The following is a 57671-nucleotide window of genomic DNA, read 5'->3' as shown; positions in this document are numbered from 1 at the left end:
TCTTAAAAGTAATTGAGACGATGGCAATTCATGACCTCTTAGTTCAAATGCAAAAGAAACGCATTCAAATGGCTATTTTGTATGACGAATATGGAGGCACTGCCGGATTGGTGACGTTGGAGGATATCATTGAAGAAATAATCGGTGAAGTCCGTGATGAATATGATGAGGATGAACGCCCCCGCATTCAAGAAGTGGGGTTAAACCATAAAATTATTGACGGAAAAGTGCTGATCAGTGAAGTAAATGAGATGTTTGATCTGTATATGGATGACGAAGATGTAGATACGATCGCGGGCTGGATGCTTATGCAAAATCCCGATCTTCGTAAAAATGTCCCAATAATCTACGAGGGCTATGAGTTCCGTATATTGGAAAAGGATGTTAATCACATTAAACGTGTAGAGATTAAGCCTGCTGCTCAGCCAGAAAAAGAAGGTTCCGTTGAGACAGAATAAACTACCTGTACATTAACGAAAAAAGTATAACATGCAGGAAGGCATTTCTGGATTCGTTTATTCCGGAAATGCCTTCTAATCATTATCGCAAAAAAACATAGCAAAGATTATCTGGGATTCTGTGAACTCTCAATTGAATTTTGGGCGTAAACCATGTAACATGTAATACATGGTTTACAATACCTAAGAGTTTATGTAGGCTAAACTTCTGGTGCCTTATCTTACAAGGTGAGCGCAAACCGAGCGGGTCATACATACACATTGGTCAACCGCATGATTACGCTGTTGACTGTTAAGTGAAGCATAGGCTCTCATCCCGCATTTTTTAAAAGGGGCGAGAGCTTTTCAATACTTATTTGGAGAAAAAGGAGTTTTAGAGAATGAGTGTAACCATGGACAAAATCGTCGCTCTTGCTAAACACAGAGGATTTGTATTTCCAGGATCTGAAATTTATGGAGGTCTTGCGAATACGTGGGATTACGGTCCGCTTGGTATCGAGTTAAAGAACAACATTAAAAAGGCTTGGTGGAAAAAATTCATTCAAGAATCTCCGTACAATGTTGGTATTGACGCGGCGATCTTGATGAATCCAAAAACATGGGTTGCATCTGGTCACGTGGGCAATTTCAACGACCCAATGATCGATTGTAAAAAATGTAAGGCACGTCATCGAGCAGATAAACTGATTGAAGATAAACTTGCAGAAAAAAACATCGAGCTAGTTGTTGATGGCCTTCCTTTTGAAAAAATGCAAGAGCTTATCTCGGAACATAGCATTACTTGCCCAGATTGCGGCAGCCAAGACTTCACGGATATCCGTCAGTTCAACTTGATGTTTAAAACATTCCAGGGTGTGACGGAATCTAGTGCGAATGAAATCTTCCTGCGTCCTGAAACTGCACAGGGTATCTTCGTAAACTTTAAAAATGTCCAACGTACTATGCGTAAGAAGATGCCGTTTGGTATTGGACAGATCGGTAAAAGCTTCCGTAATGAAATTACACCAGGTAACTTTACATTCCGTACACGTGAATTTGAACAAATGGAGCTTGAATTCTTCTGCAAACCTGGCGAGGATATGAAATGGTTCGAGTTCTGGCGCAACTACTGCTTCCAATGGTTGTTGTCTTTGGGAGTAAAAGAAGAGAATGTTCGCCTTCGCGATCACAATGAGGATGAACTATCCCATTACAGTAAAGGCACTAGCGATATTGAATATAAATTCCCGTTTGGCTGGGGAGAGCTTTGGGGTATTGCGAACCGCACCGATTTCGATCTGAAGCAGCATATGGAGCATTCTGGGGAAGATTTCTCCTACCTTGATCCTGAAACGAATGAACGCTTTGTACCTTATTGCATCGAGCCTTCTCTTGGTGCAGATCGTGTAACGCTGTCATTCTTAATCGATGCGTTTGAGGAGCAAGAACTTGAAGGCGGGGATAGCCGTACCGTGTTGCGTTTCCACCCAGCGCTGGCACCGTATAAAGCAGCTATTTTCCCATTGTCCAAAAAACTGTCTGAACCAGCTATGAAAGTGTTTGCAGACTTGTCCAAGGATTTTGTGGTGGATTATGATGAGGCCGGTTCTATTGGTAAACGTTATCGCCGTCATGACGAGATTGGAACACCACTTTGCATCACGTATGACTTCGAGTCCGAGCAGGATGGCATGGTAACGGTACGTGATCGTGATACAATGGAACAAACACGTGTAGCGATTGCCGATTTGAAAGCCTTCATTGAAGCTAAAATTTCTTTTTAAGCTTGTACAATTTAAGCATCGTATGATAAATTGCCTTTGAGAGCTTGACTTCTATTCAAAAAACATTTTTTTCATTAAACCTTTTACTGCTACAAAAAGCCGTTCTCACTCCCGTGTGGAGAGAACGGCTTTTTGTGCGGAGCTTACACGCTAGAAGGTTAACAAGCTGCTCGGAGATTATTCGTTTAAGTCCAGCATATACTGCCCGGTAATAATCTAGCCTTAATAGGCCTGTTATACAGTTTGCAGGATTCAATATTTGACTATGATAATCTTTATCAACTAAAATGAAGAAAGAATGAGACTAAATAGGATAGGAATTACTGTTAATTACGATACATATAAAGGGAGTGTTAGTTTATGTTTATCGAAACAAAAACGATTATTGTAAAAGAGGGTACTTCAGATTTGGTCGTGAAGCATTTTACTGGGGAAGGCGAAATTGAGAAAATTGAGGGTTTCATCGATTTAAGCGTGCTAGTAAAGCGAACTCGTAAGGGACATGATGAAGAAGTTATCGTGTTAATTCGCTGGGAATCAGAAGAGGCTTGGAAAAGATGGGAAACCAGTGAAGCTCATCTGGAAGGACACCGCCAAAGCCGTGGAAAACCAAAACCAGATCATATCGTTAGTTCATCCCATGGCGTGTATGACGTAAAGTCTAGTAAATCTGCCATCGTACAATCATAATTAGAATGTTGGAATAGGCGCTAATACAGCGTCTTTTTTCATGTTGTTTAGTTATTAAACTTCGCCTAAATATACTAATTAAGGTAATTTTTAGGGAAAATTAAGTGAGTCTTAAGGTATATATCTATAAACGTATAGGCAGATATGCTACCATAGTAGTAGATAAAAGGATGTATTCCTGTTGTTTATATAGTGGATGAGCGAAAAAAAAACGCATAGTATGCAAAATATCAGAGTAACCCGAGCAAAAGATCAAACTGATTTTAGGTTAATAGGGTAGCTTGTCATCTGAAAAAAGGAGGAATCTAGCGAAGCAATCACTTTTCTCAGGTATAAGAAATAGCTGCTTACTAGGTATACGAAAGAGATTTTATGTGCGGCAGGAATCTAATAAAATTGTGATGATTTTTCTATTAGTTTTCCATATTATTTCTTTATTTTTCTAGTAGAATAAAAAACAGCGAGGAAGAGATTACAAAACCAAGGAAGGAGCGAAGAGCATGTCTTATGAAATTTCATATTTTACTGGACCTGTTTTATTATCGATGGCTATGATCGGCTTCTGGTTCTCTACGGTTTTGGTACGCAAAGGTCTTCGCACACAAACCGTTGAGGCAAGTATTCAGGACGTAAGTGAACATCATAAACTATTGAAAAAAATGGATGATGCCACCTATAAAGATGTAAAGCAAAAATTGAAAATGAAATCGAAGAAAAACAAGAACAACAATAGTGGAACATAGAAATATCTTAACTGCATGTGAATTGGACAATCTAATGCAGAAAAGTGAAGAAATGAGCTCCCAAAGGGCTGTCGGATACATTCCGGCAGCCTTATTATATTGGAAAAGGCTATGAAATAAGGGTTCTTTTTACGAGGTTTTAATACAGGCGTTTGGTGTAGCTATCATGTAATAAGTCAGCGACATCTTCCGGCGTAAATTTTGCATGCTCGGCTAACATGACCGCTGGTTTGGGGAGGTTTTCCTTAGGAAGCCAGCTGGTTGGTTGCCAGAGGCCAGAACGTTTAAAAGCTTTCGCACAATGAACAAAACATTCCATCACCTCTACTGCAATTCCCAATTGAGGTACTCGTCCTTGCACTTGCATGGGTTCGAGAAGCTCCTGATCTGCAATGATCTGTGCTTTTCCGTTAATACGCAATGTTTCTTCAAGTCCTGGAATGACGAAAAGTAACCCTACGTATGGATTAGATAAAATATTTCGGAGTGAGTCCGCTCTACGGTTACCAGGACGCTCAGGTATGAGAAGATGGTGGTCATCTAGCACATGCACAAAGCCAGGATGGTCTCCACGTGGAGATGCGTCACAAATCCCTTCTTTATTGCTGGTAGATAACACGAGAAAAGGTGCTTTCGCTAAGAAGGAACGACAATGCGCATCTATGAACGGAATAACCTTTTTTTTGGCTAGAGGACTTGGTGTACCAATCATTGAAAGCAATTCTTCTTCAGATTCGATAGTATGTTGAAAGGATTTCATTTAATCCGACACCTCTTATGAAAATATTTGCTTATTATTATAATGTTCTCTACATTTTATAAGCAGTATCAATCATATCATATTTTGAATATTTTGGCTTGGTTGACGTAAAGGTATAAGTGGATTGGAAGGGGAAAAGCTGTGATTTCTATTGAAGGAGGTATCTATATCAGGAGGGGAGTTCGTTTCAGAAGATTTCTACGAGGATCGGGCAATTAGCGCATGACTTGAAGATTGCAAGCGGGTAAGTCGTACTGATAAGCATAACTTTAAGGGTAAAAGGAATCCCCTTTCAATAAAACGCGTTAATTAAGCTTAGCTTAAAAGCATATATACATGAGGCAAGTAGCAGTAAACAGATAATAATATCTAACATCGTTTATCCTCATTATGAAGTAATTTTATTGTTCAGTAGCTCATACGCATCTTGAAGAGCTTCTTTACCTGCAGTGGAGGCATTGCAGAGTATAACTTATTATAGCCCGGCTACTCCTGCTTCAGGAAGTAGCAATTTAGGAAGCTGCTGAAAAAGCAGGAATATCTGGAATGTCCTTGTATCGAAGAAAAATTAGAATGTGTAATCATAAGAACCTGTTGATATCCGACGGGGTTTTACTTTTACTGTGAACTATTACTGTGAACGATGTCACGGACTGGAGCAGGAACCCTGTCACTAAAGTTTATTGAATGAATTTTTTGTGAAATTCAAAATCCAAATGTAGAATAGTAGCATGAACACAATTGAAACAATAAAATTTTATTGTTTTACGATAAATTTTTATTGACTTTGAATATGCTCCAAATTAATATATGGTTATTAGCTAGATGAGAAGGAGAATTTTTATGAGACAGAAAGAACTGTCATCGTGGTTAAAATTAATCATTGTTTTTTGTGGAATTTCTGGTGTATTGCTCTGCATTTACATAGCACCTGAAACTGGAAAGAGAATGTTACTGGATTCAAAAAATTTAAAGGACCTATACAATCCTTTTATTGGATTTATTTGGATTACAGGAATTCCATTTTTTATTGCTCTAGTTTTAGGATGGCAAATATGTTCCGATATTGCCACTGATCAAGCTTTTACTGTTAAAAATGCGGATAGATTGAAGAGAATCAGTGTTTTATCAATGGTTGAAGGTGTATTGTACGTTTTAGCGTTGTTTTATCTTTTCATAGTAGGAAGCTATCACATAAACATTTTCGTCTTTATAGTAATGATTCTATTTTTCTCGGTCGTTATTTCCGTATTTACTTCCATGCTTTCTCATTTAGTTAGAAAAGCTAGTGAGATAAAGCAGGATAACGATCTAACGATTTGAGGTGCTAAAGTATGCCTATTATAGTAAACCTTGATGTAATGCTGGCAAAAAGGAAAATGAGTGTTACAGAATTATCAGAAAAACTAGGGATTACAATGGCAAACGTATCAATTTTGAAAAATGGCAAAGCAAAAGCGATTAAATTTTCAACTTTAGAAAAGATATGTGAGGTTCTAGAATGCCAACCTGGTGACATTTTAGAATATAAGGAAAACAAAAAACAATAAAACGGAAGATGCAAAAAGAATGGTGTAATTTCCCATAGTATTGTCTCATTTTAATTTAGAGTGTATGACAGAAACGTACTTAGTAGTGATGGAACTAAACCACTATTTACGGCTTACAATTTTATAACTTCATTAGTTTTTGTTCTCATACACTTTATAGATTACTCATTGTAACAAGTGCATTATTCTAAAAACGTGATGTACGTTAAGTCACATTGTACAGAACGTATCCAGTTAGAAGGTGAAAACATGAGATATATACAAGATCTTTTTTATTTTGGTTACCATCAAGCCTTATCTTGCATGTTTCCAGTGATTATCTTTGTAACACTTGCTGTTTCAAAGGTATTTTCAATTCCCGGATTGCATCGTTACGATTTTATTCTACTTATTTGTCTCATTACGCAATATCTCATGTTCAAAAATAAATTAGAGACAAAAGACGAGTTAAAAGTGATTAGTGTGTTTCATGTTATCGGATTACTATTAGAAGTATATAAGGTTCATGTCGGTTCATGGTCATATCCAGAAGAAGCATGGACGAAAGTTTTTGGAGTGCCGCTATATAGCGGTTTTATGTATGCAAGTGTGGCAAGTTATATTTGTCATGCTTGGCGCCGATTTCATTTAAAAATGAATAACTGGCCAGACTATAAATGGACAATACCACTTGGAGTGATGATCTACTTAAACTTTTTCACACATCATTTTATTTTAGATTTCCGTTGGATTTTGACTATCCTTTTATTTATTGTCTTTGTTAAAACTTATGTGCAATTTACAGTGCGAAACAACACATATAAAATGTCACTTCCTCTTTCTTTTTTCCTAATAGGCTTCTTTATATGGATCGCAGAAAACATTGCAACGTTTTTCGGAGCGTGGCAATATCCGAACCAACAAGACTCTTGGAGTCTAGTACATATTGGTAAAATTAGTTCTTGGTTCTTACTTGTTGTTATCAGCATAATGATTGTCGTTCAGCTTAAAGAAGCTTGTTACAAAGGTTCCACAATATCTAAAGAAGTAAGGAGTTCTAAAATAAGATAAAGTATCGAATGAGACCATTTACTCTAAATGTAAAAAGGAGCTGATGGTCTGCGATACTATTGCTAGAAAAGGAATCTGCTCCGAATATAGATATTTCGATATTGTTGAGTAGAGGAGCACGCACAATGCCCAACAGCAGATCTTTAAAATACTGGCAATTAAGGTTAGAGGAGAAAAAGAGGACGGCAACCGATAAAACATTCATCCTAATGTAGGACATCCCTGAGGTTTTTAGACATACATTTTAGGTCAAAAGGGGGGATGACAGACTTCCTGTTGCTTGTAGATGGTTGCCCTCACTAAATTTTATTCAATCCGGGGTCTGGTTGGATAACAATCCGGTGATTTCACATCGGACACTTCGGATAGCTTCATCAAATAATAACACTCTTCCCGTGACATATGATCTGCCATAAGTGGAGACAGCGTTCCTAATACCTCATCCTTTAATCGAAGCTCTTCTAATTCATGTAAAAAGCCCTTAAAAAGTTGAATTTCCATTTCAGCCTGATGATTAAAACGACTGAGTGCTGGAAATTCAGCTAAATTTGTTCGTAGGTATCCAGCTAATTCGCTTGCTTTTAGGTAAAAGTGCTGAAATTGTTTCGTAAAGTGCTTGCTTTTTTGTCTGTAGTCATTTTCCACCATATCAAGCAGAGAAGTGATGGTATCAGCATGACCCGCAGCATCAGAGAGCCATAGTAGATGAAAGTGAAGGGGATGACATGAAGGGGGCCAATTACCGGCCAAACAGGCCTCCAGGATTCGTTCATATTCTTCCAGCTCATTCACCATATGGTTTATAAATGTTGGAGGAAGGCTGATGGAAATCTTACCAATAAGATGTCGTTCTAGAAGATGAAGCTTAAACTGGCGTAGATTTTGCGTCTCGGCACTTGCTTGTTGGCAAAGTGTATTGATTTCTTCAGGTGACAAATTCATACGAGCATAATCTAATAATCTGTCAAATGTTTGGACAAAGTAGTTAGCCCGCTCGATTTCTGCTTGCTCTTTCGGAGCCAATGAGTCAAAAATAAATCGGGAATGATCCCCCAGAATTTGGAGCCAAAAACGGTGCTCAAACAAAATATTATCACGAGTATTTTTATTCACGTAGTTCCCTCCCTTATATGTCAAGAATATGTGTGTAAAGCTCAAGGTATGTTATGGGAATTCTTTAGATCATTTGAAAGAGCCAAGGGCGTTGATATTAGAAGAAGTTGATCATCTTAGACATACGCCGCATGCAATAAATTGAAGCTGCGCAGCCCGGTTTGACAAAAAAAACCAATTGTGCTTCAATATGAATGAATAATAAAAAAATTCATTCATAAGAGGTTGGTTAACAGATGGATAAAAAAAAGATCCTCTTTAATTGTGGTCGGGAATTATTCCACTCCAAAGGATTCAAAGACACGAATATTGCAGACATTGCAAAAATGGCGGGAATAGCGGTGGGTACTTTTTATAACTACTATTCCTCGAAAGAGAAATTGTTCTTTGAGATTTATATGAAAGAAAACAAAGAATTTAAAAAGCGCATTGTCGAATCCCTTGATTTGAGTCAAGATCCTGTGACGCTTGTGAGAAAGATAGTGGAGCAGAACATCAGTTCTATGAGTTCAAATAAAATACTTAAGGAATGGTATAACAGAGATTTTTTCCGAGAACTGGAACACCACTATGAAGAGGTTAAAGAGGATGATGATTCCATTCGTAGCTTATATACTGGATTATTTAGAAAATGGAAAGCTGAAGGAGAAATAAGAGATGATATTGATGATGAACTATTGCCCGCCTTTTTTGACTCGTTAGCATATATCGATACGCACAAGGAAGAAATTGGGGTTCACCATTTTCCACAGTTGATACAATATTTGGCGGAGTTTATCATGAAAGGCCTAACAGATTTCAAAAAATAGAATGAATGAACGTAGGCTTTTTTTGCTCAAATATGAATGAATTATAAAATATTCATTCATATAGCATTAAATCATCACCATCCTGATTCCAGACCAAATTACGTCTTTATCGGCAAAGATACATCTGCCCCAATTGCGAAGATAAAACAAAGGAGCGATTTATCAAACGAAGCCTCATATGGTTTCATTCGCTCTTCATCCAAAGAGGGCTATATCAAAAGGTTCTAATGATGTATCATCCCAAGCCTTCTAGAAAACAATTAAGCCTTTGAAAGCAAGACTTAAAAAAGATATGTAAATATTACAAAGGAGGTTCAAGCATGAACCGAAAAGGGGAAATCGTGTTTAGCATTATTGGTGCCGCATCGAGTCTCATCATGATAGTGATTGGCTTAGTTTTCTTATATCGTAAAGATAAGGAAGCTTATTTGAACTATTTGTATGCCAATTGGAGTGAAAGTGAAGTAGCTACTTCGCTCAATCAGATGAATCAAGCAGGAACTTTGTGGGTTCTTCCCGGAGTTATTGGCGTTGCGCTAGGTGTTATTGCCATAATTTTGTTAAAAGTAAAAAGTAGCCCGACACTAACAGGATGGATATTTATTATAGGATCGGTGGTGGTTTGTAATATTTCGGTGTTCGGATTTTTTCCTGCCATGTTTTTTGCCATAGCTGGGATTTTAGCATTGGTTAAAAAGGTAAATGTAAAGAAGTAACAAATAATTTAGTGGGTAAGAGCTGATACAACAACCTCTTAAGAACCAGCCAAATGATTGAATAGAATCGCGGAAACCTCTTTTTCTGGGCTTGTTATTTGGGTTATCGGTGTTCTATCCTTGCGGAGCGTTTTTCTACCAGACCCCCTATTAAGGAAGAAGAAGGATGAGGCAATAGGTTTGATGGCACAAAATTATCTAAAAATTATGATAAAACAGGAATCGATTAGAATAATAATTACACTTATAAGCAGGATGGTAATGATTTTCTGTAAATTCATTTTACCATCTTAAAACAAGATCATAAAATACAACCACAACTTAACAAATGCGCTTGATCAACTTTTAAAGGCTTATTCCAACTTGAACGACGAGGAGGAATAAGCCTTTTTTGATATCCAAAATTTCAAAAAAGAAAAATAGTAAAACAAGTACGGAAGAAGGTAGGTTTTATCACAGGCGGAAGTAGAGTATTAGCAATCATAGAGGAAGTAGGAGGCTTTTGTCAAAAAGCACAAGATTTACGGCATTGAGTGGATAAATTTGATATGCCTACGAACAAGGTGGAAACATTATGGAATAGGAGCTTTAGTGTATATATTCGTTAAACCCCAAAAATTGCAAACTAGAAATCACAACGGTTAACATTTGGAAAATAACCCTATAACTAAATTTAAGATTGAATGAATCCTACATCGTTAAAAACAACAATGGTGTCTACGCTTTTTCTTACACACACGTATGCATATAACTTTACGGTGACAAAAATCATGATGGTGATGATGTCTATGACATCTACGACGATGCTTATGACACTTGTGACAATGTCTATGACATCTGTGATGATGCCTGTGACATCTATGACATATACTCATTCGTACCACCTCCCTAAATCAAATCTGCTATATATTATGTAATCAACCATATTACTTGTACTAGGAGTACCCCCATTTTTTAAGAAAATAATGAAAATAGCCAATTTGAATCCAGGAATCTTGATTCGCCTCGGTCTCCACAGATCGTTGCAAAGACAGGAAAAAATCTAATAAGAAATTGATGAACAGAGAAAAAAGACCAAGTGAATAGGATTTATATATTAATTTTCGCACCAGCATGCTATGGAAAACGACGTCAGTAGGTTTGTGGATTAAAGAAAATCTACAGTGTGTAGGATGGCTTTCGTTAGATACCCAAGACAATGAATATATTCGTTTTTGGAGCCATCTAATCGTGTCATTAGAAGAAGTGCTTCCAGGTGTATCCGAAAATTGTTCTCACATTTTAGATAGAGGATATCAAGATTCGTTTTCACTGATCAAAACCTTAATTGAGCACATGCAGCTTGTAAAAAAGACCGTGGTATTTGTTCTCGATGACCTCCATGTGATTTATCGAAATGATATTTTGGAGTCACTTACATGGCTGATAGAATATCTCCCTCACCATGTCCACTTGCTCGTAACCGCTCGTACCAAGCCTCCGTTGCCAATCGTGAAATGGCGGGCAAGGGGGCATATTCTACAGTTAGGCGTACATGATTTGCACTTTTGAAACTTGGTTGTTTTTTCACGAATGTGTGAATCTTCGATTAACGGATCAGGAAATAGAGATTCTTATAAGTAAAACAGAAGGCTGGATTGGGGGAATGAATCTCATAGCTCTCTCAATGACAGAGACAAACGATTTTTCAAAGGGGATACATCAAGTTAATGGCTTACATCGAGACATTGCTGACTTCTTGTTTAATGAAGTGTTTCAACTTTTACGCGATGAATTGCAAATGTTTTTATTACAAACATCATTACTGAACAATATGAACAGTAGCCTCTGTGATACTATAACGGGACGTTCAGACAGTCAAAGCGTTCTGGAAAAGCTAGAGAAAATGAACCTCTTTATTACTCCGCTTGATGACAATCGTGGCTGGTATAGATACCACATATTATTATCTAAATTTTTAAGAAATCACTTCGCGTATAAATATCCAGATAAGGTCTCTGAGATTTACCAGGCAGCAGGGCGATGGATGGAAAAATCCAATTCCTTTGAGGAAGCAGTAGAATATTATCTAGCGGGAGAACAGTTTCTCAATGCATCCCGGCTTATCGAGAAATTAATGCCTTTAGTGTATCAAGGCCGATACCACTTACTGGCTGGATTAAGGAATTACCAGAGCGGTATCTACTAGAAAGGTCGGGCCTACATCTCATCCGCACGTCTCTTATTCTAGAACAGGAGGGCGTACAAAAAGCAAATAAGTATTTGGAGAATGTCGCCGAGCATAATCAAGCATGGAAGAAGCATATCTAGGTGCATTACTCGCTGCTGTTGGGAAATTATGACGAGATTTTAAACTTTAAACAAGCCTCCTGTTTGTCACTAATCACAAGTGAGACAGGAGGCTTGTTTTATATTTGAGAGCAAGAGCTTCTGTAGCGTTTTCCAGAGGATATACGCCGTGAGTCTGAACATGGATCTCTTTGCTTGCCAACATGTTTTTCTCTAACTAATTTCAGAACTAGACTATTTAAGGATAAATTTGGTAACGTCACTCTCTATCAAAATGTGCATATGTTATTTCCTTTTTCCTAATAATGTATTTGTAGAATATGGAGAAGGAATGATGATATGGAAAGCGTAGATCAATCGCTAGACTCTTTCATTCTAGGTATTGATGTCGGTTCAACCACCGTCAAAGCCGTAGTGGTCAATCCGAAAAATAAAGAAATTCTATGGTCAGATTATCAACGCCACCATACGAAGCAAGCGGAAAAGGTCTTAGAATTATTAGATACCATTGGCAATCAATTTTCTCACATCCCACAAAAAAACATTCGTGCATTTATAACAGGCTCAGGCAGTGGACCGATTGCTGAACATATTGGAGCAAAGTTTGTTCAAGAAGTGAATGCCGTTACTATGGCTGTAGAACAGCTTCATCCCGATGTAGGGAGTGTCATTGAACTTGGGGGACAGGATGCTAAAATCATTATTTTCAAGGAGAACGAAGAGACGGGTAATAAGCAAGCTCTTACCTCGATGAATGATAAATGTGCATCTGGCACTGGTGCCACAATTGATAAATGCATGATAAAAGCGGGTATGCCTATGGAAGAAGTGTGTAAACTTCACTTTGACGATTCCAAGCTGCACCATGTGGCCGCTAAATGTGGCGTGTTTGCGGAAACGGATATTGTGAACCTAGTGAAAAGCGGCATTCCCTCCGCGGAAATCATGTGTTCGCTCGCTGATGCTATCGTCATGCAAAATCTCTCTGTTCTGACACGGGGAAATACTCTGCGGCACCGTGTCCTTTTGCTGGGCGGTCCCAATACATACTTGCCATTCCTCCAAGAATGCTGGCGAAAACGTATTCCTCAGACCTGGCAAGCCCGCGGATACGACTATCCTCAAGACATACCCATAGAGGAACTAATCTTTGTTCCTGACAATTCCCAATACTACGCAGCTTATGGAGCAGTGATGTACGGGATGCATGAGCCTTCTGGTGTCGGCAACTTCACGGGGATAGAAGGACTGAAGGAATTTATTGCACACGGTCGGAAGTCAAAACTAGGCGAGAATGCAGGTCCTCCGCTCATTCGTACAAAAACAGAACAGGAAGAATTCAGCAGGGTTTACAGTATACCCAAATTTACACCTGCGACTTTTACACCGGGGCAAAAGGTACGAGCCGTGATCGGTCTTGATGGTGGTTCTACTTCATCCAAAGCCGTTCTCGTCGATGAGAATGGAAACATCTTGCTCAAAGAGTATCAACTGTCAAAGGGGAATCCTCTGGAAGATACAAAAGAAATGCTGAAGCGACTTCGGGACAGGGTGAGTAAGCAGGAGGCCGAATTAGAGATCATCGGTTTTGGAACCACAGGTTATGCAGCCGATGTACTGGAAAAAACATTAAAAACGGACGTCAATATTGTAGAGACCGTTGCTCATATGATGAGTGCTGTTAACCAATTTGGAGATATCGATGTCATCTGCGATATCGGCGGACAAGATATCAAGGTTCTCTTTATGCAAAATGGAGACATCCGTAATTTTAGGCTGTCTAACCAATGCTCTGCAGGAAATGGAATGTTACTCCAAGCAATGGCAGACCAGTTCGGTATTCCCATTCAAGAGTATGCAAAGACAGCTTTCCAAGCTGAACTTTCCCCTGCCTTTTCATACGGTTGTGCGGTATTCCTCGATGCCGACCGTGTTAATTTTCAAAAGGAAGGCTATTCGAAGGAAGAACTATTGGCCGGCCTCGCTCTCGTCTTGCCGAAAAACGTTTGGCAATATGTCGTGCAAATACCGCGCATGTCTGAATTAGGGAGCAAGTTCGTACTGCAAGGCGGAACACAATATAATCTTGCAGCTGTAAAAGCACAGGTCGATTACATTAAACAGCGTGTTCCCGATGCCGAGGTATATGTTCATCCCCATCCGGGAGAAGCAGGAGCAATCGGTGCAGCGATGGAAACGCTACGCGTTGTTAAACGCCGGGGCTACTCTACATTTTTGGGAATCGATTCAGCTATTAACCTGTCCTATACGAGCCGCAACGATGAATCTACTCGTTGTACGTTCTGTCCTAACCATTGCAGCCGTACCTTTATTGATTCTCAAACACCAGATGGACAAACAGCTCGCTATATCTCCGGCTTTAGCTGCGAAAAGGGGACGGTTGAAGATAAGGATGCAGTGATTCAACTGACTAAGAAACGACAAGAGCTAAAAAAGCACTATCCCAATTTGGTGGAATATGAAGCAGTCCGCATGTACCAGCACTTCTACGACGCAGAGGCGCTTCCCGAGACGGATACCCTTATAGAAGACGTGCAATTGAAACGCAGTTGGTTAGGACTAGGCGGAATGCGGAAAGAGGCTTATAAACGGCCATTTCAACGTTCCCCAATCAATTCAATCGAACGAAGAAAAAAGATTCGCATCGGAATTCCACGCGTACTTAATATTTGGTCGACAGCCCCATTCTGGCGAACATATTTCGAGACACTTGGCATAGATAAAAACAATATTGTTTTCAGCGATTTTACCAGTGAAGAAATGTGGCAAGAAGGTGGAAAGTACGGATCGATAGACCCTTGTTATCCGTCCAAGGTGACCCAGGCTCATATTCATAATTTGTTGTTTAAACATCATGAGAAAAAGTCGCTCGACTACATCTTTTTCCCATGCATCACCCATGTCCCGACCCATATGCAAAATGTGATGGATTCAACTAGTTGTCCAATCGTAGCAGGGGCACCAAACGTGATAAAGGCTGCTTTTACAAAAGAAATTAACTTTTTTGAGACACGAGGAGTCACCTATCTCGATCCGGCCGTTTCCTTCACCGAATTGAATTTGATGAAGAAGCAGTTGTATGAAGCGTTTAAGGACTATCTTGAAATTACAGAGGACGAAAGCGATTTTGCTGTGCAACAGGGTTGGACTGCGATGAACCTGTTTGATGCCGAGATGCAGGAGCGTGGGAAAAAGATATTAGAACAGGTGGAACAGGAAAATCGGCTCGCGATTCTGATGATTGGTCGCCCTTATCATTCCGATCCTGGTTTGAATCACGGTGTATTAGAAGAATTTCAAGTATTGGGTTATCCTATTCTCTCTATGCGCTCTATCCCTAAAGATGAAGAGTGGTTGAAGCGTTTTTTCCAGGACGATCTGGAAAGTGGGCGGGTGAGCTATGCACTAGAGGTAAGTGATGTTTGGCCGGAAAACTTTAGTTCCAATTCTGTACAAAAGGTATGGGCAGCTAAATTCGCGGCCCGTCACCCCAATGTTGCCATTCTTGATCTATCTAGCTTTAAATGCGGCCATGATGCTCCGACCTACGGACTTATAGACTCGATTATAGGAGCGGCAGGGGCACCTTACTCCGCCTTGCATGACATTGATGCTAACAAGCCAAGTGGTTCGATTAAAATTCGTGTGAAAACCTATGCCCATAGCTTGGGACTTCATGAAGAACGTTTACATGATTTAGCCCAGAAAAAAGCAGAATTGCAACAGCGTATTGACCAAAAACGATTGGAGCTTTCAGGTCTGCAAACGAAAGAACAAATGGTCTCCCTTCTATGAGCAGACAGGCTTTTTCAGAAGGGCAGCTAAAAATTCCAAAAGAAAGGAGCATAACACCATGTCAAAAATCAAAGAGTTTCCAAAGATCCATAAATCGGAGCCCTCATCCTATGAGAATGAATTGCTTCGCTTTCAGATAGAACAGGAACTTGCGTTAGGTTTAGAGCAGGCAAAGAGAACTCAGTGGTTTGATCCGGTTCCCCGTCAGTTTTTAATGAAAGATAAAAAAACGACAACCATTCTCTTTGGTGGACTCACCATGGCGCACGATTTCCTGGTAGAGGGGGTATTAAAAGGATTAGGCTATTCCGTGAAGCACATGGATTGTCCTGATACCGAGTCTCTACGCTTTGGCAAAGAGTTCGGAAACCGTGGTCAATGTAACCCGACGTACTTTACCGTGGGCAATCTAATCAAATATCTACATCATTTGCGGGATGTAGAAGGTAAATCCAAAGAAGAAATCGTCGCCAACTACCTTTTTATAACCAGCGGTTCCTGTGGTCCATGCCGCTTTGGCACATACGTCACAGAATATCGTAAAGCTCTGCGGGATGCCGGGTTTGACGGATTTCGAGTCCTGTTGTTTCAGCAACAAAGTGGTTTGAAACAAGCAACAGGCGGTGAATCGGCTCTCAAATTAGATACCTCGTTCTTTGTCGGTTTTCTTAAAGCGGTTCTGCTAGGAGATATTTTAAATGCCATCGCTTATCGGATTCGTCCCTACGAAGTAGAATCAGGTTCCACTGATGCCGCTCTTTGTCGTTGCAAGCAGTATTTGTATGATGCTTTGCAACAACGCAAGTGGGTGATTCCAGCGTTGATCAGATGTCGCAGGGAACTGGAAGCGATTAAGGTAGACCGGACACGAGTCAAGCCGAAAGTGAGCATCATCGGTGAGTTTTGGGCAATGACAACCGAGGGAGACGGTAACTATCAACTGCAGCGCTTTCTTGAACAGGAAGGCGCTGAAGTGGAAGTCCAATCGATTACTGCGTGGATTCTTTTCCTGATTTGGGAAGGACGCTATGACACTATGAAGCGGATGAAGCTTCGTGGAGAGGATTCAGGACGCTACGGTTTACAAGGAAAAAAACCTAATTCACGTCTGCGCATGTTATTTGTAGCTGATCGTGCAATTCGAATCATGTTCCAGACCTATGCCAAGACAATTGGTCTTCATGCTTATCATCTACCCGACATGGATGAGATTGCTGAAGTTTCCCATGGACACTATAATAACCATGTGCGCGGTGGAGAAGGTCATATGGAAGTAGGCAAACTTATCCTGAACGTGGTCAAAAGGAAAGTAAACATGACCCTTTCTGTCAAACCATTCGGCTGCATGCCATCTTCTGGTGTATCCGATGGTGTTCAATCTTTGATCACTGAAAAATATCCCGATGCGATCTTCCTTCCGATTGAAACAACAGGAGATGGAGCGATAAATGTTTACAGCCGTATACAGATGATGTTGTTTAAAGCAAAGCAGGCTGCGCAAAAGGAGTTTGACGAAGCTTTAACAAAAAAAGACGTTACGATTGAGCAGCTTCAGAGTATGTCAAAACTTACTCATCCATTACGAACAAGCCGTCATGTCGTTGCATGTACAGCGGCGAACGTAGTATATGGAATACGTGGGTTTTCTAACTGGCATTCACTCCGACGAAACAAGGAAGAAATAAATGGGGCATAGTACGATCACATCTTGAAAGACGCTCGCCAGAAGCCCGCATGCCCCTGGGAATCAGTACCTGTTGAAACGTTGGGATGTGTCTTTCACACAAAATAGTCCTCACTTTGTCTAAGGTGAACAGGGCTATTTTGTGTTGTCATTTTTCTTTTTAATTTTGATAGGCGAAATAGCCCGGATGATATAACTATTGATCTTTATCTCTCGTTAGATTGAAAGTTTGAAAAGACATAGCTTACATCAAATAAAAAAACAAATAATCGGCATAATATTTTTATGTCGATTATTTGTTTTAAAAGCCATTTATCCTCATATGTAATCATAAAAGGTCAGAGATACAAACTATGCTAACTTGCCCCAACTATCCTTAAAAAGGAGATACAAAGAAATGCCTACAATTAGAATAGCCAGTTTTAACATTGAATGGATGAATGATTGGTTCACAAAGGATTCAGACCCTGTTGCCTTTAGACCTACTTTCAGACGGGAAGATCATACCTCTAACACTGATGAAACGGCAAGGCGTGCAGCAGATACTATTCGTGAGATCGATCCAGATATTTTGGCTATACAGGAAGGACCTAGTCGCCCTGCAGAGTTGGAGCTCTTCATACAACAATACCTCTCTAATAATGGAGTGCCGATCTACAAGTTTATTCTCAGCGATTCAGGAAATGAACAAAGACCAGCAATACTTTATAAACCCAATGCTGTCAATTCTTTGAGATTGGCACCTTCCGCCGACATTGCAAGTTTAACTGACGGATGGTTGGCAGATGTTAATGGTAATGAATTTCTAGAAACATACAAGTTTACTCGCTTACCGCTCGTTATCAACATTCAAATAGAAGACGATTCCTTACAACTTATCGTGCTCCATACTAAATCAAGTTTTGTCAACAAAGGCAGAGAATTGTGGGAGAATTGTGCGACTCGGCAAAACTATGTTCACGAGGCTCTTAGAAACCGTAGACGGAACTCTACTGAGGCTATGCGAGTGAGGCAGTACATTGACACTATCTTAAAAGACAATATGAAGGCAAAGATTATCATTCTTGGCGACTTGAATGATGGGCCAGGTATGGATTACTTTGAGAATTATCTAGCTCATAATACGATTGATGTTTTAGTAGGATCTGCTTTTGAACCAGAGTTGATTTTTTACCACGCCCAGCATGATGTCAATCCTCAAGATCGCTATACTGCTATATTTGACGATTTTGTTACGGGAGAAAAAAACAAGCATCTCTTCTTAGACCATATACTGCTTTCCCCTAGTCTCACAGCTACTAGTGGGCTTAGAAGAGTACCCGATTCCGGAACTATACACCATGTTGAGTATAATCATCATACCGTAAACAATGGTACTTTTCGCGAAAATCGACCAAGTGATCACAGACCAGTAAGTGTTCTTCTTGAATATTAAGTTAAAATGGACGATTAAAGGATCGATTTACAGTAACATCGCTCAAAGAATCCACAAGTTTATCACAGAGGGAGACTAAATCGTATAAAAACTATATGATTGGGAACCATTATATGTAAAAATCTTTCTAATGAGGGATTGGAATGATTTGGTTTATTGTCAATAGGGCTTCAGGTAATGGAAAGGGACATAAGGTCTGGAAATATATAGAGCATTTACTTATGAAAAAGAACATTGAATATCAGGTGGCGTTTACGGAAAGGCCAAGACATGCCATCGAAATCGCAAAGGAAATCAGGAAGCAAAATTGCGTAAACCTAGTGATAGCAATAGGTGGAGACGGCACTGTTCATGAGGTGGCAAACGGATTAGTAGGATCAGAGATACCTCTGGGGTCTATACCTGCTGGATCGGGTAATGATTTTGCCAGAGGATTACAGGTTCCAAAACAAAGTAATAAAGCGCTTGAAAAAGCATTATACGGGAAAAAACGAAAAATTGACATCGTTTCTATAAACGATGAGGTTTTTATAAATGCCGCAGGAATGGGATTCGACGGTCAGGTCGCAAAAGTGACCAATCAGGCAAAATACAAAAAATGGCTAAACCATTTAGGATTGGGGAAATTTTGTTACGTCGTCAGTTTTTTTAAGGTTTTGTTCCTTTATCGGGCGACGGAAGTAAGCATCGTAATTGACGATAGAGAACAAACCTTTTCAGACGTATGGTTGATCGCAGTTGCTAATAGCCCATTCTATGGTGGGGGAATGATGATTTGCCCTAATGCTAAATGTGACGACGGTGTCTTTGACGTTTGTATTGTTCACGGTATTTCGCGGTGGAAGCTGGTAAAACTGTTACCCCGAGTATTTCGTGGAACGCATATATTTAATCGGGCCATCACCACTTTGACTGGGAAACATCTTACAATCATGTCAACTTCGCCGATGATTACTCATGGAGATGGTGAGATTGTTGGTGAAACCCCTATACAACTCACCATAAAAAAAGAAGGGCTTTACATTGTGTGACCTTTTGATAAAAATCACAGTGTAACGAGTGAATAAATGATTACTAAGAAGGTTTTGATCCTCTCGGAAACATTTGGTGCTGGTCATACAAAAGTAGCTGAGGCATTGAAGGAAGGAATTTCTCTTCTGGCCCCTTCCGTTCATACGAAAATTATAGAATTAGGCCAGGAGCTTAACCCTCTTACGACGACTCTCATGTTTCGTTTTTACGTGAAGCTAATCACTACATATCCTTATCTGTGGGGAAAAACATATCAAAAAAAACAAGATCAACCTCTTTCGAAAGGATACCAATTCATCATTTATCAACTGTTTCACCGCAAAATTGAAGCTCTTCTTGAACATGAAAAGCCTAACCTGGTCATCTGCACTCATCCCTTTAGCAGTTCATCGGTGTCTAGATTAAAAAGGTTGGGTTGTCCATTGAATCTGTGTACCGTAATCACTGATTTTCACGCACATGGTGTCTATGCTCAGCCGGAGGTAGATCTCTACTTGGTTTCAAGTGACGGTGTGCAGCAAGAATTAATTAATTTGGGTATACAACAAAATCGTATTATGATAACCGGGATACCGACAAAGACGAAGTTTTGGACCAAGAATGGCAAGCAAGAAATACGGCGAAAATTACAATTGAAGAACATTCCGACCGTTATGCTCATGGGCGGGGGATTGGGTTTGGGTGGTATTGGGCGAGTGGCTCATATGCTTACAAAATGGAGAGAAGATTTACAGGTGGTAATATGCACCGGATACAATCAAACTTTAAAACAATCATTATCGAAAAATAGAAATTTCCATCATCCACATATTCGTATTTTGGAATTTGTTGATATCATTGATGAATGGATGGATGCCTCTGATTTAATTATTACGAAGCCAGGCGGGGTAAGTTGCTATGAAGCATTGTTAAAGGGTATTCCTATGCTCTTGTACAAGCCGATTCCCGGACACGAGGAGAAAAATTGTGACTTTTTGGTTCAAAATCGATTCGCGATAAAGGTGGATAGCTTAATAGAAGTGGAAGAATGGATTCAAAAATTGCTTTTTTCTCCGCGAGAAGTCGAGTTGTTACAGAGACGAATCGTTACTTTTAAACAAAAAATAGATCCTTTGGAGAGTTACAGATCTATTATGAAACTCCTCGTCCCGTAACCTCTTTTAGCAGAGGGACCCTCCGAATAACCCACAATCCAAATGTCTTCCGCAGCATACATTGTTTGAATGCATGCGAAATTGCTTAATCTGAATAACGTGAAAGCTTCCTTCGGAGGGTGTCCTAATGAAAAGAGATTCTTGTATAAGCAGCCATTATATTGGAGCGCAGGGAGTTTATATCTATTATCGCATCTGGATTCCGGCAGAACCCCGGGCATTAATGGTTTTACTCCATGGTTCCGGAGAACATTCAGGTTATTATTCCCATATAGGAGAGGAGTCCTTGCGTCATCAAATCGGGCTTATTACTCCCGATCTACGAGGGTTTGGCAAATCTGAAGGACATCGCGGCCATATCAATCATTTTGAAGAATACCTAGATGATTTGGAAGCATTGATTATCCTGCTGCAAGATCGATACCCGGGCCTGCCTATTTTCTTATTAGGTCATAGCTTGGGTGGGCTGATCGTGATTCGCTACGGTCAGGAATACTATGGAAGGGCAAAAGGCGTGATTTTATCATCTCCCGTATTGGGAATGGGTTTTTCCATACCTTATCCGCTAAAAAAAATGGCTCAATTACTATCAAGGATAACACCCCGTCTACCGATTGAACCTTTCAAGTGGAGTTGGTCAAGGTCGATTTTACTGGGGAGTTCCTCTGAAAGCTTACTTGATCCTTTGTTTACCATTCAATATACCCCGCGATGGTTTGCCGAAATGCTACAAAGCGGAGTCCGTGCCTTGTCAGAAGTTGCAAAGTATAACCTCCCCACTTTGATTCTCTACGGTCAACAAGACACTTTGATTGATCAAAGATTACTAGAGAATTTTTTTCATTCGATTCCTAACGATGATAAAGGGTATGTAATGTTTTCAGATGGGGGACATAGACCATTGCATGAGCATCGCCATGAGGAAGCAGTAACTAATATCTTTGAGTGGATATCTGTTAGGTCATAGGGACCTGACGAATGATGCGCCCATCGATACGCTCAAAAATATCTTCAAGGCTTGTTCCGGTAATCGTCAAACCATGGTTCTTCAAACCAATAATGGCTCTCGAAGGATCATCTGCCTGGCTGACCAGATCTGATACGGCCTTCGCCAATTCCCAAGTACCGCATGGGTAATTTATTTCCGTGGAGTGAACCCCGTCCATCCAGGCGTGGATATGAATAATTGCTTCTACCTCAGGATGCCGAGTGTAAATCATCCAATGCTCGATGGCATCAACAGACACCCGGCGAGGTTTGATGTGCGGAGGGATATTGAGAAGCATGGCATTTCGTTCCTCATTGTATCCCATGACGAGCAGGATGTCCCGTCCGATCACTTGCATATCTCCCTTGTTTACCCCGCTGGCACTCATCCAAAATTGTTGTCCCTCTTTTCGTACACTCAAATTCCCATAACTTAAACCGCCTATTCCAAAAAGTCGTTTGACATGACGAAAATCTTGGGGGTTGAGCAGTTCTTCCATTGGAAAAGGAGCTGGCAGAAGGTCAAGCGCATCCAAATTGCTTCCTGCTTCGATAAGTTGTGCGCTTTTTTCATCACCATTCCATAGTTCTTCAGGCAAGTCACAGTGAAATTCGTTATTAATCACCAATCGAGAGGAAGCGATAGGGATCAGCCTTTCCTTTACTCTGGAAAAAAACAGTTCATCGTTTGTATCTGTGTAAGGAACGGAGTAACATCCTCGTTCAAGGGTGATAAAATAGGCTTCGAGTGTTTCCTGCGATCGGATAATGTAAATTAAAAGATTAGACAAAGTACGGATTAAAATAGGGTAAGCTTCCTTTATAATATCGTCAGGGACTTTATTTGTTTCTATCACTGCGGCGCAAAAAGTAGCTTGTGCTTTCCGGCGGTAAGGTTTCATATTATCCTGATCAACAAAATTAAAAATAATCCGTATATTATCGGCTGATTCTTCGCAATATTGATATCTTTCGGCAACGAGCTCCCTATTTATCCCGTCGGCAAACCATTTTACATTAGGGCTGTTTAACTGTCCAACAAAAGAAAATTTCATTTCAATCCCTCACTCTCAGCATTCTCATGAGAAACGACAATTTTTATATCGTTCAGGAAAGCTTAAGGTTCGAAAATAACTTTTATCGCACCCGTTCTTCCCTTACCCGCAGCGGTCTCAATGGCTTCACGGTACTGATCTAACGGGAAGCGGTGGGTTACTAAAGAAGCCAAGTCAACTTTACCGGAGCGCATCAAGTTTAGCCCAAGGGCATAGGTACGAAGTCGCTCTCCCTGGTATTCCTCCGTGCCGCAGGCAAAACTTCCTTTTATATCAAGTTCATTTAACCAAATTGGGGTCCAATCTACTTTATGGGGAATACTAGCCACTCCCAACAAGTTTACTTTCCCCTTACTTTTGGCAAATCGCAGTGAATCGTTAATACTTTGATCCTTTCCAACACACTCGTAGACGATGTCCGCTCCTCCTTGAATAACCGGACTCCCAAAGATCGGCTTCAATACTCTTGCTCCCAAAAGATCCGCCAATTGCTGATTATAATCAGATTGGGATGATAGCAATACCACTTCATCGGCTCCATAACGGCGTGCCATTTGCGCTTGAAACGGATGTTTTACTAAAACGATCACACGAGCTTTACTTCCAAGTGAGCGGATAGCTGCGATAACACAAATACCAATCACTCCTGCTCCGATAACCAGAACTGTTTCATTATCCCGAGGCTGGTCTCGCATGACGCCGTGCAAGGCAGTGGCGAACGGATCAGTCATCACCGCATTAAGATCACATACATCCTGGGGTACCTTAAGGATCTGACTCTGGTGAGCAACCAAACGGGGACTCCAGCCACCTCCCGTATCCCGGCAGGCCCCGATAAGTAGCCCAGGCGAAACATCGCCTATGGTCATTCGCTCACACAGGCTAAAGTCACCCCTGTGACAAGCTGGGCATGGCTCATGAAATCCCCTTGCCTCACATGACAGGATAGGATCAATCACAACTCGTTCGCCTACGGACAGATTTTTTACTTCTCGTCCCAATTCCTCTATTACACCAACTATTTCATGGCCGATCGTAAAGGGAAATGAAGCAAAAGGAGAAGTAGCAGGGCTGTCGTGAAGAAAAATGAGATTTAGATCACTTCCACATATACCGCAAAACTTGACCCTAATCTTTACCCATTCTTGATTAGGTAAGGATGGCTCCTTTACATCATCATAACTAATGCATGACATTGGACCGTAAAATACGGAGGGGAAAAAACGTCCCAACGTTTTACTTGATAAATAACGAGGAATGGTTGCTTGAAATCGTATTGCTTTCACAACCTGTTATTCCTCCCTTCAGATGATTGTCCTGACAGTATTGATGTGTATTATCAAAAACTCACTGTTATGATTTAAATATGAGAACTGTGTACAACTAACTTAGCCCAGCCCCAAATCGTTTCGCCCCTAGGTAATGTAATATAAAGCAAAAGTTTAGCATCATTTAGTAGTCTTAAAGCTGTGTCGGACGTATGGGTATCATTCACACGGTTAAACGCCGGATAGGCTGTTCGTCCGTACATCGCAGAGATAGTGGCGTCAAATACGGATTTGTTGCTTGGATATGCGACTGATCCTGGTTATCCAGATAAGCTTATTGGATAACTGAGAAGTATGTTCTAGCTAAGCTAAATATGATAAGGAGGAAACAACAGTAAGCCAGAAATAGCAAAAGATATTATTCGCTATTTACACAAGGTTAATGGGTTTTTTACAGTCAAATGGGAATGAAGGATAAGGCTGTGAGGATTGGGGGAGGAATTTGGTTCCTAAAAAATGGATTATCTCTTGTTGGAAAGTAGTAAAACAGGTCAGTGACCCCTAAACTTTACATAATTATCATTAAGTTAATAGAGCTAGTGATGTTACTAGCTTCTTTTTAATTCTATCTTGATACACGATCAGCCGCAGCCTTTTGTTGCTCTTCTCATGTGCGGGTATGTGCTTGAATTGTAGTATTGCACTATGCCCAAGTTGAGTTTGAAGTGAGGGAAGAGTATAGTCAGGCTTGTATGCATACATCATCAAAGATTAAAAAAGGGTCTTTTACTTGAAGAAACTACTCTACTATCAGAATGGTTTTGGCTTTAAATACTGATGTCTATGCTTTGATTCAACTGCACTATGTGTTTAGATAAAGTACAGTGAACCGGTTAAAGTACACTAGCAACATTAAAAATGTTAAGCAAAATGAATTTACTGCTATTGAACACGTTCGTATAGAGCGGAATATTGAGGTGAAATATTATGTCTAAAATTGACAATATGATGGCGATTCTATGGATGTTGAATTCAGAGAGGAAAATTACTGCAAAACAAATATCTGAAAAGTTAGAGGTTAATATAAGGACTGTTTACCGTTATATTGATGCACTTTCTGCCAGTGGTGTGCCGATTATATCTGACACGGGTCATAATGGGGGGTATACCCTGTTGAAGAATTTTATTGAAAGTCCTCTTCTTTTTGATGTTGATGAGCAAACCGCATTACTTCATGCTGCTGTTTTTGCAAAAGAAGCTGGATATTTTTTAGGGGAGGCATTAAACAGAGCAACATCAAAGCTAAAAATGTATTCAAATCAAGAGCAGGAAAGAATGATCAAGCAACATTTAGAAGGGCTTGAAGTAATAAGTCCAATTGGAAAATCATCTATGGAGCCAACATTGAAGAAATTGGAGCAAGGTATAGTAAACGAATCATCTGTAGAAATTGAATACCTTACAAGCCGTGAAGAGCAAGCTAAGCGCAGGATTGTTGATCCATATGGAATTGTTTATTGGAATAATAACTGGTATGTCATTGCATTTTGTCATCTAAGGAATGAAATCCGCAGTTTTAGAGTGGGGCGAATTGTCAGTATCATTCAAACAGAAGGTACCTTCAATCGTCCAAAGTTTTTTTCGGCAGGTGAATTTTTTATGAAAAACCTACTTCCAGAAACAGAAGATAAGCAAGGACTTATGCCTCTAGTTGTTGGTGGTAAGACAAGTGCGTTGGATAACTTATGCCAGCATTGGTTTTTAGGACATCATTTTAAAGAACGGACTTCAAAGAAAGCGATATTTTTACTAGAAGAAGAAGCAATTCATACGTATGTACCGTATTTACTTTTACCTTATGGCAAATCTATTCAAGTAATTGAACCAATAAGTTTGAAGCAAAAACTTATTGAAGTTCTATATGAGTTAATTAATTATTACAACTTTGAAAACTTTACTGACGGAAGATGTCAGTAAAGTTTTTTTATAATAGGGTATATCGATTAATCAATTACAAAAGGAGTATGTGTAATGCATGCAAAAAAAGTGTATCTTTATGTATTTGACACTATGTCAGACTGGGAGGTAGGTTATTTAATTGCGGAACTAAATTCGGGAAGGTATTTTAAAAAAGAATTAGCGCCTTTAGAGGTGGTTGCAGTAGGCGTTGATAAAAATCCTGTTACTACAATGGGAGGATTGAAAATACTGCCTAGTATTTCTATTGATGAGTGTATTTTGGAAAGTACTGATGTTTTAGTTCTTCCGGGCGGAAATACTTGGATAGAAGCCGTTCACGAAGCCATATTGAAAAAGGTTTCTAAATCTTTAAAAGAAGGCACTGTTGTTGCGGCGATTTGTGGTGCCACAGTGGGACTTGCAAAGATGGGATTGCTAGACTCAAGAAGGCACACAAGCAACAATCTAGAATATATGAAAATGATTTGTCCTAATTATATTGGAGAAAAATATTATGAAATGGAACCAGCAGTAACTGATGGGAATTTAGTTACTGCATCAGGAATAGCTCCGTTGGAATTTGCGATGCATGTATTGAAGGTGCTAGATGTATTTGCACCAGAAACATTACATTCATGGTTCAATCTTTATCAGACTCATGAACCAAAATACTTCTTCGAGTTAATGAATTCTATCAAATAGCTGATAAGTAAACCAAAATACAATTGATAGTACTTGAGCAGTACTGGGAAAAAAGTTATATTATTCATTAGTCAAAAGAGGGTGTGCTTTTTTACAGTTAGGCCGTACACCGCACGTTGTACAAGGTAAACAGAGTCTGATGTGAAACTTGAATATCTTATTATAAACTTAAACCACACTTAGAAGGCTTATTCCGCTTGTTACAACTGGAGTGAGCCTTTTTGCATGTAGAAAACTATCTTAGGAAGACGAAGAACAATCATAAAACGTGTACAGGATGTAGAAAAAAGGTGTTCAGGTTAATCGTAAGTTGAGCTTAGATTTTACCGGTATAGGTAATGAGCAATGGAGAATAAATTCAATGACTCCTTCCCGTGATGCAGGACTTGATCCTACGTCTATACAGAAAAATCTTGAGAAATCACCTCTCGCAAAGTTAAAATAAATAGTCATACATCGCATTTTTGATCCTTTAATTGACTTTTCCATTCCAGAATTTGGCGCGAAAAAACGGTTGAAAAAGGCAGTTAATAACAGCAGTGTATAATCTACTATAATGGTTAATTCCGTAATTATTTATAGTAATAGATCTCATTTGGGCAAATATTTACTATATCCCTGGTACCAGAGTTAGGAATTATGGAGAGAAAGAGTGTGCTTAGAAGTTATGACTTATATTATAATGTGCTAAAATCGATTCAACATAGGGACCTTGTTAAACTTTACCCCAAGCTGGACTAGTAAGGAATGATGATCTCCATGAATAAAACAAAAGTACTCATTATTGAAGATGAACAACCAATTGCCGATTTACTTTCATATGGGCTTACGTTGGAAGGCTTTCGTACACGTACTTCGGCAAGTGGAGCTACAGGAATGATGGAAATGGAACAATTCAATCCCGATCTTCTCTTGCTCGACTGGATGCTACCGGATCAAAGTGGGCTGGATATTTGTAAAAGAGTTACAGAAAACTACAATATTCCTATTTTAATGATAACTGCGAAGTCTGATATTACCGATAAAGTGCTCGGACTTGAATTCGGAGCAGATGATTATATCACGAAGCCTTTTGACCTTCGTGAAGTTGTCGCTAGAATCCGCACGATTCTACGTCGGGTGAATCAAGCCAATATTGGGGAACGGGATACGGTTGAAGACGATGTGATCCGGTTTAAAAATATTGAGATTGTGGCGGAGGAAAGACTGGTTAAAAAAGAGGGCATACTAGTCGACCTCACTCCCAAGGAATTTGACTTACTCATGACATTATTTGGCCGGCGGGGAAGAATTTTCACTCGGTCAGAATTGCTTGACTTGGTATGGGGATACGATTTTGGCGGCGATACCCGGACGGTTGATACCCATATTCAAAGGCTCCGCAAAAAACTGGATATAGGCGATTTGATCATAACCGTGTTCGGGATCGGGTACAAATTCGGGAAGCAGGTCGAATAGCGATGATAGGGACGATCCGAGCCAAATTTATCATCGGTTTTTTTCTGATCTTTCTTTTCTCTTTCCTTATTCTCAATCAGATGGTAAAAGAGATTATTTGGACGAGCAATCAAAAGATTGTAACTTCGGAATTGGTTGGTCTGAAAAACAACAGCAATGTGTATGTGCGTCAAGCATTTCTTATCAATCATTTTTCAAATAACAAACTCTATTTCAGCCAAATGGCCCAGGATTTGGTAAGTGACTTAAATCATGCCACCGGAAGCAACGTCGGCGTCTATACGTTGGAAGGCGTTTTGTTGCATTCCTCGGACAAGTCGGTATTCTCAGGACAGCAAGAGGAGGACCTTAAACAGGCGATTGGAGGCAAAACAGCCTATCATATCACGTACGACCAGAACAACGGGGAGGTCTTTTTCTCTTATCCGGTTGTCATTGACGGAAGCAAGGCAGGAATCCTGCGATTTGCTAAAGACTTTAGCCTGCTTTATGAACAAAGTGGACGGATATTGGACATCATCTTTTACAGCTCGCTTGTGCTCTTCGCAGTGGCGTTCCTGTTCTCCTATATCCTCTCCAGGCACCTCTCGATCCCACTCGTCAAACTAACCCATGCTTCCACAGAGGTGAAGAACGGCAATCTCGATGTGCGTATTCATTTTAATCGCAAGGATGAGATTGGTCGACTGGCTGTCAATTTTAACGATATGATCGAACGGATCAGCACCCAAATTTCAACCATCGAAAGAGACCGTGACTTACTTAAAGAAGTCAACCAACAGGAAAAACGATTTTTTGACAATATCACGCACGAGCTCAAAACACCGTTGACTTCCATTCTGGGGTACGCCGAAATTATTCGGGAAAAAGGGGAAACTGACCGGGAGTTTTTTGAAAAAGGGATCAATCACATCATCGAAGAGAGCCGACGTCTGCACAGAATGGTGTTAAAACTGCTTGAGATCTCCCGCAGAACCTCAAAGAATTATGAATTCGATAGAGTGGACACAGGAATAATTCTGCATGACGTTTGTGATTCGATGTCGTTTCGGGCGAAGCGTTATAAGAAGAAGATCGCCTGGAGGACTGAAGAAAATCTGTTTGTGTACGGTCAGGCTGACAAATTGCGCCAGCTTTTCATTAATCTTCTGGATAATGCCATCAAATACAGCTCAACTTACGCAAAAATATCAGTCAAGGGCGAGCTTTCTGCTGGGAATGTACGTGTTGAATTTAAAAATCCCGGTAACCCGATCGCACCTGAGCAACTAACACAGCTGTTTCAACCCTTTTTTTCGGCAAATGTGAAAAATGCGGAAGAAGGAAGTGTCGGTTTAGGACTGAGTATTGCCAAATCCATCGTCGACGATCACGGAGGGACGATCAGTATCGTCAGCGAGAATAATTATACTAGCGTGTTTGTGGAAATTCCTTGCGTGAAGGCGGAGATATTATCATGATGAATAGTCGATTCTTGTTAACGTCTGGGGCGCTGTTGTTGTCCTTCGCCATTTTTCTGTCCGGATGCACGCTAGAGCCTAGATCTGAGACGATTGTTATACCAAGTAAGGAAGAGACTCATACCGAAGAACTGAATAGCCGCCCGTTCCAGGTGAAGGCGATATACCGTTTCTTCAATACATTCGGGGAGACGGATCAGATTCTGGGGTGGTCCGCCACAGAATCTGTGATTGGTTTGTTCAGGAAAGCGAGCACAACTGAGGGTGCGATGTGGAAATTAGGTCGTCTTTCCTTTCCCTATGAAAAGTTCGAGCTGCTGAAAAAAATCGATACCAATACAGCTTTTTTGGAACTGTCCCCAGACGGCAAGAAAATCTCTAAAATGGCCATGTCGGCATCTGGTGAATCGCTAAAGTTGATCTCGTTACCTGACGGAAAGGAAACGGAAGTAGTGATCTACCATTCTGGACAAAGTTTGTATCTGCAAGATGTTAGGTGGTCTAACAACAGTCGATACGTATGCTTTCTTATCATAGATGCATCCATGAAGGGAAAAGCCAGTGTAGGTGTATACGATAACGATTCAGGATCCTACAAAACGTATCAACTAAAGGATATTGATCGGGGATGGACGCTCACAGGGGCTAACATTTCTGATGATGGACACAGCGTGCTGCTTACCCTGTTTGAGATTAAATCAGGTCGTTCCAACAGGATAGTCATGGGAATGATTAATGGAAGTGATATTACTGTACAGTATGACCATCAGACGGGTCACGAACAAAACGCTTGGCTAAATAATGATCAGTTCGTGTACCTTGGAACAGATGGAACGCTGTATGAATACGACCGCAGAACCAGCGAGCTTACCGTCCTGTTGGATAAAGTAAGCAACTTCGAGTTCTCCCGAGACCGGAAGTATGTCGCATACTCGTTGTACGATAAAGACACCATCTTTGTCGGAAAGCTCCAAGGTAAAAATGTTCTCTACGAAGAACCTGTGTATCATGGCGTCATACCGTCGAAAATCTTCTGGAGTCCAGATAATAAAAGCCTTCTCATTCATGGCAGGAAGTACTATTCTTCTGTGCAGGGCGGAGTGGTAGAATCGAATACCTCGGATGAACTGCCTTTTGTGCTCACATTTTAATAGTATATCTTGGAAAAATAGCTCAATCTTAAAATCCTCAAATCTGTAATGAACAATACCCTACCAGAGGTCATATCGGGAACCGGACAGCTTGCCAACCTTATTTCGTTATTCAACCGAAATAAGGTTGTTTTTTTGCAGCAAAGCACTATCAAAACAATAAAAGCTTGAGTCTATCTCTTTTGTTCGCAATTTTTGCAAGTAAGCCAAACTTTCGTGATATAAGAGAAATATATTCGGAAGAGTCGGGGGCCAGCACGAGTTTAGCGTTAATTAATTATGCTTCTCTGGCAAGCTCTTCAAGAGCTTCAGACATAAGCAACGCTGGAGCTCTTGAGAAAAAAGCTGTAGCTCGTCTAAGATTTCCATAAAAAACGCCATCCTCTCTTAGGAATCTACGGAAAAGAATAGCGTATTTTTCGTTTTGGGGGTACTAAATTATTTTAAGTTGATGCCGATGGGGTGGTGCTCCTATATGAAAATAAGAAGATCGCCCTATCCGGCCCACTTGGCTAGGTGGTTGGCGATCTTCTTGACGTTCTGGCAAATGGCGGTCATGCCTGTTGGTTAAAGTATCGAAGTCTCACCTGTTATTTCAAGGGTTTCGGATTTTGTATGAATGTCACTGAATTGGGGATTAATAATCGGTATAAATTATTAATTCGGGAGATTTCCTTATGACACGTATTACTCAGCGGTTTTTGAATTCATTCCTTAAAAAACGGGCCAAGAGGGAAATTCTGCTGCAAGAAGATAGGCAACTTCTGAATCAGCAGTTCGCTTTAGATTTACAACAAAATGAGCAAATGATGAACGAGCTGTTTCGAAACTGTTCGGATGTTGTATATCGTTCAGTTCAACTTCATGGGCAAATGCAAGCGCTATTGATCTATGTTGATGGGATGGTTGATAAGGCAAGCTTGGAAGAAACCATTCTTAATCCGCTAATCAACACAGGATTGCCGCATGAGTTAAGTAAACTGGAATCCTTGGGAGAATTCATAGGTAATCAAGCTGTCGCTACCCGGCAAATCAAGCTGACAGATCGTGTATCGGAAACAGTACAGGACATTTTAAGTGGCTACGTCGCCGTGTTTGCAGTGGGGGGGAACCAGGTTTTGCTCGCCGACCTTACTGATTTTGAAAAGCGTCAGGTTACTGAACCGCAAACCGAATCCGTAGTACGCGGTCCACGTGAAGGATTTACTGAATCCTTACGAACGAATACGAGTTTGCTGCGTCGAAGGTTAAAAAGCCCAAGGCTGAAAACCGAATCGGTCACCATCGGTGCATTGTCTCAGACGGATGTGGCCTTGGTATACATTGAAGGCATTGTAGAAGATTCCATCTTGGACGAGGTCCGAAAGAGAGTTAGCCGTATTGAGATTGATGCAGTACTGGATTCCGGATTCATTGAAGAATTCATAGAAGATGCTCCCTTCTCTCCATTTCCAACAGTGCAGAACACGGAAAGGCCTGACGTTGTACTATCTAGTTTGTTGGAAGGCAAAATCGGTATTATTGTTAACGGTTCTCCGTTCGTGCTTATCGTTCCCATGACCTTTTGGTCGGCCCTTCAGGCGGCAGAAGACTACTACGAGCATTTTATCTATTCCACAGCCATTCGATGGCTGCGGTTCACGTTGCTTTTCATTTCGATACTCCTTCCTTCCCTTTATGTTGCAGCTACGACGTTCCATCCAGAGTTAGTTCCAGCAGATTTATTGCTAAGTATCTCCTCCGCTCGTGAAGGCGTTCCTTTCCCGGCCGTTGTAGAGGCGCTCTTGATGGAATTTATGTTCGAGGCTTTAAGGGAAGCCGGGATTCGTTTGCCAAAACCGATCGGCTCAGCGGTTAGCATGGTTGGAGCATTGGTGATTGGGGAAGCTGCGGTCAATGCCGGGATCGTTGCTGCTCCTATGGTCATTGTTGTCGCATTTACTGGCATCGCATCATTTTCTATTCCACGATATAATTTTGGACTTGCTTTTCGACTCGTTCGGTTTCCTCTTCTGATCTTGGCGGGGACGCTAGGTTTATATGGAATTGGTCTTGGATTGATTGTACTGCTTATTCATTTAGTGAATCTGCGTTCTTTTGGAGTGCCTTATCTCGCACCGGTTTCCCCTGAGATTCCCGGAAATTCAAAGGATATTTTTATACGAGCGCCGCGATGGGCTATGCGTGAGCGCCCGTTTTTTGTAGGAAGGGATAAAGAGCGCATACCGGAAGGCCAAAAGCCTGATCCGCAACGTGGGAAACGTACATAAATAGATATTTACACACCAACATGAATAGCATTGGATAGGAGCAATTCTTATGAAAATCTCCGGACTACAGCTCTTTTGGCTGATAGTGAGTACTGAAACTGCATCAGGTATACTTTTTACGTTGACTCCAGCTATCGCTGAGGTCAAGCAAGATGCTTGGATTTCCGTTTTACTGTCGGGAGTCATCGGGCTTGGCGTAGTATACCTTGCTGCTAAGATAAGCCTATTATACCCGGATCAAACCTTTATCCAATATAGCCAAACGATACTGGGAAAATGGTTAGGAAAAGTCATTATCCTCCCTTACTTTGTGATGTGGTATTCGGTAGATGGAGTAATCTTGCGCAATTCCTCGGATTTTTTACACCTTGCATTATTTGAGAAAACACCGTTATCGGTGCTATTGATCTCACAATTGATCTTAGCGGTTTATGTCATTTATACAAGCGGTATTGAGGGAATCGCCCGTTGCAGTGAAATTGTGGGTCCTATTATTGTCCTAATGGTTTTGGGTACCTGCGTTCTCGGCTTGAATCATTTGGATTGGCAGCAATTAACTCCAGTTTACGCCGATTCCGGGTTGAGGCCGATTTTGAAAGGGGCACTCCCAACCGCTGCTTTTTATAGTGAAATGGTCATATTGATGATGGTGTTTTGCTTTCTATCCGATTCCCGCAAAGCGCTCCCACGGGCAATGTGGGGAATGGCTGTCCCGTCTTTATTGGTTTTTGTGGCGGTAGCGATGTCTATTATGACGTTTGGGCCGATACTTTCTTCGCGGATGTGGTTTCCTTTCTATAATATGTCACGTTTTATTTCCATTTTGGGTTTCATTCAAAATGTTGATATCCTGGTTGTGGTCGTCTGGATGTTCTCTGTTTTTACCAAGCTTTCTTTATTCCTGTTTGCCACTACTTACGGAACTGCACAATGGTTGAACATGAAAGATTGGCGAAAGTTAATTTGGGTCGTTGTTCCGATCGTATTCGGTTTTTCGCTATTGCCAAAAAACATCGCGCAGGTCATAATCGATTACCCACAAAAATTTTGGCTGCCCTATGTCATGCCTATCAACGTATTCGGAATTCCTCTTTTATTATGGATTGTCGGGACGATCCGTATAAAGAGATCCAATAAGAAGGTGAGGCAACAATGAAACAAAACAGGGTGGTTTTTATCATTTTCATTTTGCTCATGCTGTTGACGACAGGTTGCTGGGATCGCAAAGAACTGAATGATCGAGCCATTATTATCGCGTGGGGAATTGATTTGAACAAAGATGGAACGTATCGGGGAACGGCACAGTTTGCGCTCCCATCGAAAATGGGCAGCGGTAAATCGGCAAGTCAAAGCAACAAGGCTTTTGTTACTGTCTCGGGAACCGGAAAAAATCTGTACGAAGCCTCTAGGGATATGCAACTTAAAGTTTCCCGCACATGGTTTTCCGGGCATCGCAGGGTAATTCTCATTGGAGACAAGTTAGCGCGACATGGTCTTTCAAAAATTTTGGATGAATTAAGCCGGGATCCCATTGTCCGGCTACGAACAGACATGTTCGTTTTGAAAGGCGGATCGGTGCAGGATTTCCTTGAATTATCCAATCCGTTGGAACGGTTTTCGGCGAATGCTCTTGTCAAAATGCATGAGGCTACTGGATTAGATCCAGATCTCACCTTGCGAAACTTTTTGATGGCCGCTTCGAGCGAGGAGAGTTGCCCCATTTTGCCTGTCGTCGAAAAAAAGGACAGCCCTTCTGAGGAAGGTTCGGAACAGACAGCTCCTGAGATGAAGCTAAGGGGCTTCGCTATTTTTGATAAGGAAAACCGTCTCGTTACCTATTTGCCGATGAAAGAGAGTTTCATCCGGCAATGGATCGTAGGGCAATTAAATTCCAATGTCTTCACAGTAAATATTCCCGGGGAGAAGGGAAACATTTTAGTTGAGGTAGACCATTTGAAGAGAAAGATCAAAACATCCCAGCGTGGCAATAAAGTTAGTATTACCGTTACTCTTGGCGGAAAAGGTACGATTCGGGAAAATAACACGCGACTAGACTTAAGAGAGTCAAAAAACATGATATTGGTACAGCACGAGCTAAATAGACAAACCGGTAAATTTGTTCAAAAGGTAATCCAAGAAGCACAAGCCCTCGGTACAGATATTTTTAGATTCGGGGAAGCCTTTCACCGACAACATCCTTATGCATGGAAAAGGATGAAAAAGGAATGGGGTAACAAATTTTCCGAGGCGGAAGTTTTCGCTGCATTAAATCTACAAGTTTGGGAAGAAGGGAAATTGGGTCCGTCGGGAATTCTGAAGGAAAATGAAATTAAAAGATGAAAGCTTGTAAATCTGCCAATAATCCCACAAAAAGGGCCTTATAGGCCTTTTTTTGTACTAAAATATACCGCTTATTTACGAATAGGAGAGGGTAAATATGGATAAGCAGTCATACGCAAGATATCTGCTCCATCTCATGGATAAAGAAATAGCTAGGGCATAAACGTCAGGATTGACGAACAACTGACCCGCCCGCTTCGGCGGATGCAGCCGTTAAGCACGAGGGATGGGTACTCACAAGTACGAGTTGATGAGCATTTTAGTTACGTGTAAGATTCTTTTAAACTATTTATGCGAGGAGGGAGACAAAAATGAAGATAATTGAAAGCTTTATTAATCAAGACATTAATACATTGTCTTCTAAAAAAATTGATCTTTGTCTCTCACTCTTTAAATATATTGATTGGGATTGTCATGTCCGTTTTTCGACTATTGAACGTTTGGCATCTGAAATTGAGACCACTGTAAAATATGTAAAAGAAATGATGAATGAACTTAAACGGGATGGTGTTTTGTCTTACCATCCTAATAATCCAGATCTAATCCGATTCGAGCTGGCAAGCGATAACCTTGAATGGGAACGCGGGGACCGTTATTGTAAACCGTTTTTCTTTTTCGATAGCCCTGAATTTAAAAGACTAAAAGTTAACGCTAAACGCATCATTTTAAAAGTTGCTCTCCAATTATCTATTCAAAGTTCTTCTCAGAATGCGACTGTTGTAATGGAAAAAGAAGCGTTTTTCTCACGCAAACAATACCATTTGCGTAAATTATCTCTTGATAATGAACGCTTTTCGTTATCAATTCGTGAGATAAATGCTAACCTATTTGGAATTGTAGAAGTACAAGTACATAAATCTGTTGAGACAAAAAAAGAATTTGTAGTTTTTAACTTTGTTCCAGAAATCCTTACCCAATTTTATACGATCGAACGTGAAAGAAGCCTTCTTAAAGACATTTTTACATGCTACGGTGTAGTAAAAAATCTTTCTCCAGAAACCTACCAAGGAATACTAGCGACCGCTAAAGGTTTTATTCACAGTTTAGTAAAGGAGTCCGAATTTCTACTGTTAATAAATATTCTATTCATGCGACTTCTTATTCGAAAGCAGAAGAAGAAATACTTAAACAAAAGCGTACTGTTCGTTATCTGATCCTCTCCATTTATGACGAAGCAGTGCGTTGTTTGGCGAGCAGTTTAAACTCTCTAGAACTAGAATTAAACACACCCGGTGCAATATCAGCCTATTTTCGTGGTATCTTACACAATATTTCCCTTGAAAAAATGACAGAAAACGCCAAGGAAATTGATAGATACCATAGCTTTGCTATGTCTGTGCTATACATTTGCAAGTGCCGTGGAAAATTTTCATATATTCATTCATGTTTACTTTACTCTGGTGGTATTTTCACTTTACTTTCTTCTGCGTTTTTCGAAGAGAATAGTCTATTTTTAGTTGGTGAACCGAAAGGATTTAATGAGAAAGTTGAAGTAAAAATTATTGCCAAAGCCCATCCTCCTAATCTAAAAATAATGCCTTGGATGAGAACCAGGAATTCAAAAGCATATGAGGAAGGAGCATTCTCACTAATATCTCAGAAAATTGACGTTTCAAACATTTATATTAGATAAAAAAGAATTATTTATTGTTGTAACAAATAAATCTTAAATATCCTCTGAACAATAAAACTAACAAACATTTCTCTTACGGATAATGTACTCTTGAGACCTCCTTGGTATCGTGATTAAGAGACTTCAAATTACATAAAATAGCAAGATTGGTCATTTTGCCACCCTTGCTATTTTTCAGTTGTCAGAAGGACGATATTCTTACTTCCCAGTTAACAGGAATTTCTGATGTAAACCCATTCTCATTTCCATATTCCTTTAAAATTTGAAGCAATCTTGATCCGTATCCTATTCGGGTATTCTGAAACTGAATCCTGGCAATCATAGTGTGAATGTAAAAAAAAGCAACTGCTCATAAAGTCAGTTGCTTCCATTATAAAGGTTTTTGCAGATATACCGTGATAGTCTTACAAAAGAAAATAGCAGCTTTTAAATAATTAGCTCTCATGTAAAAGCCTCGTCATCTTGTCCATAAAATCCTCATAGTCCTTGGCTTTAATTAGCTCATTGACATTTTTCCATTCCGATAGAATATTGATCACGCCTTCGAAAAAGGGGCTGAATAATTCGCGCTGATGTTTGTTGATTGAAATCATCACAATGGCTTGCACCTTCTCTTTTCCCCAATTTACCGGGCGGTCCAGAATCATAATGCAAATACCTGTCTTTTCAGCATCCATATGCATAGAATGTGGAACAGCTACATTGTTGTTAAAGGAAGTGGAGGACATTCGCTCTCTCTCTAATACTGACTTTCCGTAGTCTTGGGACACATAGCCTTTCTCATAAAGCAGATTCGACATGAATGCAATGTAGGCTTCATCACTGTCGAGATATACATTCTTCATAAATAAATCTTCATCAAAATATAAGTCAAGATATTGCTTTAGGTTGCGTATCTTTTTTTGCTTATTTAGTTTGTTTATTTGACTTTGAATATATTCATAATCTTCTTCCGTCAGGTAAGGATGAACAAATACAGATGGGACTTGTTCCTTCTGTAAAGGCAGTGTGCTGATGATTAAGTCTATTTCCTCGAGTAAAGCAACCTCACTGGAGTCAGATGAAACTTTAATAATCTCTAAAGAATCATGAAATTTCTTTTCTAGCTTTTGAATCAGTTGTACTTGCATATCATAGTAGTTAGGACAAATAACTGCACATAAAATCTTCTTTTCTAGGCTTACCTTTCGTTCAAAGTAAGACCCGATATGAAAAGCAATATAAGAAATCTCATCCTCCTTAATATGGATGTTTTCCATCAGCTGAATTTGATTGGATATAAAGACAGCCAATTCATAAATGAGAGGATAGGAATGCTTTAATTTATGCGTTAAAGGATTTTTAGCCATTTGCTCATTCTTTGCCCGAAAAATTAAATTGCGTATATGGAGCGTGAAATTGACAAAAAATTCATCATCAAGGATTTCAATAAAATAACGTTCATGTACCTTCTCTAGCAATTTTTTAGAGAGGTTCACATAATGCTCATCGACATAATGATTTAAAGAGCTAGGCGTCAATGACTGATAATTAAGCAATGTTGTTTTACTTGATAAAAGCAAAATAAAATTATAGCGCTCCGATTCGTTAAAACGGATGCTGTACTGTGCTTCCAGAAAATCAGCGATTTTATTGGCTGCTTTTGTTTCAAGATTGCTTTTTAATTTATGGAGATCAGTTGTTTGAATAACCGAGTTGTTATTTTTTATTCGGTCCACGGTAATTACAAGGTGGAGGAGGATATTATTCATAATATAATCGTTCACATACAAATTATGTTCGCTCAGGATGGAAACGATTTCATTTTTTAGTAAAGAAACATCATAATCCGGAAAGGAATCTTGAACAGCTTTTAAGCTTAAAAATTCGTTGGAGGTTTCTTGTGAAATAATAAAGCTCATTAATTTCCGCTTATCTCTCTCTTCGCCTGTTAAAATGAGCATGTCTTTTCTATGGCGGATTTTTAATTGATAAGTCTTAATAATTTTATTTGCATGAACGATGTCATTTTCAATTGAAGAAACACTTAAAAAAAGTCTATCACCAAGATCAAAGATATTTACCCCTTCCGAGTGTAGAATTAATTCCTTCAATATGACTTTCATACGATCCATGGGAGAAGTAGGATTATCGTCTGTTTTTACTTGGGTCCTACTTATAAGCTGATATCCTTGGGGAGAGGAAGCGATAATGATTTGATCCTGGTTAATTTCGTTAGCATATTTTCTGATGGTCCTTGTGGACACTTTAAAATAATTCGCCAAGCTTGTCGCTGTACACCAATCATTTTTAGATGCTAGGTATTGAATGAAAGCCTCTTTACGATCATTTTTCATAACAGAGCTCCTTATATGAAAGATATAGGGTTCCTCATTTTATTATAAAAAAAGAATAATATGCATTCGAATAAAAAAAGTTCCTACAGATAGGAACTTTTTTTAGTTGGTTCCTTCAGAGGAAAGATGAAATACTTTCATACAAATGAACGCTAAATGAGGGAACTATGAAAATGAGTCAAAAAATGATGAATTATACACTTGTTGTCATTAGCACAGTTGTGACAGCCTTTGGGATTTCACTGGTTTTGCTTGCGGAATTAGGGGTAGACCCGATTAGTACGTTTTTATTGGGCGGACTACATTTTATTCCGATTCGGTTTGGAACAGCAAGTCAGATCTTTAGTCTGACCATTTTAGTCATCAATTATTTTCTGAACCGAAAGTTTTTCGGGGTGGGAAGTCTTATTTTCAGTATTGGATGCGGTTATTTCATTAACTTATTTCTTGCAATGGATGGAATGACTTCATTCTTCCTGCAATCGATACCAAAAATATGTATTGCACTCATTGGCATCTTGATTTACGGGTGTGGAACAGGTCTCTTTTTATCTACAAAAACAGGAATGGGACCGTTAGAAGGCCTTATGTTCTTTTTCTCCACGCGATTAAACGTGACCATAAAGGTAACAAGAATGACCATTGATGGAATTTTAGTCGTTACGGGGATTTTATTAGGTGGTTTATACGGTATCGGAACCATTCTTTGTATCTTTTTAGTTGGACCTGTTATTGAACTTTCATTAAAGGTTTTCACATCGTTATCAAAAAAAGTTGGAAAGCGATCTATCTAGAAAGAATAGTATATTTGCTTTTTTGAAAGGTAGAGAATAGAAATATGAGGTCAATTATCGTTCCTATGGGTAGGAACTTTTATTGTTGGTTTTAAAATTCGACCAATGCAATACTAAGCATGTAAGCGAAACCAAAAAATGATGTAGGGGGAATTTCAAATGACAAGAGTATTGTTAATCTGTGGAGCAGGTGCTTCTAGTGGTTTTATGGCAAATGCTATTCGTAAAGCAGGCAAAAAAAGAGGGATGGAAATGTCTGTACAAGCTCGAAGCGAATCACAATTATCAGAGTATCTAAACGAAATCGATATTTTGTTAATTGGCCCACATTTGAAATATATGGAAGATGAATTGAAAGAAAAAGTAAGAGATTATCAGATTAAAGTATCTGTAATCCCGCAAATCATTTATGGCACTTTAGATGGCAATAAAGCGTGCGACCTTATTACTAACCTACTTGAATCGGGTGAATAACATGATGGAGAAAATAATGACTTTTATGAACGAATCGTTTAGTCCAAGGGTTAATAAAATCACGAAAAACCCGTGGGTATCATCGATCCAGGATGCGGTTATGACTATTCTGCCTCTAATCCTTGTCGGTTCGCTAATTACGATTGTCAGTCTATTAAATAGTGTATTTTCGTGGCTCCCTGATTTTTCTTTAATTAATACATTTACATTCGGTCTGCTGGGCTTATTCGTTTCCTTCTTAATCCCATATTTCATTATGGAGAAAAAGAAACTTGATAATAAAAAGCTAATAGCAGGCTCAACAGGTTTGGCTCTTTATCTGTTCTTATTGTCGCCAGTCATATTGGAGAACGGACAAATTCAGTTCATGCTAGATCGATTTGGAGCAACTGGTATGTTTCTGTCATTGATAGTCGGCTTGTTTGTTGGATTTGTACTTGTTCAATTCTCCAAATTCTCGTTTTTCTCAGCGGATTCATCAATTCCGGACTTTATCGTTGTTTGGTTTGACACACTTATTCCGATTACGCTGATTATGCTGACTGGATGGCTGATTGGTGTTCAAGCAAAAATTGATTTCTTTGAAGTAATCCTAGCGATCTTTAAACCATTATCAAATATTGTTCAAAGCTATCCTGGATTTGTTTTATCTGTCTTCATTCCAGCGTTTTTGTACACTTTTGGTATTAGCGGCTGGGTAATGATGCCAGTTATTTATCCCGTTTATTTATCAGGTCTTGCCGAAAATGCACAAGTAGTAGCATCTGGAGGAACTCCATCCAATATCGCAGTTATGGAAACGCTTTATGCTTTTACAAGCATGGGTGGAATCGGCACGACTTTGCCTCTCGTTATCATGATGTTCTTCCTGGGAAAGTCGATGCGTATGAAAGCTATTGGACAGGCAACGATCGTTCCCTCTATCTTTAATATCAATGAACCATTAATGTTTGGGGCGCCAATTGTCTTTAACCCATTTTTAATGATTCCGATGTGGATCACTGCAATTGTTATTCCGAGTATTACGTACTGGGTGCTGCATGCAGGCTGGGTAAGTATCCCGACGAAGACTTTCATGCTTTGGTATTTGCCAATGCCGATTTCATCATATTTGGCAACTCAAGATTGGAGAGCTATTGTTTTAGCAATGATATTATTTCTCGTAGCATTTATTATCTTCTTCCCGTTCTTTAAAGCTTACGATATTCAAGAGAGGAAGAAAGAATTAGAAGTAAGCGAATCTGAACAGTAATTCGTTATAGCATTTCAAAACAACATTAAAGGAGATTGTACCATGATTGATAGAGAACAAGAACTAGAAGCGCTGTATTTAATATCAATGCAAATGATCCTGCATGCAGGTGATGCCCGCAATGATGTCATGGAAGCGTTAAAATGCTGCGAAGAGGAGGAATACGACCGTGCTGAGAAAATATTAGAAAAGGCAAATAAAGATATCGTTGCATCTCATAAGCTGCAAACAGAAACTGTACAAAAAGAAGCACAGGGAGAGGAAGCCATTTTCTCACTGCTGTTTGCCCATGCCCAAGATACGTTAATGACTGTAAAGAGCGAATATGAAATTGCCAAACGGTTAGTTCGCGTTTTTAGAAGAATTGATGAAAAAATTGATGGGAAGAAGGCATAACCATGAGAACGTATGAAGGTACTTTTCCAAAAGATTTTTTATGGGGCGGTGCGGTTGCGGCTAACCAATGCGAAGGTGCTTTTGGGATTGGCGGAAAAGGAATTAGCCTTGCTGATGTTCACCGGTATCGTAGTGATCAAGATATTACAAGTCATGATTCTGATATGACTCTTGGGCAAGTGAAAGAAGCGATTGAAGACAAAGTCGGTTACTATCCGAAAAGACATGGAATCGACTTTTATCACACTTATAAAGAAGACTTAAAGCTTCTGGCCGAAATGGGCTTTAAAACTTTTCGAACATCTATTGATTGGTCCCGTATTTATCCGAATGGTGATGACCAAGAGCCGAACGAAGAAGGGCTTGCTTTCTATGATAAGTTAATTGATGAAATCAGAAGTCTTGGTATGGAGCCAATTATTACAATGCTTCACTACGAAACACCGTTAAACATTACACTTCAATATGGAGGATGGAACAATCGCAAAGTAATTGATTTTTTCGTCCGGTATGGAGAAGTATTGCTTGATCGTTACAAAGACAAAGTGAAATATTGGATTGTGATCAATCAAATCAATTTAATGTATCATGAATCATTTAACTCGGTTGCGATTTGCAAAGACCAGGTGGATCATTTAGACGAGGCTAAGTACCAGGCTATTCACAATCAGATGGTTGCATCGGCTCGTATTGTTAAAAAGGCGCGAGAATTGAGTTCTTCACTTCATTTGGGTACTATGCTTGCCGATTGTACAGCCTATCCAGAGAGCTGCCATCCGGATGATATTGTACTGGCGCTGAAAAGAAATCGACTACAATATTACTTTACCGATGTTCAATTTAGAGGCGAATACCCTGGCTATATGAGACGTTTCTTTCATGAAAACGATATTTCAATTAACGAACAGCCAGAGGATGCAACTATTTTAAAACAAAACACTATGGACTTTCTGGCCATCTCATACTACTATTCTTCCATGGTTTCAGCAAAAAAGAATGGTATGAACCCCATTGATTTAAGTAAAAACCCGCATCTTAAAGCAAATCCATGGGGCTGGGCTGTCGATCCTAAAGGCTTATATAACGCATTATGCCAATATTATGATCGCTATCAAGTGCCAATCATGATCGCTGAAAACGGTTTTGGCATGTATGACAAGCTGGAAGATGGGATGGTTCATGATGATTACCGTATTTCGTATCTATCTGAGCATATCACCCAAGTTAAGGAAGCTGTTAAAGATGGTGTGGAAATTTTCGCGTATTGTGCTTGGGGACCGATTGATATTGTCAGCTGTTCTTCGGCTGAAATGGAAAAACGCTATGGCTTCATTTATGTTGATATAGACAATGAAGGGAATGGCTCGCGAAAACGTATTAAAAAAGACAGCTTTTACTGGTATAAAAAAGTGATTGAAACGAACGGAGAGTTTATTTAACGGAATGTTCAATCTGATCACCTGTGCATACCAGTCAAAGTTGGAAGAGTTTGTATACAAATAAAAAATGCTGCATCCAGCAAAATGTTTGACAAGACAATAAAGGGAGGCAAGCAACTTGAGAAAAAATCCGGCTACATTTCCTAAAAAATTTTTATGGGGAGGCGCCATTGCGGCAAATCAGGCAGAGGGTGCTTATTTAGAAGGCGGAAAAGGACTTTGTGTAGCAGATATCAATAAGTTTACTGATGACGTGAGTATTAAGGAAAAAGGCAATTATGAATTGACAACAAAAGACATTCAGTTTGCTCTAGAAGATAAAGAAGGTCATTATCCAAAACGGACATCGATTGATTTCTATCACCGTTATAAAGAAGATTTAAAAATGCTAGCAGAAACGGGAATGAATTCGTTTCGTACATCTATCAACTGGGCACGCATTTTTCCGAAAGGCGATGAGACAGAACCGAATGAAGAAGGATTGAGATTTTACGATGATCTTATTGATGAGATTATTAAAAATGGAATGGAGCCTCTCATTACCGTTTCTCATTATGAAATGCCATTGCATTTAACAACCGAATATAATGGATGGTATAACCGAAAAATGATCGATTTTTTTGTCCACTACTGTGAAGTATTATTTAACAGATATAAAGATAAAGTGAGATACTGGATTCTTGTAAACCAAATTAACTTAATTACGTTTGAATCATTCAATCACCTCGGTATTCCGGCAGATCGCGTGGAAAACTTGTTGGAAGCCAAATACCAAGGTGCACACAATGAGCTTGTTGCTTGTGCGAGAGCAACAAAAATAGCAAAAGAAATCAATCCTAAGATGCAAATCGGAATGATGCTCTTTGATGCAATTTCTCATCCCGCAACATGTAAGCCGGAAGATGTACTGGCAACGGTAAAACGCAACCAAATGGAGTATTATTTCTCTGATATTCTCATGCGTGGTAAATACCCAAATTATGCGTTCCGCTTCTTTGAGGAGAATAATATTACGATTCAATTCGGAGAACATGATGAAGAAGATTTTAAAAATACAGCAGATTTCTTTAGCTTCTCATACTACTACACGCGAATTTCTGATGCAGAAAGTGCAAAGAAGCTTAACTCTGCATACTTAAATCCGGAGCTGAAAGCAAGCGATTGGGGCTGGTCCATTGATCCGATCGGTTTAAGAACTGCTTTAAATCTGTACTATGATCGCTACCAAAAACCGATCATGATTACTGAAAACGGTATTGGTGCATATGACAAGGTCGATGAGAACGGCGAAATTCATGACCCGTATCGCATTGAATTCCTTAAACGCCACATTGAACAAATAAAAGAAGCAATTAAAGACGGTGTGGAAGTAATCGGCTACTATCCGTGGGGACCAATCGACATTGTCAGTTGCTCATCATCCGAAATGTCTAAACGCTACGGTTTCATCTACGTCGATAAAGATGATTATGGCAATGGAACACTCGAAAGAAAGAAAAAAGAGAGCTTTTATTGGTATCAGAGGGTTGTTCAGTCGAATGGAGAAGAGTTGTAATAAAAGAATCTTACAAAAAAGTTTACCTGATATTTTTACGAATCCCGAAAGACAATTGGTTAACCGGTGAAGCATGTAACGATGTCCTTACATGAAAGAACGAAAAATGCCACCTGCTATACATGAACTGTAACGAATTCCCTCAAAACCATGTAGGAGAAAGAAGCATGGAGATAACATTAGAATTAGATCTATATGCAGAGGAACTTTTTAATCAAACCTATGCTACTCTAAATTGTGTAGGAACAGCTGGTACAGTCGGTACTTTTGGTGGTTGCTTCGATATAGTTGGTACTACTGAGTGCTTCTAATAGGTCTCATACTTCAAAGTGCTTTCAGGTTGAATTGTAATTATCCAATCCGAAAGCACTTTCTATTATGATCCCCTCTCCAGAGAATCCACATGTTTAGAGGAGATCAATAAACCTCGAATGATGGAGCGGACTTGAATGTAGTAAACATATTGGCCCGATGGGTTTACCTATTAGTATCTTTTAGAGTGGTAGGTACCTGTAAGTAAACTTGTAAAAGGGTTCACATACCTTATTTAGTCATATAGGTTTGGATAGGATAGATATAGAAAATAATAAAACTGGATCCTAATAATTATGTATAAATTTAACGCTTGAATCTAAAAAATTCAGGCGTTTTTCAAAAGGATAATCCCACCTCACTGAAAGTAGAGAGAAATTTAGTCCCTAAAAAATGGATTATATTATTGGAAAGTAGTAATACAGGTCAGTGGTACCCCTAAGTTTTACATATCACTATGAAGCATAGGCTTGCTTCCTGGCGCCGCTTTTATGGCTAATTCGACGATACAAGATTATTATTGTTGGCATGCCCTAAAACATACGAGACTATGGTGTTATCATATAGATCTAGAATAACGCTTAAATATGCCTTCTGACCTCTGCCGTATTTGAATTCTGTTACATCCGTTACTCATTTCTCATTCGGTGCCTTTACATGAAACTGACGGTTTAACAAATTCTCAGAGACAAGCTGTGGAGTCGGAGCGTGCATAATTCTTTCTCTTTCTACGGATGAGCGCTTGGTTTCCTTTAGCTTCATAAGGCGTTGTGTGCACTTATGGTTAATCTGTTGTTCGGACTCTCTACCCAAATGAAGGGTAATCGACGGTACCCGTAGATATAGTGGCATTGTCACGATACCTGGATATGATACAAGAAGCTATACCTATTATAATCGGTATGCAGTAACTATTGAGTATTCCGATAACTCTAATCCAACACTGAACCTATCTTCTCCAATCGACAATCAAAAGCTTGCTGAAAAAGACATATTAAGTATTCAAGGAAATGCGTCTGATATCGACAAAGATAACGTGGTTACAGTAAAATACCAAATCAATAAAGCGACAATAAGGGCGTTGCAATCGAGAGTTTCCAACGGTAGCACGCCTATTTCTTTTGCCAAGACCCTAACATTTAAGAGCAAACGTCTTTATGATGGGGCTGCGGATATCGTGGGTTTGGATTTAGCAGAAAACATCGACCATACGCTAACAATATGGGCAGAAGACGACCAAGGCGGTAAATCAGCTGAGTTTACACGGAAATTCCGCGTCGTTCACAATCGACCACCCGGATTACTGGTCAGAATAAGGACTTAGGAATTAGCAGGGAAAGAAGAAACGGCTACAATTCCACCCCTGATATATGGTTCATTCACAGCCTGATGTTGTACACACCCTTGCAAATGAACTTATTTTGGAATTGAAAACACAATGGAAGGTTAGTGACGCAATGGGGATGAAGGAGCAAGCGAAATACCTTGGGGAGTTTACCGATCGGGTAAGGGTTGCAAGTGGGCAGGAGCCGCAGAATAAAACGGTGAAACCTGTTGAGAAAATCTGTTATAATATCGAAACTAAATGAGGAGTGAATTTACTCTAACGTAAGGATGATCTGCATTGAAAATTTTATTAGTCGAAGATGATAAGACGATCGCGTCGGGACTGGAATATTCGCTGCAGCAGGATGGTTATTCAACCGTTCTCTGCCATGATGTCGCTTCAGCCAAAAAGGTGCTCGCCGAAGACATCGATCAATTCGCTTTATGCCTGTTCGATTTACAACTTCCGGACGGAAGCGGTTATGAATTGTGCAAGATGGTGAAAGAGCGACGAGACATTCCGGTCATCTTCTTAACGGTGATCGACGATGAGGTTAACGTCGTGATGGGGCTCGACATGGGAGCCGACGATTACATTACCAAACCTTTTCGAGTTCGTGAGCTTCTCTCCCGGATCAAGTCCGTCTTGCGGAGATACCAGAAGCCGTCCCATGCCAGAGCGATCATCGACATCGACAATGTTCGAATCAATACGCTGGAAGGTAAAGTGCATAAAAACGGCGCCGAAATTCCGCTGACCGCCTTAGAATATCGCTTATTGCTGATCTTCGGCAACCACGTTGGACAGGTCCTCACAAGGAATCAGCTCTTAGAGCAAATCTGGGACGTGGCCGGCGAATTCGTGAACGACAATACATTAACGGTGTATATCAAAAGGCTGAGGGAAAAGTTGGAGGATGATCCAGGACATCCGACTTTGATCAAAACGGTACGCGGTTTAGGCTATAAGGTTGGTGATTAGATGCTGCGGAATCGGGAATTTCAAATGTTATTGCTCGTCATGGGCTCGATCAGCATAACGGCGACCGCCGTTGCTGCTTTCTTTTCGTCCGTCGCAGCGATATTCGTTTTCATTGTATCCATGCTGCTTATTGGTTTGAGTTTGTTATTCACGAGATGGAGATATCGGGAGCTAGCGAAGCTGTCCGACTATTTGAGGGAAATAAGCAATGGTAATGATTCTCTCGACGTTCGCGATAACCAAGAAGGCGAGCTAAGTATTTTAAAGAATGATATTTACAAAGTGACGCTCATGCTATCGGAACACCGGTCGCTATTGCAGCGCGACAAAATTCAACTGACGGATGCCATATCTGATATTTCGCATCAGCTCAAAACACCGCTCACCTCCTTGACGGTGATGGCGGATTTGTTAAGTGCCCCTGACCTGCCTCCGGCTAAAAGAACGGAATTCACCCATCATATGCGCATCCAGCTTGAACGCATCGACTGGCTTGTTTCTTCTTTATTAAAGCTATCGAAAATGGACGCGAAGACCATCCAATTCAAAAAAGATCGAATCCCCGTGAAAAACCTGATCCAAAAGGCATTAGAGCCGGTTATGATTCCGATGGATATTAAGGGACAGACGTTTTCCATCGCGGGCGATGACAACGTCTCTTTTGTCGGAGATTTCAATTGGACTGCTGAGGCGGTCATCAATATTTTGAAGAACGGCGTGGAGCATACTCCTGAAGGCGGAGCGATCGACATCGCATTTTCCGAAAACGCGCTATTTACGGAAATCGTCATTGCTGATAACGGAAAAGGCATTCCGAAAGAAGATTTGCCTTATATTTTCAAACGTTTTTACAAAGGAAAGAACGCTAGCGAAGGGAGCATTGGTATAGGGCTTGCGATGGCTCACAGCATCATTGCCAGCCAGAACGGCGTGATCGATGTGACGAGCGACAGCGAGAATGGTACGCAGTTTCGGATTAAATTTTATAAGCACGTGATTTAACGGCACTCCGTAAGTGACTGAATTGTCACCTCCATTGTCACTGGAAAGTCATTTTAGACAGATAAAATGATATTCATCAGATGAACAATGGAGGTAAGACAATGCATTTCAAGCAACAGCGTAAGATTATTTTTGCAATCACTATATTCTATACCCTTTTGATTCTTTATTTTTTGTTTTTCGCTTTCGGCAGAGTAGGTAAGGTAGATCAAATCACCAAGTACACCTTTATTTTTTTACCGGACAGTTTTTTTAGGCTGCCAGGTCTATCCGATCTTCTACATCCTAATTTGATGGATTTAATGGATTTTGGGAACATCGCAGCCTTCATCCCTTTTGGCATATTGATTCCGTTGTTATATCGAACCAACTTTGTACGCTTGATGACTTTGTTCATCCTGTCCATTCTCGTGCTGGAGACTATTCAGGCACTAACATTCCTCGGCAGCTTTGACATTAACGACATCATACCGAACTCATTGGGTGCGGCAGTCGGATTCGGGGCGTACAAGCTTGGCTTTCGTACAAAAAACAACTGGAGAAATATTGCCACTACGGGTATTTCCAGTGTTGTATTGATGCTTGGAGTGTGGGGGGTCTTCGGGATGCTTGACCAAGTGTTCACCAAAGAAATGGGCCCCTTTGTGGCGATAAACGAATTGAAGAATAGTACCGGGAATCCATCAACGGGAACCAAACAGTCCAGCCTTAAGATTGGCGGTCAAGACGTGGAACCCAAATATAATGTGTATAGCATCGAAGGTAAAAACAAGGAAACGTACACGTATACGTTAGGCAATAAGAAGGAGTTGTATCTTTTCTTGAATTATGGAATTCCCGATCAAAAGGATTCCAAGGGAAGCATCAAGCTTACCGTTGATGGACATGAGTTCCTGTCCGTATCTGCAGAAGATCAACGCCATGAACCGGATACGAGCTTAATTTTTCTCCCACAAGCAAATGAGCTTACGATAACCATTGAGGGGAATGAAACCCTATGGGATGTTGGATTTAAAGAGATGGTAAATACCTGGAATTGAGCATTTAGGGAAGGAGGTATGGCCATGGAAATTTTAAAAATCGAGCATCTGTCTAAAGAATACGGTACAGGCGAATCGTCGGTGAAGGCGCTTGACGATGTTTCTTTTTCGGTCCAAAAGGGCGAATTCGTGGCGATTATCGGCCCGTCCGGCTCGGGGAAATCGACGTTACTTCATATTCTGGGCGGTGTAGATCGGCCGACTGGCGGTAAAGTTTATGTTCAGGATACGGACATGCATGCCTTGAACGAGACGCAGCTGGCCATCTTCAGGCGCAGGCAAATCGGCCTGATCTACCAGTTTTTCAATCTGATTCCCGTCCTGACGGTAGAAGAGAATATTACGTTGCCGCTCTTGCTAGATAAACAAAAGGTAGATCAAAAGCAGTTGGATGGTCTTGTGAATACGCTGAATTTACAGCATCGATTAAACCACCTGCCGAATCAGCTATCCGGCGGACAGCAGCAACGGGTCTCGATCGGCAGAGCGCTCATCGGCAATCCTGCCATTATGCTGGCTGACGAACCGACCGGGAATCTGGACAGCAAGAATAGCAGCGAGATCATCGACTTATTAAAAATGCTGAATAAGACCTATCATCAGACGCTGATCGTTATCACGCACGACGAACGGATCGCCTTGCAAGCCGACAGGATCATTTCGATTGAAGACGGGAGGATTGCTAATGACGAGGTGATCCGACGATGAATATTGTCAATACATTAACCATCCGGCATCTGAAGCAGAACAAGAGACGAACGCTCGTAACCATCATCGGCGTCATCATTTCGGTTGCCATGGTGACCGCTGTCGCTACGCTTGTTTTTTCTTTTTCGGATTTAATGATCAGGCAAGCCATCGCGGATACAGGGGAGTGGCATGTCCAATATCAAGATGTAACCAAGGAACAGCTTGCGGCGATACAGGGCGATGACGCAACCAAAACCGTTGCGATCTCAAGAGACCTTGGCTATGCCCCATTAGAAGGGGGGCAAAATCCCAATAAACCGTATTTGTTCATCAAGGAATATGATGCGCAGGGTTTCGCGCAATTTCCGGTTGAACTAAGCAAGGGGCGTCTTCCGCACACGGACAAGGAAGTCGTTATCTCCGAGCCCATTGCAACGAACGCCAAAGTGAAGTACGAAATCGGCGATCGTCTAACCCTTCGCGTCGGCGAACGATTCGAACAAGGGGGCAATCATCCCTTGGATCAGACCGAACCGCTGCGCAGGGAAGACGGCACATTGACCGAGACGTTGCAGCATATCAAGATAAGTGATTATACGGTGGTTGGCTTCATCAAGCGTCCCGTATGGGAAACGGCTTGGGCCCCGGGCTATACGATCATTAGCTATGTCGATGACAATATCATCGGGGCAAACGATCGAGTCGATGCGGCGGTGGTCTTGCAGAAAGTCAATCCGTCCTTGTTCGCTCATGCAGAGGATTTGGCTAAGCAAAAACAAATTGAAACGGTCCAATATAATAACGGATTGCTACGTTATTACGGCTTGTCCAAAAGCGAAGCCTCGTACAGCATGATGTTATCCTTATCTGCCATCATTATGGGGGTTATTATGATTGGCTCGGTTTCGCTCATCTATAACGCTTTTGCGATATCCGTCTCGGAACGTTCCCGCCATTTAGGGATGCTCGCGAGCGTGGGGGCTACGAAAAGGCAGAAGCGAAATTCAGTGCTTTTTGAAGGTATCGTCATTGGCTTGATCAGCATTCCCATTGGCATCCTATGCGGTATTGCCGGGATCGGGATCACCTTTTGGTTCATGAACGCGATGATTGAAGGGGCATTATGGACCAGTGAAAAGCTGAGGCTCATCGTCACGCCGTTATCGCTCTTGATTGCTTGTCTTGTTTCGATGCTGACTATTTTCGTTTCGACGTATATCCCGGCGATCGAAGCATCCAAGGTATCTGCTATGGACGCGATACGCCAAACTACCGACGTAAAGCTTACGGCCAAAGCAGTGAAAACGTCGAAGTTCATTCGCAAGCTCTTCGGGATCGAAGCGGAAATCGGGCTGAAAAACTTAAAAAGGAACAAACGGAGATATCATGCCATCGTATTTTCGCTTGTCATCAGCATCGTTTTGTTTTTGACGGTATCGTTTTTTACGGCCGGCATGACACAATCCCTGGAACTGTCACGGGAAGGCGTCAATTACGATATTGAAGTGTCGTACAGCAATGGAAAAAGAATAGATGAAGGGTTGATGCGATTGATTGTATCCCTGGATGGCGTCACTGAATACAACGTAATTCACGAGTTATATGGGAACGCTTGGGTCGATGCAGCGATTATCGCCGATGAATTGCAAGGGAAGGTTAAGAAGGATAAGAGTATGCTGCAAGACGGGAAATACCCTTACGATATTAAAATTCATGCATTGAACGATTCGAGTCTGCAAGCCTATGCCAAAGAGGTTGGCGCAGATTACGAACAGCTTACGGAGCCGGATCATCCCGCCGCGATCGTGATGGATACGATTCATTACAAAGATATGGGCACGGGGAAATATGTTCAGACGAAGGCCATGTATACGAATGTCGGTCAAAGTATCGAGCTAACGAACTTCTATAAAGAGAATGGAGAAGAAACGAAGGCAAACAAAATGATCGTTGCCGCATTGACGGATCAAGCCCCTATGGGGATGAACCCGACAGGGATAGGCGGGTTAAATATGATCGTGTCGGAACGCGTCATGAATCGACTGGCAGACGACGAGGATCTAGTTAACGTTTCGACGTACCTCCACTTGAAAAGTACGGAACCCATGAGAACGCAGCAGGAAATTGAAGAGATGCATGAGACCAATCTGAATGTCTACAATGTATATCAATCCAGAAAAAGCGAAGAACAACAGATTCTATTGATGTCCTTCTTTTCTTACGGTTTTATAGTATTAATCTCTGCGATTTCCATTGCGAACATTTTTAATACGATCTCGACGGGGGTGTCTCTTCGCAAACGAGAATTTGCGATGCTGAAATCCGTAGGCCTGACGCCAAAAGGCTTTGCGAAAATGATGAACTATGAAAGTATTTTTTATGGGGTCAAATCGCTGTTGTTTGGGCTTCCCATTAGTTTCGTCGTGATGTATCTGACCTATAGAGCATTTTCGAACAAATTCAGCTACGGGTTCATCCTCCCTTGGATGAGCATTCTGTTTGTCATTGTCGCCGTATTTGTCATTGTCAGTTCCGCGATTGTTTATTCCGGCGCGAAAGTAAAAAAGGAAAATATTATTGATGCATTAAAGCAAGAGAATATATGATAGCCATCGGCCCTGACTTCAACCAAGTCAGGGCTGGTTGTGCCAGCCCCTCTTTCATTTCTTTTTCTCCAACTCCGCCTTTAATCTTGCATTCTCTTCCAACAGCTTTTGAACGTCCGGGGACATCCTTGCCGGAAACCCAGCCATACAAATTGTCTCTTGCTACATACTTCGGCAATTGATCACGAAGTACCATTTTAATGTGCCGTACATCTTCAACATAATAGATAGGGACTTGTTCCATGACCGATTGCTTAAACTCTTAAACTTCTGATAGTATTCAATTGCTGCGAAGTAGTATGGCTTTTGTCTTGATGCTTCATCTGTGACAACATAAGCTAATCTAGGCTTGCTCGCTTCTCCGGAATACTCATATTCCCAATGCGCATAGCGCTTGGATTCATTAGGAAGCGTTAAACCATAGAATCCTCCGAGAATCAGGATATATACATCGGACTCGTCGATGCATCTCTTCCTAATTTTCATTGGGCTTTCCTTGAAAAATTGCTCGACTCCAGCAGGGATATGACCGGCTTGAAGTACAGCTTCAACAGAGGTATGAAACCAATTTCCCGGTTTATAACAAAGAGAAAATAAAAATAACAGAAGAAGAGGCACAAAAATTAGCCCTATCCTTCCTAGATAAATATGTTACTGGAACGAAAGAGCTTATTCTAGGCGAAATCTCTAAACCAGGGCTTAATGAGATTCAACTAAAAGGCGCTACCCCTGAGGAAATCAAAGAAATGGAAGAAAAGGCGAAAAATATTTATTGGATTGAGTTCCACATTGTACATCAGGATATTAAAGTAGCAGACCAGATATATCTTGTACAACTGAATGCGGAAACAGGAGAAGTTTTGGGATTCAATATTCCAAGCTTTGCTACTAGTGACCTACCAGATGGTAAGAAAGCTGTCTCTATCGAAAAGGTTAAGGAAGCCTTCCAAAAAGAATACGAGATTATTCTTTCTTACTTCTGGTATGACGAAGAGGAGAAAGAATTAAAGACTCCTCGGCTTGTTTACCAAATGGAGAAGAGAGATAATGCCTCCTGTTTTGATGCGATAAAAGGTGAGTTCGTAACGAATTAATGGAAAAGAGCGTACAGAGAGAGTGTAGTCTCATCTGTACGCTCTTTTTAACACCCTCCCCGCCCCCTCCCGCCGTCAGGACTTGCGTTGCCGCCTACTTGTTTCGGTCTAGTCTATGTAAAGACTAAATAAGGGGAGGAGAAAGTGAATGAAGCAGTTCTTATCGGGATACAGCGGCTCTCACCGGTCGATGTACGTTTTACCGATTGAAGACATCCACTTCGGAAACAGGTACCACAATCCCAAATATCTTGACAAAGCATTGCAGTTTGTTGTTAAGAACCGAAATCGTACTCGCATTCTATTGATGGGAGATTTAATGGAGGTAGCTACTAAGGCTAAGTGACAGGGTTCCTGCTGTAGACCTCAAAGTAAAATTGGAGAAAAAATAGAACGCGTCCTATATTTCTATTTCTTCAAGCCTTCTTCTGTTGATGGCTCTATATAAGGAACCTTGAGATATTCCAGTTACTGAGACTATCTCTTTTATAGAATATTCTTTACTATCATACATCCGTAGCGCAACAACAAGCTTTTCTTTATCCAACTTGGGTCTACTTAATGTTTTTCCACGTTTTTTACTTGCTTCGAGTCCTTCCTTTACTCTCTCAGCAATAAGGTTTCTTTCTAATTCAGCAATAACGCACATCATTTGGAACATGGATTTGCCCGTAGAGGTTCTTGTATCCATATTTTCTTTTAAAGAAATGAATTGCACCCCCATCTCTTCTAACTGTTGAATAATGTTGAGGATATCCAATGTTTTACGTCCTAAACGGGAGATGCTTTCCACTACAACTGTGTCGCCTTTCCGGATGACATCAAAAAGTTGATGAAGACCTTTTCGATCTTTAACCGTACCAGTAAAATTTCTCCTTAACTATTTTTTCACAACCATATTCATTAAGCATTTTACTAGAGGCACACTTATTGTAAAGGTATTTGGTAATATTTTTGGTAACCACTAATCTTAATAAAATCAAAGGACAGCAGGGCGATGGGGGGACATTACAAAAACACTGGTTTTTGGTAATAGCATGTATTAACATGGAGATAGGTTATTCAGCAATCGGGCCAAATTGTGGAACAACAATGTTAGGGATTATGCTAAAATTATGAAGAGATGCATTCCGATGTTATGAATTCGTGGTGATTATTATATGTACGAAAAAGAACTTAAAAACCTTATCGAAAATAGAAGTGTTCATAAGTTAGCTGGAACTTCTGAAGAGAAAATAAAAGAAATTGAAAATACATTACATGTGACTTTACCTGATAGTTATAAGTGGCTATTAAAGGAGTATAGCTAAGTTAGTTTTGAAGGTTTAGATATTGATGGAATTGGTTTAAACGATGTTCATAAGATTAGACAATACAATACAATGGATTGGAAAGAGTACAATATACCAGACGGCTATGTTGTATTTTTTGAGCCTGGAGCTGATTGGATTTATTGTTTGGATACAACCCAACTGGACAATAGCGAATGCCCAGTTGTTGCATGGTATCAAGGTCAAGAAAAAGGCGAAAAAGAAGCTGACAATTTATTAAACAACAATTAGAGTTAACCGATTAAGGTTTTATTATTCAATTATTACGAGAGCGATAATGGAGTTGATGAGAGCTATCAGAGCAGTCCTCTTTCTTTATACGTTTCTCAATTTAAGGGCAGTAATGTTGAAGAAGAAAATGCTGGAAATATAAGTCTAGGAGCGATAATTTTGTATTTATACCATACAGTAATAAAACAAGATAGCGATATACATATAAATCCACAAAACGCTTTAAATGAAGGGTTAAATATTAGAACAGTAACGAGGCTGTACACGAATGGTGGTGATTTATATCCTGAAATTACAGACTGTTTCAGATCGATAAATTCACCAAAATGGATTGATTTTAAAATTGCATTTGGTGCAGAGTTGGTTCCACCAACCAAGCCCTATCTTAGATTTCCTACTTTTAGCGACAAGATATTAGTTTTCAATCAAGATATATCAAGTGATTTGTTCGCCTATATAGAAGATGAATATATGGAAGAGGAGACTGGCGGAGGATACTTTACGGAGGGACTACCTTCAAAAGAAGATTTAGTAAGTCAATATTGGGAAAGTATGTTGACCATCGAAGAATACTTAAATTTTAAGCCATATAAGGAACCAGAAATTTTAATTTTTGAAACAGTCCCTGCAAAGTTAATTGAGTATATAAAATAAATTGTTGTTGTTGGAGTACCACCACATCGCCATCAACTTAAAATAATTTAGTACCCCTAAAACGAAAAATACGCTATTCTTTCCCGTAGATTCCTAGGAGAGGATGGCGTTTTTTATGGAATTCTTAGACGAGCTCCAGCTTTTTTCTCAAGAGCTCCAGCGTTGCTTAATGCCTGAAGCTCTTGAAGAGCTTGCCAGAGAAGCTGGTTTTACCAAAAGAAAAAGTAAGTATCAGTCTCAGGAGTTAGTCGCACTTTGTGTATGGTTAAGTCAAAAGGTTGTGAGCACATCTTTAATGAAATTATGTAGTCGTTTAGAGGTATACACTGGGATATTAATAAGTTGGGAAGGACTAAATAAGCGATTTAATAGGCAAGCCGTACAATTTCTTCAACGACTATTTTCACACCTTCTTATTCAAAAGCTATACGCTGCCGATACATTACCTCATGGTTTACGCAACTTTGTTTCATAGAATCCGCATACTAGATTCCACTACTTTTCAGCTTCCGGATATCTTTGCTTCTGCTTATAAAGGATTTGGGGGAAGTAGCCATACAACCGGTGTTAAAATTCAGTTAGAATATGACCTTCTTAGTGGACAGTTCCTACACGTTGAGGCGGGACTAGGAAAACAAAACGACCGAACCTACGGTTCTATTTGTCTAGAGACTGTTCAGAAAAATGACTTATGTATTCGTGACTTAGGCTACTTCGATTTACAGGATTTCGAACATATGGATATGAGAGGAGCTTATTATATTTCTCGTTTAAAGCTAAATAATCGTGCATACCAAAAAAATCCTCACCCG

49 protein-coding genes and 4 pseudogenes (1 of these 53 running past the window's edge) are annotated in these 57671 nt (G+C 40.2%); 45 read left to right on the top strand and 8 right to left on the bottom strand.

Annotated features, from left to right (window positions below; genetic code table 11):
• The 4 genes from QZ995_RS18820 to QZ995_RS18805 all read left to right on the top strand — a co-directional run.
• On the top strand, positions 1 to 458 hold the final stretch of the coding sequence (locus QZ995_RS18820) for a hemolysin family protein (RefSeq protein WP_301809919.1). The gene continues 871 nt to the left of window position 1, outside the view; 458 of the gene's 1329 nt are visible here — the last part of the coding sequence; its start codon lies beyond the left edge, outside the window; it ends in the stop codon at positions 456 to 458.
• Positions 459 to 838: 380 nt separating this feature from the next.
• Positions 839 to 2221, top strand: coding sequence for a glycine--tRNA ligase (locus QZ995_RS18815; protein WP_301809916.1), 1383 nt, complete (start codon positions 839 to 841; stop codon positions 2219 to 2221).
• A gap of 360 nt (positions 2222 to 2581) precedes the next feature.
• Positions 2582 to 2911 (top strand): antibiotic biosynthesis monooxygenase family protein, encoded by a 330-nt coding sequence (locus tag QZ995_RS18810; RefSeq protein WP_003339582.1) that lies wholly within the window; start codon positions 2582 to 2584, stop codon positions 2909 to 2911.
• Between the two features lie 500 nt (positions 2912 to 3411).
• Positions 3412 to 3654: a hypothetical protein gene (locus tag QZ995_RS18805; protein ID WP_301809912.1), complete on the top strand. Its 243-nt coding sequence runs from the start codon at positions 3412 to 3414 to the stop codon at positions 3652 to 3654.
• A gap of 139 nt (positions 3655 to 3793) precedes the next feature.
• On the opposite strand, the gene QZ995_RS18800 is transcribed toward QZ995_RS18805, so the two are convergent.
• Complete coding sequence (locus QZ995_RS18800) at positions 3794 to 4414, bottom strand: pyridoxamine 5'-phosphate oxidase family protein (RefSeq protein ID WP_301809910.1); 621 nt, start codon at positions 4412 to 4414, stop codon at positions 3794 to 3796.
• Between the two features lie 843 nt (positions 4415 to 5257).
• Between QZ995_RS18800 and QZ995_RS18795 the strand changes: the two genes are divergently transcribed.
• The 3 genes from QZ995_RS18795 (at position 5258) to QZ995_RS18785 (ending at position 7014) form a co-directional block, all read left to right on the top strand.
• Complete coding sequence (locus QZ995_RS18795; protein WP_301809908.1) at positions 5258 to 5737, top strand: DUF2975 domain-containing protein; 480 nt, start codon at positions 5258 to 5260, stop codon at positions 5735 to 5737.
• Between the two features lie 11 nt (positions 5738 to 5748).
• Positions 5749 to 5964, top strand: coding sequence for a helix-turn-helix domain-containing protein (locus tag QZ995_RS18790; RefSeq protein WP_301809907.1), 216 nt, complete (start codon positions 5749 to 5751; stop codon positions 5962 to 5964).
• Positions 5965 to 6213: 249 nt separating this feature from the next.
• A complete protein-coding gene (locus QZ995_RS18785; RefSeq protein ID WP_301809906.1) occupies positions 6214 to 7014 on the top strand; it encodes a DUF817 domain-containing protein in 801 nt (266 codons plus the stop codon).
• A gap of 306 nt (positions 7015 to 7320) precedes the next feature.
• On the opposite strand, the gene QZ995_RS18780 is transcribed toward QZ995_RS18785, so the two are convergent.
• Positions 7321 to 8127 (bottom strand): DUF2935 domain-containing protein, encoded by an 807-nt coding sequence (locus tag QZ995_RS18780; RefSeq protein WP_301809902.1) that lies wholly within the window; start codon positions 8125 to 8127, stop codon positions 7321 to 7323.
• Positions 8128 to 8363: 236 nt separating this feature from the next.
• Here QZ995_RS18780 and QZ995_RS18775 point away from each other — a divergent pair, with 236 nt between their 5' ends.
• The 10 genes from QZ995_RS18775 to QZ995_RS18730 all read left to right on the top strand — a co-directional run bounded on the left by QZ995_RS18775 (position 8364) and on the right by QZ995_RS18730 (position 22029).
• The gene (locus QZ995_RS18775; RefSeq protein ID WP_301809900.1) at positions 8364 to 8936 is read left to right on the top strand and encodes a TetR/AcrR family transcriptional regulator; all 573 of its coding nucleotides are present in this window, start codon (positions 8364 to 8366) and stop codon (positions 8934 to 8936) included.
• A 320-nt stretch (positions 8937 to 9256) separates the two neighbouring features.
• Complete coding sequence (locus QZ995_RS18770; RefSeq protein ID WP_301809898.1) at positions 9257 to 9652, top strand: DUF4064 domain-containing protein; 396 nt, start codon at positions 9257 to 9259, stop codon at positions 9650 to 9652.
• A gap of 1230 nt (positions 9653 to 10882) precedes the next feature.
• Positions 10883 to 11203 (top strand): hypothetical protein, encoded by a 321-nt coding sequence (locus QZ995_RS18765; protein ID WP_301809896.1) that lies wholly within the window; start codon positions 10883 to 10885, stop codon positions 11201 to 11203.
• Positions 11187 to 11840 (top strand): hypothetical protein, encoded by a 654-nt coding sequence (locus QZ995_RS18760; protein WP_301809895.1) that lies wholly within the window; start codon positions 11187 to 11189, stop codon positions 11838 to 11840. The genes QZ995_RS18765 and QZ995_RS18760 overlap by 17 nt, the downstream gene beginning before the upstream one ends.
• A gap of 440 nt (positions 11841 to 12280) precedes the next feature.
• The gene (locus tag QZ995_RS18755) at positions 12281 to 15757 is read left to right on the top strand and encodes a BadF/BadG/BcrA/BcrD ATPase family protein (RefSeq protein WP_301809893.1); all 3477 of its coding nucleotides are present in this window, start codon (positions 12281 to 12283) and stop codon (positions 15755 to 15757) included.
• Positions 15758 to 15815: 58 nt separating this feature from the next.
• Entirely contained in the window at positions 15816 to 17453 is a 1638-nt protein-coding gene (locus QZ995_RS18750; protein ID WP_301809891.1) for a 2-hydroxyglutaryl-CoA dehydratase, read from the top strand.
• A 385-nt stretch (positions 17454 to 17838) separates the two neighbouring features.
• On the top strand, positions 17839 to 18876 hold the full coding sequence (locus QZ995_RS18745) for an endonuclease/exonuclease/phosphatase family protein (RefSeq protein ID WP_301809889.1): 1038 nt from the start codon (positions 17839 to 17841) through the stop codon (positions 18874 to 18876).
• A gap of 143 nt (positions 18877 to 19019) precedes the next feature.
• Entirely contained in the window at positions 19020 to 19907 is an 888-nt protein-coding gene (locus tag QZ995_RS18740; protein ID WP_301809888.1) for a diacylglycerol/lipid kinase family protein, read from the top strand.
• Between the two features lie 36 nt (positions 19908 to 19943).
• Complete coding sequence (locus tag QZ995_RS18735; protein WP_301809887.1) at positions 19944 to 21062, top strand: MGDG synthase family glycosyltransferase; 1119 nt, start codon at positions 19944 to 19946, stop codon at positions 21060 to 21062.
• A gap of 127 nt (positions 21063 to 21189) precedes the next feature.
• Positions 21190 to 22029, top strand: coding sequence for an alpha/beta hydrolase (locus QZ995_RS18730; RefSeq protein ID WP_301809885.1), 840 nt, complete (start codon positions 21190 to 21192; stop codon positions 22027 to 22029).
• On the opposite strand, the gene QZ995_RS18725 is transcribed toward QZ995_RS18730, so the two are convergent.
• Positions 22019 to 23104: a class II aldolase/adducin family protein gene (locus QZ995_RS18725; RefSeq protein ID WP_301809884.1), complete on the bottom strand. Its 1086-nt coding sequence runs from the start codon at positions 23102 to 23104 to the stop codon at positions 22019 to 22021. The two genes, QZ995_RS18730 and QZ995_RS18725, sit on opposite strands and share 11 nt — an antisense overlap.
• Positions 23105 to 23166: 62 nt before the next feature.
• A complete protein-coding gene (locus QZ995_RS18720; RefSeq protein ID WP_301809883.1) occupies positions 23167 to 24390 on the bottom strand; it encodes a zinc-dependent alcohol dehydrogenase in 1224 nt (407 codons plus the stop codon).
• Between the two features lie 969 nt (positions 24391 to 25359).
• Between QZ995_RS18720 and QZ995_RS18715 the strand changes: the two genes are divergently transcribed.
• From QZ995_RS18715 to QZ995_RS18670, 10 genes are all read left to right on the top strand, one after another.
• On the top strand, positions 25360 to 26349 hold the full coding sequence (locus QZ995_RS18715; protein ID WP_301809882.1) for a helix-turn-helix transcriptional regulator: 990 nt from the start codon (positions 25360 to 25362) through the stop codon (positions 26347 to 26349).
• Between the two features lie 54 nt (positions 26350 to 26403).
• Positions 26404 to 27033, top strand: coding sequence for a type 1 glutamine amidotransferase family protein (locus QZ995_RS18710; RefSeq protein WP_301809881.1), 630 nt, complete (start codon positions 26404 to 26406; stop codon positions 27031 to 27033).
• 759 nt (positions 27034 to 27792) lie between these two features.
• Positions 27793 to 28491: a response regulator transcription factor gene (locus QZ995_RS18705; RefSeq protein ID WP_301809880.1), complete on the top strand. Its 699-nt coding sequence runs from the start codon at positions 27793 to 27795 to the stop codon at positions 28489 to 28491.
• A 2-nt stretch (positions 28492 to 28493) separates the two neighbouring features.
• Positions 28494 to 29951: a sensor histidine kinase gene (locus QZ995_RS18700; protein WP_301809879.1), complete on the top strand. Its 1458-nt coding sequence runs from the start codon at positions 28494 to 28496 to the stop codon at positions 29949 to 29951.
• Positions 29948 to 31102, top strand: a complete 1155-nt coding sequence (locus tag QZ995_RS18695; RefSeq protein ID WP_301809878.1) for a WD40 repeat domain-containing protein — start codon at positions 29948 to 29950, stop codon at positions 31100 to 31102. Before QZ995_RS18700 ends, QZ995_RS18695 begins: the two co-directional genes overlap by 4 nt.
• A gap of 677 nt (positions 31103 to 31779) precedes the next feature.
• Positions 31780 to 33372: a spore germination protein gene (locus QZ995_RS18690; protein WP_301809877.1), complete on the top strand. Its 1593-nt coding sequence runs from the start codon at positions 31780 to 31782 to the stop codon at positions 33370 to 33372.
• Between the two features lie 49 nt (positions 33373 to 33421).
• The gene (locus QZ995_RS18685) at positions 33422 to 34528 is read left to right on the top strand and encodes a GerAB/ArcD/ProY family transporter (RefSeq protein ID WP_301809876.1); all 1107 of its coding nucleotides are present in this window, start codon (positions 33422 to 33424) and stop codon (positions 34526 to 34528) included.
• Positions 34525 to 35712 (top strand): Ger(x)C family spore germination protein, encoded by a 1188-nt coding sequence (locus QZ995_RS18680; protein WP_301809875.1) that lies wholly within the window; start codon positions 34525 to 34527, stop codon positions 35710 to 35712. The genes QZ995_RS18685 and QZ995_RS18680 overlap by 4 nt, the downstream gene beginning before the upstream one ends.
• A gap of 311 nt (positions 35713 to 36023) precedes the next feature.
• Positions 36024 to 36866, top strand: a complete 843-nt coding sequence (locus QZ995_RS18675) for a hypothetical protein (protein ID WP_301809874.1) — start codon at positions 36024 to 36026, stop codon at positions 36864 to 36866.
• Positions 36867 to 36898: 32 nt separating this feature from the next.
• Positions 36899 to 37345, top strand: coding sequence for a hypothetical protein (locus QZ995_RS18670; RefSeq protein WP_301809873.1), 447 nt, complete (start codon positions 36899 to 36901; stop codon positions 37343 to 37345).
• Positions 37346 to 37779: 434 nt separating this feature from the next.
• On the opposite strand, the gene QZ995_RS18665 is transcribed toward QZ995_RS18670, so the two are convergent.
• Positions 37780 to 39681, bottom strand: coding sequence for a BglG family transcription antiterminator (locus tag QZ995_RS18665; protein WP_301809872.1), 1902 nt, complete (start codon positions 39679 to 39681; stop codon positions 37780 to 37782).
• A 167-nt stretch (positions 39682 to 39848) separates the two neighbouring features.
• On the opposite strand from QZ995_RS18665, the gene QZ995_RS18660 reads away from it, so the two are divergent.
• From QZ995_RS18660 to QZ995_RS18630, 7 genes are all read left to right on the top strand, one after another.
• Positions 39849 to 40475 (top strand): YczE/YyaS/YitT family protein, encoded by a 627-nt coding sequence (locus QZ995_RS18660; RefSeq protein WP_301809871.1) that lies wholly within the window; start codon positions 39849 to 39851, stop codon positions 40473 to 40475.
• 159 nt (positions 40476 to 40634) lie between these two features.
• Positions 40635 to 40949, top strand: a complete 315-nt coding sequence (locus QZ995_RS18655) for a PTS sugar transporter subunit IIB (RefSeq protein ID WP_022585190.1) — start codon at positions 40635 to 40637, stop codon at positions 40947 to 40949.
• A gap of 1 nt (position 40950) precedes the next feature.
• The gene (locus QZ995_RS18650) at positions 40951 to 42201 is read left to right on the top strand and encodes a PTS sugar transporter subunit IIC (protein ID WP_301809870.1); all 1251 of its coding nucleotides are present in this window, start codon (positions 40951 to 40953) and stop codon (positions 42199 to 42201) included.
• A 42-nt stretch (positions 42202 to 42243) separates the two neighbouring features.
• Positions 42244 to 42597, top strand: a complete 354-nt coding sequence (locus QZ995_RS18645) for a PTS lactose/cellobiose transporter subunit IIA (RefSeq protein WP_301809869.1) — start codon at positions 42244 to 42246, stop codon at positions 42595 to 42597.
• Positions 42598 to 42599: 2 nt separating this feature from the next.
• Positions 42600 to 44036, top strand: coding sequence for a glycoside hydrolase family 1 protein (locus QZ995_RS18640; protein WP_301809868.1), 1437 nt, complete (start codon positions 42600 to 42602; stop codon positions 44034 to 44036).
• A gap of 118 nt (positions 44037 to 44154) precedes the next feature.
• Positions 44155 to 45591 (top strand): glycoside hydrolase family 1 protein, encoded by a 1437-nt coding sequence (locus QZ995_RS18635; protein ID WP_301809867.1) that lies wholly within the window; start codon positions 44155 to 44157, stop codon positions 45589 to 45591.
• A gap of 167 nt (positions 45592 to 45758) precedes the next feature.
• On the top strand, positions 45759 to 45902 hold the full coding sequence (locus QZ995_RS18630; protein WP_301809866.1) for a thiocillin family RiPP: 144 nt from the start codon (positions 45759 to 45761) through the stop codon (positions 45900 to 45902).
• Between the two features lie 634 nt (positions 45903 to 46536).
• Here the strand turns inward: QZ995_RS18630 and QZ995_RS23970 are convergent.
• Positions 46537 to 46755, bottom strand: a complete 219-nt coding sequence (locus tag QZ995_RS23970) for a hypothetical protein (protein ID WP_437124753.1) — start codon at positions 46753 to 46755, stop codon at positions 46537 to 46539.
• On the opposite strand from QZ995_RS23970, the gene QZ995_RS23875 reads away from it, so the two are divergent.
• From QZ995_RS23875 to QZ995_RS18600, 6 genes are all read left to right on the top strand, one after another.
• A complete protein-coding gene (locus tag QZ995_RS23875; protein WP_366919712.1) occupies positions 46727 to 47227 on the top strand; it encodes an Ig-like domain-containing protein in 501 nt (166 codons plus the stop codon). The two genes, QZ995_RS23970 and QZ995_RS23875, sit on opposite strands and share 29 nt — an antisense overlap.
• Before the next feature lie 300 nt (positions 47228 to 47527).
• Entirely contained in the window at positions 47528 to 48211 is a 684-nt protein-coding gene (locus QZ995_RS18620) for a response regulator transcription factor (RefSeq protein ID WP_301809865.1), read from the top strand.
• A complete protein-coding gene (locus tag QZ995_RS18615) occupies positions 48212 to 49213 on the top strand; it encodes a sensor histidine kinase (protein WP_301809864.1) in 1002 nt (333 codons plus the stop codon).
• Positions 49214 to 49314: 101 nt separating this feature from the next.
• Entirely contained in the window at positions 49315 to 50253 is a 939-nt protein-coding gene (locus QZ995_RS18610; RefSeq protein ID WP_301809862.1) for a VanZ family protein, read from the top strand.
• A gap of 24 nt (positions 50254 to 50277) precedes the next feature.
• Positions 50278 to 50961, top strand: a complete 684-nt coding sequence (locus QZ995_RS18605) for an ABC transporter ATP-binding protein (protein ID WP_301809861.1) — start codon at positions 50278 to 50280, stop codon at positions 50959 to 50961.
• Complete coding sequence (locus tag QZ995_RS18600; RefSeq protein WP_301809858.1) at positions 50958 to 53549, top strand: ABC transporter permease; 2592 nt, start codon at positions 50958 to 50960, stop codon at positions 53547 to 53549. The genes QZ995_RS18605 and QZ995_RS18600 overlap by 4 nt, the downstream gene beginning before the upstream one ends.
• Before the next feature lie 54 nt (positions 53550 to 53603).
• Here the strand turns inward: QZ995_RS18600 and QZ995_RS18595 are convergent.
• Positions 53604 to 54155 (bottom strand): annotated as a pseudogene (locus QZ995_RS18595) (DUF4062 domain-containing protein).
• Between the two features lie 140 nt (positions 54156 to 54295).
• Here QZ995_RS18595 and QZ995_RS18590 point away from each other — a divergent pair.
• Together QZ995_RS18590 and QZ995_RS18585 are read left to right on the top strand one after the other, a co-directional pair.
• Entirely contained in the window at positions 54296 to 54643 is a 348-nt protein-coding gene (locus QZ995_RS18590; protein ID WP_366919711.1) for a hypothetical protein, read from the top strand.
• 148 nt (positions 54644 to 54791) lie between these two features.
• Complete coding sequence (locus tag QZ995_RS18585; RefSeq protein WP_301809857.1) at positions 54792 to 54989, top strand: hypothetical protein; 198 nt, start codon at positions 54792 to 54794, stop codon at positions 54987 to 54989.
• 54 nt (positions 54990 to 55043) lie between these two features.
• Here the strand turns inward: QZ995_RS18585 and QZ995_RS18580 are convergent.
• Positions 55044 to 55554 (bottom strand): annotated as a pseudogene (locus QZ995_RS18580) (recombinase family protein).
• A gap of 249 nt (positions 55555 to 55803) precedes the next feature.
• On the opposite strand from QZ995_RS18580, the pseudogene QZ995_RS18575 reads away from it, so the two are divergent.
• The 3 genes and pseudogenes from QZ995_RS18575 to QZ995_RS18565 form a co-directional block, all read left to right on the top strand.
• Positions 55804 to 56205: pseudogene (locus tag QZ995_RS18575) on the top strand (SMI1/KNR4 family protein).
• Positions 56206 to 56364: 159 nt separating this feature from the next.
• On the top strand, positions 56365 to 56859 hold the full coding sequence (locus QZ995_RS18570) for a hypothetical protein (RefSeq protein WP_301809855.1): 495 nt from the start codon (positions 56365 to 56367) through the stop codon (positions 56857 to 56859).
• Positions 56860 to 56974: 115 nt separating this feature from the next.
• A pseudogene (locus tag QZ995_RS18565) lies at positions 56975 to 57671 on the top strand (IS4 family transposase); the annotation flags it as partial.

It is taken from the genome of Brevibacillus laterosporus (assembly GCF_030489605.1).
In the GTDB taxonomy this organism is placed as follows: domain Bacteria; phylum Bacillota; class Bacilli; order Brevibacillales; family Brevibacillaceae; genus Brevibacillus_B; species Brevibacillus_B laterosporus_E.
This window is presented reverse-complemented; position numbering and strand designations above follow the sequence as displayed.

What these genes read in the sequence shown, in the direction of transcription:
- QZ995_RS18645 (WP_301809869.1), top strand. Translation starts at nt 42,244, where the DNA reads ATGATTGATAGAGAACAAGAACTAGAAGCGCTGTATTTAATATCAATG.
- QZ995_RS18755 (WP_301809893.1), top strand. Translation starts at nt 12,281, where the DNA reads ATGGAAAGCGTAGATCAATCGCTAGACTCTTTCATTCTAGGTATTGAT.
- QZ995_RS18610 (WP_301809862.1), top strand. Translation starts at nt 49,315, where the DNA reads ATGCATTTCAAGCAACAGCGTAAGATTATTTTTGCAATCACTATATTC.
- QZ995_RS18790 (WP_301809907.1), top strand. Translation starts at nt 5,749, where the DNA reads ATGCCTATTATAGTAAACCTTGATGTAATGCTGGCAAAAAGGAAAATG.
- QZ995_RS18700 (WP_301809879.1), top strand. Translation starts at nt 28,494, where the DNA reads ATGATAGGGACGATCCGAGCCAAATTTATCATCGGTTTTTTTCTGATC.
- QZ995_RS18590 (WP_366919711.1), top strand. Translation starts at nt 54,296, where the DNA reads ATGGAAGAAAAGGCGAAAAATATTTATTGGATTGAGTTCCACATTGTA.
- QZ995_RS18585 (WP_301809857.1), top strand. Translation starts at nt 54,792, where the DNA reads ATGAAGCAGTTCTTATCGGGATACAGCGGCTCTCACCGGTCGATGTAC.
- QZ995_RS18775 (WP_301809900.1), top strand. Translation starts at nt 8,364, where the DNA reads ATGGATAAAAAAAAGATCCTCTTTAATTGTGGTCGGGAATTATTCCAC.
- QZ995_RS18800 (WP_301809910.1), bottom strand. Translation starts at nt 4,414, where the DNA reads ATGAAATCCTTTCAACATACTATCGAATCTGAAGAAGAATTGCTTTCA.
- QZ995_RS18690 (WP_301809877.1), top strand. Translation starts at nt 31,780, where the DNA reads ATGACACGTATTACTCAGCGGTTTTTGAATTCATTCCTTAAAAAACGG.
- QZ995_RS18655 (WP_022585190.1), top strand. Translation starts at nt 40,635, where the DNA reads ATGACAAGAGTATTGTTAATCTGTGGAGCAGGTGCTTCTAGTGGTTTT.
- QZ995_RS18600 (WP_301809858.1), top strand. Translation starts at nt 50,958, where the DNA reads ATGAATATTGTCAATACATTAACCATCCGGCATCTGAAGCAGAACAAG.
- QZ995_RS18730 (WP_301809885.1), top strand. Translation starts at nt 21,190, where the DNA reads ATGAAAAGAGATTCTTGTATAAGCAGCCATTATATTGGAGCGCAGGGA.
- QZ995_RS18735 (WP_301809887.1), top strand. Translation starts at nt 19,944, where the DNA reads ATGATTACTAAGAAGGTTTTGATCCTCTCGGAAACATTTGGTGCTGGT.
- QZ995_RS18605 (WP_301809861.1), top strand. Translation starts at nt 50,278, where the DNA reads ATGGAAATTTTAAAAATCGAGCATCTGTCTAAAGAATACGGTACAGGC.
- QZ995_RS18715 (WP_301809882.1), top strand. Translation starts at nt 25,360, where the DNA reads ATGTCTAAAATTGACAATATGATGGCGATTCTATGGATGTTGAATTCA.
- QZ995_RS18675 (WP_301809874.1), top strand. Translation starts at nt 36,024, where the DNA reads ATGAAGATAATTGAAAGCTTTATTAATCAAGACATTAATACATTGTCT.
- QZ995_RS18740 (WP_301809888.1), top strand. Translation starts at nt 19,020, where the DNA reads ATGATTTGGTTTATTGTCAATAGGGCTTCAGGTAATGGAAAGGGACAT.
- QZ995_RS18705 (WP_301809880.1), top strand. Translation starts at nt 27,793, where the DNA reads ATGAATAAAACAAAAGTACTCATTATTGAAGATGAACAACCAATTGCC.
- QZ995_RS18815 (WP_301809916.1), top strand. Translation starts at nt 839, where the DNA reads ATGAGTGTAACCATGGACAAAATCGTCGCTCTTGCTAAACACAGAGGA.
- QZ995_RS18685 (WP_301809876.1), top strand. Translation starts at nt 33,422, where the DNA reads ATGAAAATCTCCGGACTACAGCTCTTTTGGCTGATAGTGAGTACTGAA.
- QZ995_RS18695 (WP_301809878.1), top strand. Translation starts at nt 29,948, where the DNA reads ATGATGAATAGTCGATTCTTGTTAACGTCTGGGGCGCTGTTGTTGTCC.
- QZ995_RS18725 (WP_301809884.1), bottom strand. Translation starts at nt 23,104, where the DNA reads ATGAAATTTTCTTTTGTTGGACAGTTAAACAGCCCTAATGTAAAATGG.
- QZ995_RS18710 (WP_301809881.1), top strand. Translation starts at nt 26,404, where the DNA reads ATGCATGCAAAAAAAGTGTATCTTTATGTATTTGACACTATGTCAGAC.
- QZ995_RS18650 (WP_301809870.1), top strand. Translation starts at nt 40,951, where the DNA reads ATGATGGAGAAAATAATGACTTTTATGAACGAATCGTTTAGTCCAAGG.
- QZ995_RS18805 (WP_301809912.1), top strand. Translation starts at nt 3,412, where the DNA reads ATGTCTTATGAAATTTCATATTTTACTGGACCTGTTTTATTATCGATG.
- QZ995_RS18745 (WP_301809889.1), top strand. Translation starts at nt 17,839, where the DNA reads ATGCCTACAATTAGAATAGCCAGTTTTAACATTGAATGGATGAATGAT.
- QZ995_RS18810 (WP_003339582.1), top strand. Translation starts at nt 2,582, where the DNA reads ATGTTTATCGAAACAAAAACGATTATTGTAAAAGAGGGTACTTCAGAT.
- QZ995_RS18630 (WP_301809866.1), top strand. Translation starts at nt 45,759, where the DNA reads ATGGAGATAACATTAGAATTAGATCTATATGCAGAGGAACTTTTTAAT.
- QZ995_RS18615 (WP_301809864.1), top strand. Translation starts at nt 48,212, where the DNA reads ATGCTGCGGAATCGGGAATTTCAAATGTTATTGCTCGTCATGGGCTCG.
- QZ995_RS23970 (WP_437124753.1), bottom strand. Translation starts at nt 46,755, where the DNA reads ATGCCACTATATCTACGGGTACCGTCGATTACCCTTCATTTGGGTAGA.
- QZ995_RS18640 (WP_301809868.1), top strand. Translation starts at nt 42,600, where the DNA reads ATGAGAACGTATGAAGGTACTTTTCCAAAAGATTTTTTATGGGGCGGT.
- QZ995_RS18770 (WP_301809898.1), top strand. Translation starts at nt 9,257, where the DNA reads ATGAACCGAAAAGGGGAAATCGTGTTTAGCATTATTGGTGCCGCATCG.
- QZ995_RS18785 (WP_301809906.1), top strand. Translation starts at nt 6,214, where the DNA reads ATGAGATATATACAAGATCTTTTTTATTTTGGTTACCATCAAGCCTTA.
- QZ995_RS18660 (WP_301809871.1), top strand. Translation starts at nt 39,849, where the DNA reads ATGAAAATGAGTCAAAAAATGATGAATTATACACTTGTTGTCATTAGC.
- QZ995_RS18680 (WP_301809875.1), top strand. Translation starts at nt 34,525, where the DNA reads ATGAAACAAAACAGGGTGGTTTTTATCATTTTCATTTTGCTCATGCTG.
- QZ995_RS18665 (WP_301809872.1), bottom strand. Translation starts at nt 39,681, where the DNA reads ATGAAAAATGATCGTAAAGAGGCTTTCATTCAATACCTAGCATCTAAA.
- QZ995_RS18795 (WP_301809908.1), top strand. Translation starts at nt 5,258, where the DNA reads ATGAGACAGAAAGAACTGTCATCGTGGTTAAAATTAATCATTGTTTTT.
- QZ995_RS18750 (WP_301809891.1), top strand. Translation starts at nt 15,816, where the DNA reads ATGTCAAAAATCAAAGAGTTTCCAAAGATCCATAAATCGGAGCCCTCA.
- QZ995_RS18760 (WP_301809895.1), top strand. Translation starts at nt 11,187, where the DNA reads ATGATTTGCACTTTTGAAACTTGGTTGTTTTTTCACGAATGTGTGAAT.